The 56,114-nt window shown below is 71.3% G+C and carries 47 protein-coding genes and 1 pseudogene (2 of these 48 only partly in view); 20 read left to right on the top strand and 28 right to left on the bottom strand.

Translation table 11 applies throughout. From position 1 onward, the window contains the following. On the bottom strand, positions 1-283 hold the 5' portion of the coding sequence (locus HNR30_RS11740) for a class I SAM-dependent methyltransferase (protein WP_181609784.1). The gene continues 215 nt to the left of window position 1, outside the view; only the first 283 of its 498 coding nucleotides appear in the window; its start codon is at positions 281-283; the stop codon falls past the left edge of the window. A gap of 56 nt (positions 284-339) precedes the next feature. On the opposite strand from HNR30_RS11740, the gene HNR30_RS11735 reads away from it, so the two are divergent. The 3 genes from HNR30_RS11735 to HNR30_RS11725 are packed head-to-tail and all read left to right on the top strand — an operon-like array spanning position 340 to position 2,752. Beyond that, complete coding sequence (locus HNR30_RS11735; RefSeq protein ID WP_181609783.1) at positions 340-828, top strand: SigE family RNA polymerase sigma factor; 489 nt, start codon at positions 340-342, stop codon at positions 826-828. Then, complete coding sequence (locus tag HNR30_RS11730) at positions 825-1,817, top strand: hypothetical protein (protein ID WP_181609782.1); 993 nt, start codon at positions 825-827, stop codon at positions 1,815-1,817. Before HNR30_RS11735 ends, HNR30_RS11730 begins: the two co-directional genes overlap by 4 nt. A 35-nt stretch (positions 1,818-1,852) precedes the next feature. Next, positions 1,853-2,752 carry a DUF1838 family protein gene (locus tag HNR30_RS11725; protein WP_181609781.1) on the top strand — a complete coding sequence of 300 codons (900 nt, stop codon included), beginning with the start codon at positions 1,853-1,855 and terminating at the stop codon, positions 2,750-2,752. On the opposite strand, the gene HNR30_RS11720 is transcribed toward HNR30_RS11725, so the two are convergent. Beyond that, entirely contained in the window at positions 2,734-2,940 is a 207-nt protein-coding gene (locus HNR30_RS11720; protein ID WP_181609780.1) for a heavy-metal-associated domain-containing protein, read from the bottom strand. The two genes, HNR30_RS11725 and HNR30_RS11720, sit on opposite strands and share 19 nt — an antisense overlap. 6 nt (positions 2,941-2,946) lie before the next feature. Next, positions 2,947-4,110, bottom strand: a complete 1,164-nt coding sequence (locus tag HNR30_RS11715; RefSeq protein ID WP_181609779.1) for a 4-hydroxybenzoate 3-monooxygenase — start codon at positions 4,108-4,110, stop codon at positions 2,947-2,949. Positions 4,111-4,174: 64 nt separating this feature from the next. Here HNR30_RS11715 and HNR30_RS11710 point away from each other — a divergent pair, with 64 nt between their 5' ends. From HNR30_RS11710 to HNR30_RS11700, 3 genes are all read left to right on the top strand, one after another. Next, the gene (locus HNR30_RS11710) at positions 4,175-4,939 is read left to right on the top strand and encodes an IclR family transcriptional regulator (RefSeq protein WP_181609778.1); all 765 of its coding nucleotides are present in this window, start codon (positions 4,175-4,177) and stop codon (positions 4,937-4,939) included. Positions 4,940-5,073: 134 nt separating this feature from the next. After that, complete coding sequence (locus HNR30_RS11705; RefSeq protein WP_246378023.1) at positions 5,074-5,421, top strand: DUF485 domain-containing protein; 348 nt, start codon at positions 5,074-5,076, stop codon at positions 5,419-5,421. Then, positions 5,418-7,118, top strand: a complete 1,701-nt coding sequence (locus tag HNR30_RS11700) for a monocarboxylic acid transporter (RefSeq protein WP_181609776.1) — start codon at positions 5,418-5,420, stop codon at positions 7,116-7,118. Before HNR30_RS11705 ends, HNR30_RS11700 begins: the two co-directional genes overlap by 4 nt. Positions 7,119-7,134: 16 nt before the next feature. Here HNR30_RS11700 and HNR30_RS11695 read toward each other — a convergent pair whose 3' ends face one another. From HNR30_RS11695 to HNR30_RS11685, 3 genes are all read right to left on the bottom strand, one after another. Further along, on the bottom strand, positions 7,135-8,625 hold the full coding sequence (locus HNR30_RS11695; RefSeq protein WP_181609775.1) for an APC family permease: 1,491 nt from the start codon (positions 8,623-8,625) through the stop codon (positions 7,135-7,137). Positions 8,626-8,649: 24 nt separating this feature from the next. Continuing rightward, positions 8,650-9,282 (bottom strand): GOLPH3/VPS74 family protein, encoded by a 633-nt coding sequence (locus HNR30_RS11690; RefSeq protein WP_181609774.1) that lies wholly within the window; start codon positions 9,280-9,282, stop codon positions 8,650-8,652. A 70-nt stretch (positions 9,283-9,352) separates the two neighbouring features. Beyond that, a complete protein-coding gene (locus tag HNR30_RS11685; protein ID WP_181609773.1) occupies positions 9,353-10,210 on the bottom strand; it encodes a 3-methyladenine DNA glycosylase in 858 nt (285 codons plus the stop codon). 75 nt (positions 10,211-10,285) lie between these two features. Here HNR30_RS11685 and HNR30_RS11680 point away from each other — a divergent pair, with 75 nt between their 5' ends. Genes HNR30_RS11680 through aspT (HNR30_RS11660) form a run of 5 tightly spaced genes read left to right on the top strand, consistent with a single transcriptional unit; the run spans position 10,286 to position 17,420 of the window. Continuing rightward, a complete protein-coding gene (locus tag HNR30_RS11680) occupies positions 10,286-11,014 on the top strand; it encodes a ZIP family metal transporter (protein ID WP_181609772.1) in 729 nt (242 codons plus the stop codon). After that, the gene (locus HNR30_RS11675) at positions 11,011-12,384 is read left to right on the top strand and encodes a threonine/serine exporter family protein (protein ID WP_181609771.1); all 1,374 of its coding nucleotides are present in this window, start codon (positions 11,011-11,013) and stop codon (positions 12,382-12,384) included. The genes HNR30_RS11680 and HNR30_RS11675 overlap by 4 nt, the downstream gene beginning before the upstream one ends. Before the next feature lie 36 nt (positions 12,385-12,420). After that, positions 12,421-14,118: an aspartate-alanine antiporter gene (gene aspT / locus HNR30_RS11670; RefSeq protein ID WP_181609770.1), complete on the top strand. Its 1,698-nt coding sequence runs from the start codon at positions 12,421-12,423 to the stop codon at positions 14,116-14,118. A gap of 9 nt (positions 14,119-14,127) precedes the next feature. Further along, positions 14,128-15,735: a bifunctional aspartate transaminase/aspartate 4-decarboxylase gene (locus HNR30_RS11665; protein ID WP_181609769.1), complete on the top strand. Its 1,608-nt coding sequence runs from the start codon at positions 14,128-14,130 to the stop codon at positions 15,733-15,735. Further along, entirely contained in the window at positions 15,732-17,420 is a 1,689-nt protein-coding gene (gene aspT, locus HNR30_RS11660) for an aspartate-alanine antiporter (RefSeq protein ID WP_181609768.1), read from the top strand. The genes HNR30_RS11665 and aspT (HNR30_RS11660) overlap by 4 nt, the downstream gene beginning before the upstream one ends. On the opposite strand, the gene HNR30_RS11655 is transcribed toward aspT (HNR30_RS11660), so the two are convergent. Then, positions 17,421-18,887 (bottom strand): FAD-dependent monooxygenase, encoded by a 1,467-nt coding sequence (locus HNR30_RS11655; RefSeq protein WP_181609767.1) that lies wholly within the window; start codon positions 18,885-18,887, stop codon positions 17,421-17,423. Positions 18,888-19,006: 119 nt separating this feature from the next. On the opposite strand from HNR30_RS11655, the pseudogene HNR30_RS11650 reads away from it, so the two are divergent. Continuing rightward, positions 19,007-20,220, top strand: a pseudogene (locus HNR30_RS11650) (RNA-guided endonuclease InsQ/TnpB family protein). A gap of 13 nt (positions 20,221-20,233) precedes the next feature. Here the strand turns inward: HNR30_RS11650 and HNR30_RS11645 are convergent. Continuing rightward, positions 20,234-21,190, bottom strand: a complete 957-nt coding sequence (locus HNR30_RS11645; RefSeq protein ID WP_181609765.1) for an MBL fold metallo-hydrolase — start codon at positions 21,188-21,190, stop codon at positions 20,234-20,236. A gap of 31 nt (positions 21,191-21,221) precedes the next feature. Here HNR30_RS11645 and HNR30_RS11640 point away from each other — a divergent pair, with 31 nt between their 5' ends. Further along, positions 21,222-21,728 carry an O-acetyl-ADP-ribose deacetylase gene (locus tag HNR30_RS11640; RefSeq protein WP_181609764.1) on the top strand — a complete coding sequence of 169 codons (507 nt, stop codon included), beginning with the start codon at positions 21,222-21,224 and terminating at the stop codon, positions 21,726-21,728. A gap of 92 nt (positions 21,729-21,820) precedes the next feature. Here the strand turns inward: HNR30_RS11640 and HNR30_RS11635 are convergent, their stop codons facing one another. The 10 genes from HNR30_RS11635 to HNR30_RS50070 are packed head-to-tail and all read right to left on the bottom strand — an operon-like array spanning position 21,821 to position 35,263. Then, a complete protein-coding gene (locus tag HNR30_RS11635; RefSeq protein ID WP_181609763.1) occupies positions 21,821-23,434 on the bottom strand; it encodes an AMP-binding protein in 1,614 nt (537 codons plus the stop codon). Positions 23,435-23,456: 22 nt separating this feature from the next. Beyond that, positions 23,457-26,474: a DUF5682 family protein gene (locus tag HNR30_RS11630; protein WP_312894356.1), complete on the bottom strand. Its 3,018-nt coding sequence runs from the start codon at positions 26,472-26,474 to the stop codon at positions 23,457-23,459. Between the two features lie 50 nt (positions 26,475-26,524). Then, entirely contained in the window at positions 26,525-27,625 is a 1,101-nt protein-coding gene (locus HNR30_RS11625; RefSeq protein ID WP_181609762.1) for an ATP-binding protein, read from the bottom strand. 10 nt (positions 27,626-27,635) lie between these two features. Further along, complete coding sequence (locus HNR30_RS11620) at positions 27,636-29,054, bottom strand: VWA domain-containing protein (RefSeq protein WP_181609761.1); 1,419 nt, start codon at positions 29,052-29,054, stop codon at positions 27,636-27,638. Continuing rightward, the gene (locus HNR30_RS11615) at positions 29,051-30,484 is read right to left on the bottom strand and encodes a hypothetical protein (protein ID WP_181609760.1); all 1,434 of its coding nucleotides are present in this window, start codon (positions 30,482-30,484) and stop codon (positions 29,051-29,053) included. The genes HNR30_RS11620 and HNR30_RS11615 overlap by 4 nt, the downstream gene beginning before the upstream one ends. Then, on the bottom strand, positions 30,484-30,957 hold the full coding sequence (locus tag HNR30_RS11610; RefSeq protein WP_181609759.1) for a hypothetical protein: 474 nt from the start codon (positions 30,955-30,957) through the stop codon (positions 30,484-30,486). Before HNR30_RS11610 ends, HNR30_RS11615 begins: the two co-directional genes overlap by 1 nt. Before the next feature lie 42 nt (positions 30,958-30,999). After that, positions 31,000-32,595, bottom strand: coding sequence for an arylsulfatase (locus HNR30_RS11605; protein ID WP_181609758.1), 1,596 nt, complete (start codon positions 32,593-32,595; stop codon positions 31,000-31,002). Between the two features lie 52 nt (positions 32,596-32,647). Further along, positions 32,648-33,532: a sulfotransferase family protein gene (locus tag HNR30_RS11600; RefSeq protein ID WP_181609757.1), complete on the bottom strand. Its 885-nt coding sequence runs from the start codon at positions 33,530-33,532 to the stop codon at positions 32,648-32,650. 55 nt (positions 33,533-33,587) lie between these two features. Next, positions 33,588-34,103, bottom strand: a complete 516-nt coding sequence (locus HNR30_RS11595; protein ID WP_181609756.1) for a MarR family winged helix-turn-helix transcriptional regulator — start codon at positions 34,101-34,103, stop codon at positions 33,588-33,590. A gap of 14 nt (positions 34,104-34,117) precedes the next feature. Continuing rightward, positions 34,118-35,263: a PP2C family protein-serine/threonine phosphatase gene (locus HNR30_RS50070; protein WP_220133412.1), complete on the bottom strand. Its 1,146-nt coding sequence runs from the start codon at positions 35,261-35,263 to the stop codon at positions 34,118-34,120. A gap of 105 nt (positions 35,264-35,368) precedes the next feature. Here HNR30_RS50070 and HNR30_RS11585 point away from each other — a divergent pair, with 105 nt between their 5' ends. Beyond that, the gene (locus HNR30_RS11585; protein ID WP_376771738.1) at positions 35,369-39,598 is read left to right on the top strand and encodes a HAMP domain-containing protein; all 4,230 of its coding nucleotides are present in this window, start codon (positions 35,369-35,371) and stop codon (positions 39,596-39,598) included. After that, positions 39,595-42,177, top strand: a complete 2,583-nt coding sequence (locus tag HNR30_RS11575; protein ID WP_312894353.1) for a SpoIIE family protein phosphatase — start codon at positions 39,595-39,597, stop codon at positions 42,175-42,177. Before HNR30_RS11585 ends, HNR30_RS11575 begins: the two co-directional genes overlap by 4 nt. Here the strand turns inward: HNR30_RS11575 and HNR30_RS11570 are convergent. Genes HNR30_RS11570 through HNR30_RS11555 form a run of 4 tightly spaced genes read right to left on the bottom strand, consistent with a single transcriptional unit; the run spans position 42,174 to position 45,622 of the window. Continuing rightward, positions 42,174-42,647 (bottom strand): TspO/MBR family protein, encoded by a 474-nt coding sequence (locus HNR30_RS11570; protein WP_181609754.1) that lies wholly within the window; start codon positions 42,645-42,647, stop codon positions 42,174-42,176. The two genes, HNR30_RS11575 and HNR30_RS11570, sit on opposite strands and share 4 nt — an antisense overlap. Positions 42,648-42,682: 35 nt before the next feature. Further along, a complete protein-coding gene (locus HNR30_RS11565) occupies positions 42,683-43,915 on the bottom strand; it encodes a cryptochrome/photolyase family protein (RefSeq protein ID WP_181609753.1) in 1,233 nt (410 codons plus the stop codon). Between the two features lie 40 nt (positions 43,916-43,955). Further along, positions 43,956-44,744 carry an SDR family NAD(P)-dependent oxidoreductase gene (locus HNR30_RS11560; RefSeq protein ID WP_181609752.1) on the bottom strand — a complete coding sequence of 263 codons (789 nt, stop codon included), beginning with the start codon at positions 44,742-44,744 and terminating at the stop codon, positions 43,956-43,958. Further along, on the bottom strand, positions 44,735-45,622 hold the full coding sequence (locus tag HNR30_RS11555; protein WP_181609751.1) for an LLM class flavin-dependent oxidoreductase: 888 nt from the start codon (positions 45,620-45,622) through the stop codon (positions 44,735-44,737). The genes HNR30_RS11560 and HNR30_RS11555 overlap by 10 nt, the downstream gene beginning before the upstream one ends. A gap of 56 nt (positions 45,623-45,678) precedes the next feature. Between HNR30_RS11555 and HNR30_RS11550 the strand changes: the two genes are divergently transcribed. After that, on the top strand, positions 45,679-46,176 hold the full coding sequence (locus HNR30_RS11550; protein ID WP_181609750.1) for a MarR family winged helix-turn-helix transcriptional regulator: 498 nt from the start codon (positions 45,679-45,681) through the stop codon (positions 46,174-46,176). Here the strand turns inward: HNR30_RS11550 and HNR30_RS11545 are convergent. From HNR30_RS11545 to HNR30_RS11535, 3 genes are read right to left on the bottom strand one after another with little or no spacing between them, the layout of a single operon-like run. Continuing rightward, complete coding sequence (locus tag HNR30_RS11545; RefSeq protein WP_312894351.1) at positions 46,097-47,350, bottom strand: cytochrome P450; 1,254 nt, start codon at positions 47,348-47,350, stop codon at positions 46,097-46,099. The two genes, HNR30_RS11550 and HNR30_RS11545, sit on opposite strands and share 80 nt — an antisense overlap. Next, positions 47,328-48,617 carry a glutamine synthetase family protein gene (locus tag HNR30_RS11540; protein WP_312894350.1) on the bottom strand — a complete coding sequence of 430 codons (1,290 nt, stop codon included), beginning with the start codon at positions 48,615-48,617 and terminating at the stop codon, positions 47,328-47,330. Before HNR30_RS11540 ends, HNR30_RS11545 begins: the two co-directional genes overlap by 23 nt. Before the next feature lie 60 nt (positions 48,618-48,677). Next, on the bottom strand, positions 48,678-49,499 hold the full coding sequence (locus HNR30_RS11535; RefSeq protein ID WP_181609749.1) for an enoyl-CoA hydratase-related protein: 822 nt from the start codon (positions 49,497-49,499) through the stop codon (positions 48,678-48,680). 83 nt (positions 49,500-49,582) lie between these two features. Here HNR30_RS11535 and HNR30_RS11530 point away from each other — a divergent pair, with 83 nt between their 5' ends. Beyond that, entirely contained in the window at positions 49,583-50,497 is a 915-nt protein-coding gene (locus tag HNR30_RS11530) for a LysR family transcriptional regulator (protein ID WP_181609748.1), read from the top strand. Here HNR30_RS11530 and HNR30_RS11525 read toward each other — a convergent pair. Genes HNR30_RS11525 through HNR30_RS11515 form a run of 3 tightly spaced genes read right to left on the bottom strand, consistent with a single transcriptional unit; the run spans position 50,472 to position 53,733 of the window. Further along, positions 50,472-51,284 (bottom strand): serine hydrolase, encoded by an 813-nt coding sequence (locus HNR30_RS11525; protein WP_181609747.1) that lies wholly within the window; start codon positions 51,282-51,284, stop codon positions 50,472-50,474. The genes HNR30_RS11530 and HNR30_RS11525 overlap by 26 nt on opposite strands. Then, complete coding sequence (locus tag HNR30_RS11520) at positions 51,281-52,804, bottom strand: N-acyl-D-amino-acid deacylase family protein (protein ID WP_181609746.1); 1,524 nt, start codon at positions 52,802-52,804, stop codon at positions 51,281-51,283. Before HNR30_RS11520 ends, HNR30_RS11525 begins: the two co-directional genes overlap by 4 nt. Then, entirely contained in the window at positions 52,801-53,733 is a 933-nt protein-coding gene (locus HNR30_RS11515; protein WP_181609745.1) for a S66 peptidase family protein, read from the bottom strand. Before HNR30_RS11515 ends, HNR30_RS11520 begins: the two co-directional genes overlap by 4 nt. 132 nt (positions 53,734-53,865) lie before the next feature. Here HNR30_RS11515 and HNR30_RS11510 point away from each other — a divergent pair, with 132 nt between their 5' ends. The 3 genes in view from HNR30_RS11510 to HNR30_RS11500 are tightly spaced (at most 45 nt apart) and all read left to right on the top strand, a layout consistent with a single transcriptional unit that may run on beyond the window. After that, the gene (locus HNR30_RS11510) at positions 53,866-54,360 is read left to right on the top strand and encodes a nucleotidyltransferase domain-containing protein (RefSeq protein WP_220133411.1); all 495 of its coding nucleotides are present in this window, start codon (positions 53,866-53,868) and stop codon (positions 54,358-54,360) included. Between the two features lie 45 nt (positions 54,361-54,405). Beyond that, positions 54,406-55,293 carry a transglycosylase SLT domain-containing protein gene (locus HNR30_RS11505; RefSeq protein ID WP_181609743.1) on the top strand — a complete coding sequence of 296 codons (888 nt, stop codon included), beginning with the start codon at positions 54,406-54,408 and terminating at the stop codon, positions 55,291-55,293. A gap of 36 nt (positions 55,294-55,329) precedes the next feature. Then, positions 55,330-56,114: the 5' portion of a hypothetical protein gene (locus HNR30_RS11500; protein WP_312894349.1), read on the top strand. The gene runs 265 nt beyond the window's last position; the window shows 785 of its 1,050 coding nt (coding positions 1-785); the start codon lies at positions 55,330-55,332; its stop codon lies beyond the right edge, outside the window.

The raw sequence follows: 56,114 nt of genomic DNA, 5'->3' as shown, positions 1-56,114 counted from the left end.
GGGTCCAGAACAGGTTCACGTTCACCGCGAGCACCTTCGTGAACCGCTCGCCGGAGTGGAAGTCCTCGATCGCCACCGCCTCCCACCGGGCCCCCGGCACCCGCCCGCGCGCCCGTTCGATCTGCGTCACCGACCGGTCGATCCCCGTGTAGGACCCGCCGTCGAGCCGCCCGCAGATCAGCTCCGCGGCCACTCCCCCTCCGGCCCCGATCTCCAGGATGCGATCACCGGGCCGCACGTCGAGCAGCTCCACCGCCCATTCCAGCCGCCTGGGCACCGCCACGGGCAACCTCCCTGCCTTCTCGATGCGTCTGTACGGTCAACGGTTTGGAGGAACACTTGCCTGATCGCTCGATATACCCGGATTTTGTCGCCACCCGGTCCGACCGGTTACTGCGCACCGCGTTCATGCTGACCCAGGACTGGGCGCTCGCGGAAGATCTGCTGCAGGAGTCCCTGGCCAAGGCCTGGTTCGCCTGGAAGCGCATCGACGATCCCGAGGCGTACGTGCGGCGTGTCCTGGTCACCACCCACACCTCGTGGTGGCGGCGCCGGTGGCGCCGCGAGCTGCCCAGCGACGCCCTGCCCGACGCCGGCTCCCCCGACGCGGCGGGCGGCCTCGACCGGCGCGACGCCCTCTGGCGCGCCCTGGGCCGCCTGCCCGCCCGGCAGCGCGCCGTGGTCGTACTTCGTTTCTACGAGGACCTGCCGGTGGCCGAGGTCGCCGAGATCCTGGGCTGCCAGATCGGCACGGTCAAGAGCCAGAGCGCCAAGGCCCTGGCCAAGCTGCGGGTGGACGAGACGATCGTGAAGGAGTTGCACCCATGAGCGAGCTGCGCGACCTCCTCGACGAGCATGCCGGACCCTCCCCGGTCAACCCGGCGCGGCTCGCCGGCGTGATGACCCGCGTGCGCCGCCGCCGCGTGCGCCGCGCCGCGGTGTTGTCCGGAACGGCAGGCGTGGCGGCCGTCCTGCTCGCTTTGCCGTACATCCTGACGCCGGCCCGGAACACCGAGATCGCCACGGCGCCTGCCTCGCCCTTCCCCGAGCGCTACACCGCCGATGACGGGGTCGAGTACAGCCGCCTCGAAACGGCCCGCCTGGCCGTACCGGAGGACAGGAAGCTGTCGATCACGGTCGCCCTGTCGGGGCGGCCCCTGGAAGTCGCGGTCAAGTGCCGCGAGACGGCGCGGGACGCCCGGGTCAGCCTCGCCGTCACCCTCGACCGGCGGCCCGTGCCGCCCGGCTTCCCTCCGTGCACGACGACCGAGATGCTGCGCTGGCCGCTGCCCGACACCCGCCCCGGCGCCGCGACGGCCACCATCACCCTCACGCCCCAGGCCCACGCCATGCCCAACTGCACCCCCGGCAAGGGTTGCAAGCCCTCGACGGCTCCCCCGACCCCTGATCCGACCGCCTGGGACATCGCCGTCTACGAATGGACCCCACCCGCCGAACCGATCATCCCCGGCCCTCCGCGCGCCTTCCCCTCGACCGCCGGCGGCTGGCAACTCGTGCGCACCGACAGCGGCGTCTACCCGCGCGACAAGGAGGTGTCGTTCACCTCCACCGGCAAGGGCCGGTTCGGCTTCGACAAGCTGTGTTCCGGCGCGTTGTCCAGGCAGCTGCGTTTCCGCGTCTTCCGCAACGGCCGGGATACGGGCAGCTCGGGCGACTGCGCGGTCTGGGAGAAGGGCCAGACCTACCCCATGGCGATGTCCGTGGAACGAGGCCCGGCGAGGATCACGTTGAAGCTGGAGAGCGCCGTGTCGCCGAACAACAGGTTCATCCGCTGGTCGGTGGGCTGGTTCGAGTAGCCCATCTCCAGCGATCTTTATGACACCCTGTCCCCATGACGGACTTCTCCCCCACCGACCCCGCCCCCCTCTACGAGCTCGTCACCGATGTCAAAGCCAGGGCCTTCCTCCAGGCGATGGGCCGCCCCGACGGGCGCGACATGCTCTACCGCATGTCCGGCTCCGTCTACGCGCGCGTGCCCGCCGACGCGCTGGCCCCCGCGATCCGCCATGGCCAGAAGCTGTTCGGCATGGAGGGTTACAACATCCGCAGGCTGCACCGCGAGCCGGACAGCAACCTCCTGCACGTGCTCACCCGGGAGTTCGTCTGCTACACCGACCCCGCCGACCCCTCCACGCCGCTGCGCGAGTGGGCGAATCCGCTCGACGGCAGGGTCTATCCGGTGGTGCCGATCAACAACGACGCGGTGAACCTGGGCCCCTTCCCCATCACCCCCGACTTCAGGGGTTTCCCGTGCCGTGAGGTGCACGAGGACTGGGTGTGGAGCATGGACATCCCGCCACGCACCGATCTGCTGGAGACGCTTGCCGATGATTTCGGCCTTCAGGGGGGCGTCTACACGACGATGGAGATGTTCGACTTCTACGTGAACCAGCAGGAGGCGCGCGGCCGGGCGGAGGGCATTCCGGAGGGGGCGATGCGGGTGCGCAACAGCTGGACGCGGAGCGGGCCGTGGGCGCCGTTCATGGGGCTGGCCGAGCGCGACACGCACGGCGGGCATCTGGTCTACCACGCCCGCGCCTGGACGCTCGACGGCGTCGACGATCTGGAGCCCTGGCTGCGCAAGGAGGCGGGCGCGTTCTTCGCGACCGCGCCTTCGGCGCCCGGCCCGAACCAGACGTCGTGGAGCTCCTTCCATGCCAAGGAGCTCGACGGCGGGCGCCTGACGTGGGCGCAGTGGTGCGAGGCGAACGGTCAGCCGGTCAGTTCGTAGCCCGCTTCCTCGACGGCGGATCGTACGGCGTCGGCGGTGAGCGGGGCCGAGCTCTCGACGGTCAGGGTGCCGCTGGCCAGGTCGACGTCGACGGCGGTGACGCCGGCGAGCTCACCGACCTCTTCCTTGACCGAGCTGACGCAGTGGCCGCAGGTCATGCCCTTGACGGTGCCGGAAAACGTGTGCATGAGCCCTTACTGTACCCCCCATCCGTATGGGAGTCCGACGTAGTTCTCCGCCAGCGTGGTGGCGGCGGCCTCGGAGGAGGTGACGTAGTCGAGGTAGGAGGTCTGCAGGCGCTGGGCGTAGGGGTCGTCGGTGTCGAAGGTGTGCAGCAGCGTGGTCATCCACCAGGAGAAGTGCTGGGCGCGCCACACACGCTGGAGGCAGTCGGCCGAGTAGGCGTCGAGCGCGTCGGAGGAGCCTTCCTCGTAGAACCGGGCCAGCGCCGCCGTGAGCACGCGGACGTCGGCGACGGCCAGGTTGAGGCCCTTGGCGCCGGTGGGCGGCACGATGTGGGCGGCGTCGCCGGCGAGGTAGAGCCTGCCGTACTGCATGGGTTCCGTCACGAAGCTGCGCATGGGGGTGATGCCGGACTCGATGATCTCGCCGGCCTCCAGCGTGAAGCCGGGCACGGTCTCGAGGCGGGCGCGCAGTTCGGACCAGATGCGGTCGGCGGGCCACGACTCCAGCGTGTCCGCCGACGAGACCTGCAGGTAGAAGCGGCTGATCGTGGGTGAGCGCATGGAGTGCAGCGCGAAGCCGCGCGGGGTGGCGGCGTAGATGAGCTCCTCGGCCGACGGCGAGACCCTGGCCAGGATGCCGAGCCAGGAGAACGGGTAGGCGCGTTCGAAGGTCGTCAGCACGCCGTCGGGGACCGACGGGCGGGTGATGCCGTGGAAGCCGTCGCACCCGGCGATGAAGTCGCACTCGACGCGCCCGCCGTCGAAGGTGATGGCGGGCGAGTCCTCCAGGGAGTGCACGGCGACGCCGGAGACCTCGAAGCGCACGCGCGAGGGGTCGAGGGCGATGAGGTCCTTGACCACCTCCTGCTGGCCGTACACCGTGATCGCGCGGCCGGGGACGAGCTTGTCGAAGGCGATGCGGTGTCCCGCCCCGCCGTAGCGCAGTTCGATGCCCCGGTGGACCAGGCCCTCGCGCAGCAGCCGCTCCCCCGCCCCCGCCTCCACCAGGGTGTCGACGGTGCCCTGTTCGAGCACTCCGGCCCGCACCCGGCTCTCGACGTAGGAGCGGCTGTGCTTCTCGAGCACGACCGAGGAGATGCCCCGCTGGGCGAGCAGGTGGGAGAGCAGCAGCCCGGCGGGGCCGGCTCCCACGATTCCGACTTGAGTGCGCATGAGGGAGAGCATCGACCCGGAGTGGCGCGTTACAGTAGGGCGGACTTCTACTGAGCGGAAACCGATGGCAGGCGGGGCGCGAGAGGGCGGCCGGACGGTCACCTCCAAGGTGCTGGCGATCCTGGGCGCCTTCGACGGCGATCACCCGGCGCTCACCCTGACCGAGCTGGCCAGGCGCAGCGAGCTGCCGCTGAGCACGGTGCACCGGCTGGTGGCCGAGCTCGAGGCGTGGAAGGCGCTGACGAGGGGCCCCGACGGCCGCTACCACGTCGGCCTGCGGCTCTGGGAGCTGGGCCGGCTGGCCCCCGGCCACCTGCAGCAGGTCGCCCATCCGTGGCTGCAGGAGCTGTTCACGGTCACCGGGGAGAACGTGCACCTGGCCGTCCGCGACGGCATGGAGGTGCTCTACGTGCACCACCTGTACGGCAGGCGTGCCGTACCCCTGGCCTCGCGCGAGGGCGGGCGGCTGCCGATGCACCCGACGGGGGTCGGCAAGGCGCTGCTGGCCTTCGAGCCGGAGTGGTTCGTCCAGGCCTACCTCAGGCGCGAGCTGGAGCGGCCGACCCGCCACACGATCACCGAGCCGGGCAGGCTCATGCGCGAGCTGCAGCAGACGAAGAGGCAGGGGTACGCGCTGACGTATGAGGAGATGACGCTCGGATCGTGCTCGGTCGCGGCCCCGATCGTCATCGACGGCCGCCCGCTCGCGGCGGTCGGGATCGTGCTCTCCTCGCATCGGGCCAAGGAGCTTCCGCGGCTGGCCGAGCTGCTGATGGCCACCGCGCGGCAGATCGCTCAGGTCTTTCCGGGATTTCCCGGCAAACAGTGACCTGTTCCCCTTATCGTTGCGGAGTTAGCCAGCCACGCAGCGTGATCAGGGGAGGATCCGTGGGAGGGCGGCACAGTTATGCCGGTTTAGCGCAGGATCGACGCTTTCGTCTGTTAAAAACGCGATTCAAACGTTTGGCGATCAGCATCGTCGTGTCGTTTTTGGGCTGGTATTTCGTCTATATCATTCTTTCGGCATTCGCCCGTGACTTCATGGCGCGCCCCGCCTTCGGCCATATCAACGTCGCGCTCCTGCTCGGCATCCTGCAGTTCGTCTCGACCTTCTACCTGGCCTGGCGCTACACCCGCTACGCCCGCCGCATGCTCGACCCGCTCTCGCAGCAGCTGCGCGACGAGGCCGAGCAGCACCGCGCCGAGATGGAGAACATCGAGCGCATCATGGCCGAGCGCCGCAGGATCGAGACCTGGGCGGCGCCGCCGCGCCCCGCCCGCCACCGCCGCAGCTCCGGAGGACTTCGATGACCGGCGGCCACCTGCTGACCTTCGGGCTGTTCGTGGTGTTCATCCTGATCACCCTGGGCGTCACCTTCTGGGCGCGCGCCAACACCCGCAACGCCACCGACTTCTACGCCGGCGGCCGGGCCTTCTCCGGGCCGCAGAACGGCCTGGCGCTGGCGGGCGACTACATGTCGGCCGCCTCGTTCCTGGGCATCGCGGGCATCATCGCCCTGTCGGGCTACGACGGTTTCCTGTACTCCATCGGCTTCCTGGTCGCCTGGCTGCTGACGCTGCTGCTGGTCGAGCTGATGCGCAACGCCGGCCGCTTCACCATGGCCGACGTGCTGTCGCACCGGGTGCGCAGGCAGCCCAAGGTCCGCACCGCCGCGGTGGTCTCGACGGTGACCGTGAGCGTGTTCTACCTGCTGGCCCAGATGGTGGGCGCGGGCGCTCTGGTCTCGCTCCTGCTCGGACTGGAGGGAGGTACGGCCAGAGCCGTCACGATCATCGTGGTCGGCGCGATGATGGTCTTCTACGTCAGCTTCGGCGGCATGAAGGGCACCACCTGGGTGCAGATCATCAAGGCCGTGCTGCTGATGGGCGGCACGATCGTGCTGACCGCCCTGGTGCTGGGCCGCTTCGGCTTCAACCTCAGCGACATGCTGGGCGAGGCGGCCAAGGCCAGCGGCCAGGAGAACTTCCTCAACGCGGGCAACAGGTACGGGCGCGAGGTCGAGGGCGACCCGGTCGCCACCATCATCAACAAACTCGACTTCATCAGCCTGGCGCTGGCCCTGGTCCTCGGCACGGCAGGCCTGCCGCACATCGTCAGCCGCTTCTTCACCGTCCCCGACGCCCGTGCCGCCCGCACGAGCGTCAACTGGGCGATCGGCCTGGTGGGCGTGTTCTACCTGATGACGCTGGCCCTGGGTTTCGGCGCCACCGCGCTGGTCGGCCACGAGCGCATCACCGCCCAGGATCCCAGCGGCAACACCGCGGCCCTGCAGCTGGCGCACGTGCTCGGCGAGCACATCGGCGGCCCGGTCGGCGGTGACCTGCTGCTGGCCTTCATCGGGGCGGTCGCCTTCGCCACCATCCTGGCGGTCGTCTCGGGCCTGGTGATGGCGGCCTCCACGTCGCTGGCCCACGACTACTTCGGCCACGTGCTGATGTTCGGCCGTCCCCGCGAGTCGCAGGAGGTCGGCGTGGCCCGCGTGTCCGCCTTCGTGATCGGCCTGTTCGCGGTGGTGCTGGCGGTGGTGGCGCGCAACCAGAACGTGGCCTTCCTGGTCGCGCTGGCCTTCGCGATGGCCGCCTCGGCCAACCTGCCGGCGATCGTGCTGTCGCTGTTCTGGAAGCGGTTCAACTCCACCGGCGTGGTCGCGGGCATCTACGGCGGGCTGTCCAGCTCGCTGCTGCTGGTCTTCCTCTCCCCCGTGGTCTCGGGCAAGGTCGACGCCAAGGGCGACAGCCTGTCGTTGTTCCCCGCGGGCGTCGACTTCCACCTGTTCCCGATGGAGAACCCCGGCCTGTTCTCCATCCCGATCGGCTTCCTGTGCGCCTACCTCGGCACCAGGCTCAGCAGGGAGAAGGCCGATCAGGAGCGCTACGACGACCTGGCCGTGCGCTCGCTGACCGGCACCGGTTCTCACACGGCCGAGGGAACGGGCCGCCAGAACGGCGTGCCGTCCGCCCACTCGAACGGCTCCAGGGCCTGGTGACGCGGCAGGGCGCGGGTCAGCGAGCCGACTCCTTGGCGGTGGCGGCCTTGGCCCCCATGCCCACCAGGGCGTAGACGCCGGGCTGGGTCGAGCGCAGGATCAGCGCCCACACCACGCCGATGACGGCGACGGCGGCGTAGACGATCGGGATGATCATGGCCAGCGGGTCGCCCTCGGGGACGCCGAGCAGCGCCTCGAAGTTGGTGAAGGCGATGAAGGCCATCACGGCCAGGATCAGCGCGGCCGGGACCGGGGCGATCAGCCGGTGCCAGAGGCTCTCGCCGCCGGGTTCGCGCGCGAAGAAGGCGATGACGGCCACGGCGGTCACGAACAGCAGCAGGAGCACGCCCGCGCCGCCGGTGGCGCCGCCGACGAAGAAGGCCTGGATCGGGTCGGCTCCGAGCAGCCAGACCGCCAGGATGACGACGAGCGCCAGCGTGCTCTGGGCGATGGAGGCGGTGCGCGGCGCGCCGGTCCGCAGGCTGGTGCGGCCGAAGGCGTCCGGGATGATGCGCTCGCGGCCGAGGGCGAACAGGTAGCGGGCGATGGTGTTGTGGAAGGAGATGCAGGCGGCCAGCAGGCTGGTGATGAACAGCACGCGGGCGATGTCGACGACGACGCCGCCGAAGTGCGCCCCACCCAGGACGAAGATCATCTCTGGGCCGTCCTTCTGGGCGGCCGCCACCAGGTTGGCCGGCCCGGTGGCCACCGACAGCGCCCACGCCGACAGGGCGTAGAGGCCGGCGATGATGGCGACGGAGGCGTAGGTGGCCAGCGGCACCGTACGGCGCGGCTCGCGGCTCTCCTCGGAGAAGACTACGGCGGCCTCGAAGCCGACGAAGCCGAGCGTGGCGATGACGATCAGCGGCGCGACGCCTTCGGTGAACAGCAGGCCGGGCGAGAGCGTCTCCAGCGTCAGCCCGGCGGGCGACGGGTTGATCAGGTCGCCCAGGTTGAACAGCAGGATGATGGCGACCTCGGCGGTCAGCAGGACGGCCAGCAGCTTGCCGTTGACGTCGACGCGCAGCACGCCGAGCGCCGCGACCACGGCCCAGGCCAGCAGGGCGAAGGCCCACCACGGGATGGCGGCGCCGAGCCAGCCCTCCAGCAGCGCCGAGGTCTGCACGCCGAGCATGAAGAAGGCGCCGACGGCCAGGCCGTTGTAGGCGAGGATGGCCACCCAGGCGGCCGGCACGCCGGCGGGCCGGCCCAGGCCGCGGCTGATGTAGGTGTAGAAGGCGCCGGCGTTGGCCATGTGGCGGGCCATGGCGACGTAGCCGACGGAGAACAGCGCCAGCACCAGGCCGATGGCGATGAAGGCGATGGGCAGGCCGGTGATGCCGGTGGCGGCGATGGCCGTGGGCAGCACACCCGCGACGACGGTGAGCGGTGCGGCGGCCGACATGACGAAGTAGACGACCGAGGGCGCGCCGAGCCGGTTGGCGGCCAGGGCGCCGGCGATGCGGTCAGGCCCGTGGCCTGGTCCGCCGGATTCACGGGTGAGCATGGTTGAACGTCTCCTTGGGGGGTTTCAGGAGCGATAGGTGAGCACGGCGTCGCCCACCGCGGCGTTGACGTGCCTGCCGAGGTCGCTGAGCGGCCGCGGCAGCGCCGCCAGCACGGTTGTCAGGTAGCGCCGGGCGATCTTCCGTTCGGCCGGGTCGTCGACCACGATCTCGGTCATGCCGCAGGAGTCGACGAGCACGGCCAGGGCCATGTCGTGCGCCGCCAGCGGCTGGCCGCGGACCAGGGCCATGTGGAGCCGGGTTCTGGGCCACATGGCGTGCCCGAAGTCCGGGGAGTAGTAGCGGCTGGTGCGCCGTTTGAGCAGCTTGGGCGCCTCGCGCTCCAGCCTGCCCTCGCGGATGAGCCGGCCGCTCACCTCGGTGACGGAGCGCTGGGCCAGATAGGCCAGCCAGGTACGGACATCGGTGTGCTGCGGCGATTCGGCCATGTCGGTGAGGACTCTGTCGCTGACGCGCTCGTCGACCGCTCGCCCGTCGGTGACCTTGACGAGGGAGTCCTGGACGGCGACGCGCCCGCGCATGACGAGCTCCGCCAGGAGCGCGCCGGCGAGCCCGAGGGCGATTCCCTGGACGTGCAGCCGCGGCTTACCCGAACCGGTGGTGTCCCAGGCGATCAGGAAAAGTTCATCGGCCAGCATTTATTCGCCCTTAAGGAATGACCATTAATGGGGGTGCATTCTGATCAGCGCGAAATATCTACCAGACACATCATGAAATATCTAGATTCATTAGGTCGCGGCACGCGTCGAGCAGCCGCGCCCGCAACGGCGCGGCCCTTTCGGAGAAGGCCCGCTGGGTCGCGGCGTATTCGGTCCGGCCCTCGGCGCTCTCGATCGCGATCGGCCGGTAGCCGAGCGCCGCCAGATCATAGGGGCTTGCCCGCATGTCGACCTCGCGGATCTCGCGGGCCAGCGCGAAGCAGTCGGCCACCAGGTCGCTGGAGATCAGCGGCGAGAGCTTGTAGGCCCACTTGTACAGGTCCATGTTGGCGTGCAGGCAGCCCGGCTGCTCCAGCTCCACCTGCGCCTCCCTGGTGGGCTGCAGCACGTTGAGCGGGCGGGCGGGCTCGGTGAAGAAGCGGAAGGCGTCGAAGTGGCTGCAGCGCACTCCCCTGCGCTCCACCACCTCGGCGATGCGCTCGGGAGGCAGGCGCAGCGGCTGGGAGGAGTGCCGGATCTCCTCGGTGCGGTAGACCATGGCCCATTCGTGCAGGCCGAAACAGCCGAGCTGCGCGGGACGCGAGGCGGTGGCGGCCAGCAGCGCGGTCGTGTACTCCAGCAGCGCCATGCGCTTGGGCAGGATCGCGGCCACGTCGAGGGTCGCGCCCTCGGGCACGTTCAGGTAGCCGGGGCCGTAGTCAACGGCCTCCAGGAGGAGCACGCCCGCGCCGGGATGCCACTGGCGCAGCCGTCCGGGGCGCTGGCCGTAATAGGTGAACAGGAAGTCCTCGACCGGGTGCGCACGCCCGGCCTTGCGTCGCTGGAGGTGTCCCGCGGTCCACCCGTCGACCCGGCGTTCGTGCGCCGCGGCCCGGTCCTGCCACTCCTGACGGTCAAGCGTTCTCACCGCACCATGGTAGGAAGCCGCAAAGGCGGCGCGTGCCAACGCGAGCCCTCGCGGGCGCGCGGGCACAGTGGCGGCATGGCGATTGTGGTGGCGCTGATCGCGTGCTGCTCCACGCTCCTGGGCGGGCTGATCGCGCTGCGTGTGGGCACCCACCGGCAGGTCGTGCTGGGCCTGGCGGCCGGGGTGATGCTCGGCGTCGTGGGCTTCGACCTGCTGCCCGAGGCGCTGGAGGCGGCCGGGCAGGAGGTCTTCGGCGTGCCCGCCGCGATGCTCACCATGGTCGGCGGCTTCCTCACGCTGCACATCATCGAGCGGTCCCTGGCCGTCCACCGCGGCCAGGAGGAGCGTTTCGGCGCCCACCGCCACGGGCTGGAGTCGGTGGGGCTGCTGACCGCCTCGGGCCTGGTCGGGCACAGTTTCCTCGACGGGCTCGGCATCGGCCTCGGCTTCCAGGCCAGTGCCGCGCTGGGGCTGTCGGTGGCCATCGCGGTGATCGCCCACGACTTCGCCGACGGGTTCAACACCTTCACGATCACCACCCTGTACGGCAACGCGCGAAGCCGGGCGCTCGTCCTGCTCGCCCTGGACGCCCTGGCGCCCGTGGCGGGCGCGGTGGTCGGCACCCTGATCGTGCTGCCGCCCGAGGCCATCGGGCTGTATCTGGGGTATTTCGCCGGTTTCCTGCTGTACCTGGCCACCGCCGACATCCTGCCGCAGGCGCACGCCGGCACCTCCTCCCGGCGGACCCTGATGGCGACCGTGGCGGGAGCGGCGTTCATGTGGCTGGTGGTGGGGCTGGCATGATCGCCAAGCACGCGGCGGGCAGGTTCACGAAACGGCTCAGGCGGCTCGCTGCCCGGTTCGTCGGGCCGTACGTCGTGCCGGACGTCACCGAGGAGGTGCCGGGAGCCACCCGAGCCGCCGACTGGAACCGCGGCCTGGCCGACCTGCTGTGCCGGCTGGGCGGCGCGCTGCTGCAGGGCGGCGAGCTGACCTCCGAGGTGATGGCGACGCTCGGCGACGTCGCCGCCCGCTACGGCGTCAGGGCCCGCTGCTTCGTGGTGCCCACCGGCCTGTTCGTGCGCGTCGGCGAGGGCGACGCGGTCGCGATGGACTTCGTGCCCGTCACCGGCGAGCAGCTCAGGCTGGACCAGGTGCAGGAGCTGTACTCCCTGGTCCGCAGGCTGCGCGCCAGGACGGTGCCGATCGACGAGGCACGCGAGGCGCTGGCCAGGGTGGTGAACCTGCCCACCCGCCTCAGCCCCGTCCTCTCCGTCGCCGGGTACGCGATCCTGACCGTGGGCCTCGGCCTGCTCCAGCATCCGACGCCGGCGGCGGTGCTGGGCTGGGCCGCCCTGGGCGCCGTCGTCGGGGTGCTGCAACTGCTCGGGGCACGCTTCCGCGCGCTGGCCACGGCGATGCCGGTGGTGGCCGCCGCCGCGGTGACGTGGACGGCCATGCGCTGGGCCGGCCCGCTGCTCCAGATGAACCCCGAGGACCTGCTCATCCCGCCGCTGATCGCCTTCCTGCCGGGCGCGGCCCTGACGATGGGCACGATCGAGCTGGCCGCCGGCGCGATCATCTCCGGCATGGCCAGGCTGGCCTCGGCGGCCAACGTCCTGCTCCTGCTGGCCTTCGGCATCCTCGTCGGCAGCACGCTGGCCAGCGGCGACCGCACCGCGCCCCTGCCGGCCCAGGACGGGCTCGGAGGCTGGGCGCCCTGGATCGGGGTGCTCCTGCTCGGACTCGGCTTCCTGATCTTCTACTCGGCCCGTCCCAGGGTGCTGCCGTGGCTGCTGGCGTGCCTGCTGATCGAGCGCGCCGTCCAGGTCGCGGGGACCGGGGTGGCGGGCGGCTTCTTCGGCGCGTTCGCGGCGGGCCTCGTCATCCCTGTCGTCACGATGCTCGTCGAGCGCCGCACCGACACCCCGTCGCAGGTGCTCTACCTGCCGTCGTTCTGGATGCTGGTGCCGGGATCGATCGGGCTGGCCGGGGTGAGCGAGCTGATCAGCGGCCAGGACGCCACGGGCCTGGCGAACCTGCTCGACACGGTCATCACGATGGTCTCGATCGCCCTGGGCATCATGGTCGGCGCGAGCCTGCTGCCACGGACGAGGGTGACGGTATCCGACGTTTCGGCTGATCAACTTCTGGGAACCTCTGACAAAGCGTGATCCCCCTGCGCACCGACCGTTCCGGCAGGGGGGCACATGTGGTCGTGGTTCGTTGACGCGCTGCGGCAACACGCGGAACTCGCGATCTTTCTCACCATGGCGCTCGGCTTCTTCATCGGCCGCATCGGCGTCAAGGGCATCGTCCTGGGATCGGTGACCGGCACCCTGCTCGCAGGGGTCCTCATCGGGCAGCTGAACATCACCATCCCCGACCTGGTCAAGACGGTCGCCTTCATCGGCTTCCTGTTCGCGCTGGGATTCAAGGTCGGCCCGCAGTTCTTCGCGGGGCTCAAGAAGACCGGCATCCCGCAGGTGATCATCTCAGTCGTCGGCTGCGTGATCGGCCTCCTGGTCGCCTGGGGCATGGCGGTGCTGATGGGCTACGGGCCCGGATGGGGCGCGGGGCTGCTCGCGGGCGGGCTGACCCAGTCGGCGGTGATCGGCGTGGCGACTGACGCCATCAACGGCTCCACCACCATCCCCGCCGACATGAAGCAGACCTACGTCAACCAGATCCCGGTCGGTTACGCGGTCTGCTACCTGTTCGGCACGGCCGCGGCGGCCTACTTCCTGTCGCAGCTGGCCTGGCGCTTCCTGGGCTCCAAGAGCCTCGTCGACGACTCCAGGGCGCTGGAGAAGGAGCTCGGCACCTCCTTCGACCCCGACGACGCCCCGGCCTACCGCAGGCTTGAGCGGCGCACCTACCGCATCACCGCCGGCTCGGAGCTGGCCGGGACGGCGGTCAAGGACTTCGAGGCGCTGGCCGCCTCGCGCGGGCGGCGCATCTTCCTGCACCGCTACCGCCACGGCGACACGGTGGCCTTCACCACGCCGGACACCGTGCTGCAGGCGGGCGACGTGGTGACGGTCACCGCCAACCACGCCGACTTCATCCGGGGCGAGATGACCGCCGCGGGCACCGAGGTCGACGACCCCCAGCTGCTCGACTACGACATCGAGACGCTCGACGTGGCGATCACCCGCAAGGAGGCCGACGGGCTCACGCCGTCGCAGCTGGCCGAGCACGCCGAGGCGCGCGACCTGTTCATCACCAAGATCATGCGGGCGGGCATCGAGATGCCGCTGGGCCGCAACACCCCGATCAGGGTGGGTGACACCGTCACCGTCCAGGGGCCTCGCGAACTGGTCGAGCGAGCCGTGCCGAAGGTCGGCGAGCCGCTGCGCACCAGCGACGAGACCGACTTCTCCTTCGTCGGCCTGGGCATCTTCCTGGGCGGCCTGATCGGCATCCCGACCATCGCGATCGCGGGCGCCGACATCGGCCTGACCACCAGCGGCGGCGCGCTCATCATGGGGCTGATCTTCGGCTGGCTGCGCTCCAAGCACCCGACGTGGGGCCGCTTCCCCCCGGCCGCCGAGTGGCTGATGAACACCGGCGGGCTGTGCCTGTTCGTCGGCATCACCGGCATCACCGCCGGGCCCAACTTCATCTCCGGGCTCAAGCAGGAGGGCGTCAGCCTCCTGCTGGCCGGCCTGGTCGTCACCCTGGTGCCGATGTTCTTCACGCTCGCCCTCGGCAAGCTGATCTACAAGTGGCCCTCCCCCATCAACCTGGGCGTGACCGCGGGGACCTTCACGACCACCGCGTCGATCGGCGCCATCACGGACGCGGCCAAGAGCCAGGTCCCGGTGCTCGGCTACACGGTGCCCTACGCCATCGGCAACACACTGCTCACCATCTGGGGCACGATCATCGTCGCCCTATTGTCTTAGGGGGAACTCATGGCCGACCGCGCGACCGAGAAGAAGTGGGAAGCGCTCAGCCCGTTCGAGCTGAAGAACGAGCTCATCGACCTGGCCAAGGACAACAAGGCCGCGCACACCATGCTCAACGCCGGGCGCGGCAACCCGAACTGGATCGCCACCGAGCCACGCGAGGCGTTCTTCCTGCTCGGCTCCTTCGGCCTGGCCGAATCGCGGCGCACCTGGTCGGAGTTCGAGGGCCTGGGCGGCATGCCCGCCCAGGAGGGCATCGCCGGCCGCTTCGGCGCCTTCCTCGACGACAACCGGGACCGGCCCGGCGCCGAGTTGCTGCGCAAGTCCGTGGAGTACGGCACGAGCACCCTGGGCTTCGACGCCGACGCCTTCGTCTGGGAGCTGGCCGACGCGATCATCGGCGACCACTATCCGGAGCCCGACCGCATGCTCCACCACGCCGAGCGGATCGTCCACGCCTACCTCGTGCAGGAGATGTGCGCCGGCCAGGCGCCCGCCAAGCCGTACGACCTGTTCGCGGTCGAGGGCGGCACCGCGGCCATGTGCTACATCTTCGACACCTGCGTCATCAACGGCATCCTCCGCCCGGAGGACACCATCGCGATCATGACGCCGATCTTCACGCCGTACCTGGAGATCCCGCACCTGGAGCGCTACCAGTTCAAGACGGTCGAGATCTCCGCCACCAAGATGAACAAGGACGGCCTGCACACCTGGCAGTACGACCAGGCCGAGCTCGACAAGCTGGCCGACCCGAACGTCAAGGCGCTGTTCCTGGTCAACCCGTCGAACCCGCCCTCGGTGATGCTGGCCCAGGAGTCGCTCGACCACATCGAGAACATCATCGCCACCAGCAACCCCGACCTGACGATCATCACCGACGACGTCTACGGCACCTTCGTCAACGGCTTCCGCTCGCTGATGTCGACCGCGCCGCGCAACACCATCGGCGTCTACTCCTTCAGCAAGTACTTCGGCTGCACCGGCTGGCGCCTGGGCGTCATCGCGGTCAACCAGGACAACATCTTCGAGGGCAAGCTGGCCGGCCTGCCGCAGTCCGACAAGGACCGGCTGAGCGACCGCTACAGCACCATCAGCCTGGACCCGGCGGGCATCAAGTTCGTCGACCGGCTCGTCGCCGACTCCCGGCAGGTGGCGCTCAACCACACCGCGGGGCTGTCGCTGCCGCAGCAGGTGCAGATGTCGCTGTTCTCGCTGGCCGCGCTGCTCGACACCGACGACACCTACAAGAAGACCTGCCAGGCCGTCATCGCCCGCCGGCTCAAGGCGCTGACCGAGGGCATGGGCGTGCCGCTGCCCGACGACCCGCTGGCCGCCCGCTACTACGTCGAGCTCGACATCCTCAACTACGTCGAGAAGACGTGGGGCAAGGAGTTCGCCGGCTGGCTCGAGCAGAACTTCGAGCCGGTCGACCCGGTCTTCCGCCTGGCCGAGAAGGGCTCGGTCGTACTGCTCAACGGCGGCGGCTTCGACGGCCCCGAGTGGAGCGTCCGGGTCAGCCTGGCCAACCTCGCCCAGGACGACTACGCCCAGATCGGCACCTGGCTGCGCGAGGTCGTCGAGGGCTATAAGGCGGAATTCGACAAGTCATGACCTGGTTCAAGGATCTCCTGCAGAGCACGCCGGAGATTGCCCTCTTCATCTGCCTGGCGCTCGGGTACGCCATCGGCAAGGTCAAGGTGAAGGGGCTGTCGCTCGGCGGCATCGCGGGCACGCTGATCGTCGCGATCTTCGTCGGCATGATCGGCGGGATCACGCTCAACGACCAGGTGAAGAACATCGCCTTCGCGATGTTCATCTTCACCCTCGGCTACATGAGCGGCCCGTCGTTCTTCGCCAGCCTCAACAAGAAGAGCCTGCGCTACGGCTGGTTCACGCTGATCGAGGTCGTCGCCGTCCTGTCGATCACCGCGATCGCCATCGTCGTGCTGAACCTCGACATCGGCACCGCGGCCGGCCTGATGGCCGGCGGCGCCACCGAGTCCGCCGTGGTCGGCACCGCGACCGACGCCATCGCCAAGCTGGACCTGCCGCCCGAGCAGATCTCGGCGCTGCAGGCCAACGTCGGCACCGCCTACTCCATCTCCTACATCTGCGGCCTGATCACGATCGTGCTGCTGACCTCGCAGATCGCGCCCGCCGTCCTCCGCTTCAACCTGCGCGACGAGGCCGCCAAGCTGTGGCAGCAGCTCAGCAAGGGCCACGTCGACGAGGACGCGACCACGGCGCTGCCCAGCGTCGTGGGCCGCGCCCACGAGGTCTCCCTCGCCGCCGGGCAGACGATCTCCCAGGTGGAGAGCGCGCTCGGCGGCCGGGCCACCGTCGAGCGGGTGCGCCGCGCCGGGCAGATCGTCGACGCCACGCCGGACACGGCCCTGGCCGAGGGCGACGTCCTGGTCCTGTACGGCCTGCGCTCGGACCTGGTGCAGGCCTACGCGGTCATCGGGCCGGAAGTGGCCGACGCCTCGGGCCTGGACCTGGAGCTCGACGTCGCCGAGGTGCTGCTGACCGGCAAGGACGTCAACGGCCGCACCCTGAGCGAGGTGCGCGCCCAGGCCGCGCAGGAGCACACCGGCGTCTACCTGACCGGCCTGACCCGTATGGAGCAGGGCCTGCCGCTCCAGCCGGGCACGACCGTCAACGCGGGCGACGTGGCCCGCATCTCGGGCGCCAAGAAGGACGTCGACGCCGCCGCCGGGCGCTTCGGCGTGCGGCTGAACTCCGCGGTGAAGGCGGACTTCGTCTTCATCGCCGTCGGCGTCATCCTGGGCATGCTCATCGGCAAGATCGTCATCCCGCTCGGCGACATCCCGCTGTCGCTGGGCACCGGCGGCGGCTGCCTGCTGTCGGGTCTGCTGTTCGGCTGGATCAGGGCGAAGAACCCGAAGATCGGCCAGTACGACCCGGCGGCGGCCTCGGTCATCAAGGACCTGGGCCTGGCCACGTTCATCTGCGCGGTGGGCCTGTCGTCCGGTCCCGCCGCGGTGCAGCTGATCCAGAAGTTCGGCTTCGCGCTGCCGATCACCGGCGTCCTCATCACCCTGATCCCCGCCTGCATCTCGCTGTTCGTGGCGTTCAAGGTGATGAAGCTGCCCGCGCCGCTGGCCCTCGGGTCGGTCGCGGGCCAGCAGTGCTCCACGCCCGCGATCACCGCGGTGCAGCAGCAGGCGGGCAACACCACGCCGCTGATGGCGTACACGATCGTGTACGCGCTCTCCAACGTGGTGCTGCCGCTGCTCGGCCCGATCGTGGTGGCCATGGCCAACGCGCTGAGCTGATCAGGGCCGGCCCAGTGCGGTCCGCAGGGCCCGGGCCACCGTCTCGGCGGTGGCTCCGGGCAGGATCGCGGCGATGTGCGCGTCCGGGCGCAGCAACCACGCCTCGCCCGGCTCAGGACCCTCCACGTCGTCCAGGACCGTCACCGGCTCCCCCGCCAGGTCCGGCGGGCACCCCGGGCCGCGCAACAGCGTGAAGCCGGTGCGCGCCACCCTCCTCAGCCTCGGATCGCGCAGCGGCATCAGCACCCCGGGAGCGGGCGGCGGCATCGCGCCCTTGGGCGGCCTGCCCTCGAAGGGCCTGCTCGGCTCCGGTGTCGTCAGGGGTGAGCCGACGTACCAGTACGGCTCGGCCAGCCGTCCTGAGTCGACCTGGCCGGGGTCCTCGGCCGCCCCTTCGAGGATCCTGTGCCGCCGGGCGATCTCCTCGCCGGTGCGCGGCACCAGGAAGCGCATGGTCGCCGCGGTGACCTCCAGGTTCTCCAGGGCTGCGGCGTGCCGTTCCGCGTGGTAGCTCTCCAGCAGGCCCTCCCCTGCCAGGCCCCGCCGTACGAACGCGATCTTCCAGGCGGCGTTCTCGGCGTCGGCCACGCCGGAGTTCAGGCCGCGAGCGCCGAACGGCGCGTAGAGGTGGGCCGCGTCGCCCGCCAGCAGCACCCGTCCGGCGCGCAGCCGGTCGGCCACGCGGGAGTGGAAACGGTAGACCGAATGCCAGAGCAGCTCGTACGGCACGGCGCCGACGATCTGGCGGATCCGGGCGTCGAGGTCGTCGGCGGCGGGGTCGTAGCCGGGCGGGACCTGCCAGTCGATCCTGAACGTGCCGCCGGGGCAGGGATGGATGAGCACCTGGCGGCCGGGGTTCCAGGGCGGGTCGAAGTAGAAGCGCCGCTCGCTCGCCCATCCGGGCAGGTCGGCGCGGATGTCGCAGATCAGGAACTCGTCGTCGTAGGCCTCGCCGGGGAAGGCGACGCCGAGGCCGCGCCGCAGCCCGTCGGCCCGGCCGCCCGCGCACAGGACGACGTGGCCGGCCCTGACCGTGCCGCCCGCCCGGGTCGTGACGGTCACGCCGTCGGCGTCCTGCTCCAGGGCGACGACCTCGTGCCCCCACCGGACCTGTATCGCGGGATTTTTCGCGATCTGCTCGTCGAGCAGCTCTTCCGTCCGCGTCTGCGAGAGGTTGACGAACGGCGGCAGGTGGCCCTCGTCGACGAAACTCCAGGAGAACAGCTCGCGGTCGCGGTGGTAGGTGCGCGCCGTGGTCCAGGTCAGCCCCTCGCGCGCGATCGCCTCGCAGCCCACCGTCGCCCAGATGTCGAGCACGTCGCGCTGCTGGCAGATCGACTTGGAGCCGACCGCCTCACGCGCCCGGCGGCGCTCCAGCACCACGACCGGCAGTCCCCAGCGGGCCAGCAGCAGCGCGGCCGTCTGACCCACCGGTCCCGCCCCGACGACCACCACCGGCTCGCTCATCAGAAACCTCCGTGGAAACCCCCGCCTTCAGGCGGGGGTGAAAACCGGACCCCTGCGGAGCAGGGCGTATATAGAACACGCACACGATTCTTAGCTGATCGTGCGGTAGATTGTGAGGGGTGGCGCGGACCGTGAAGCGGGCCTACAAGTACCGCTTCAACCCGACCCCCGAGCAAGCTTCCGAGCTCGCCCGTACGTTCGGCTGCGTCCGTCTCGTCTACAACAAGGCCCTCGAAGAACGCAGCCGCGCCTACACCATCGAAGGGCGCAGGATCTCCTACGTGGAATCGTCGGCCGCCCTCACGCAGCGGAAGCGCAGCGGCGACTACAACTTCCTGTCCGAGGTGTCGTCCGTCCCCCTTCAGCAGGCACTTCGCCACCTTCAGGCAGCGTTCGCGAACTTCTTCGCCAAGCGAGCCAAGTACCCTGTCATCAAGTCGCGTAAGAGGTCGCGACTGTCGGCGGAATACACCCGCTCGGCGTTCCGCTGGCGAGAGGGCGCGCTGACGCTGGCGAAGATGGACAGTCCGCTCGCGGTTGTGTGGTCGCGTCCGCTGCCGCCAGGGGCGGAGCCGTCCACGGTGACCGTGTCGAAGGACACGGCCGGGCGCTGGTTCGTCTCGATCCTGGTCGAGGAGAAGATCAGCCCGCTTCCGCCCGTGGCGTCGAATGTGGGGATCGACGCCGGGATCACGGCGCTGGCCGCACTCTCCACAGGAGAGAAGATCGTCAACCCGCGCCACGAGCGCCGCGACCGGCGCAAACTCGCCAAGGCGCAGCGGGCCCTGGCCCGTAAAGAGAAGGGCAGTGCGAACCGGGCCAAGGCGAGACTGCGGGTCGCCAAGGTGTACGCCCGCATCACCGACCGCAGGAGGGACCACCTGCACAAGGTCACGACACGGCTTGTTCGCGAGAACCAAGTGATCGCCGTCGAGGACCTGACCGTCCGCAACATGGTCAAGAACCACTGCCTGGCCCGCGCCATCTCGGATGCGTCCTGGCGGGAACTGCGCTCCATGCTGGAGTACAAGGCGGCCTGGTACGGGCGGAGTTTCGTCGCGGTTGACCGCTGGTTGCCCTCCTCCAAGCTGTGCTCGGCATGCGGAGCCTTGCAAGAGAAGATGCCGTTGCACCTGCGGGAGTGGGTGTGCGCCTGCGGCGCATCCCATGATCGGGACGTGAACGCGGCCAAGAACGTGCTCGCCGCAGGGCTTGCGGAGAGCTGAAACGCCTGTGGAGCTGGCGTAAGACCTCAACGAGAGTCCTCTCGGGCGGGCAACCGGCGCTGAAGCAGGAACCCTCACGGGCGACCGTGGGACTCCCCCTCCTTTAGGAGGGGGAGCCTGTCAAGACTGGAGTTGTTCCCACACTTCGCGATCACGTTGCGCCGTCCAGATGCGCGGCCGCTCGACGCCCTGCAGCTCGTCCCACAGGCGGGACACGTCGAACGGCAGGCAGTGCTCGAAGATCGGCCACCGGCCGTAGCGGGGCTCCAGCAGGGTGTGCACACGCTCGAAGGCCTGCTTGAGCGTGCCACCTGCGCGCTGCACCGCCCCCACCTCGGTGATCATGACGTGCAGGAAGTCGCGGGTCTGGGCGATGGCCGCCTCGACCGCCCCGGCGCCGCGGGCGACCGCGCCACGGCCGCCGACCAGCGTCTCGGCTCCCAGCTCCGCCACCCGGTCCAGCGTCGCTCCCGCCCAGTCGCGGTGGAAGGCGTCGCCGGTGTAGAGCGCCGCCTGCGACTCGACCAGGTCACCGGCGAAGAGGATCTTCTCGCGCGGCAGCCACGCGACCAGGTCGCCCTCGGTGTGGCCGCGCCCGCAGTGGCGCAGCACGAGGGGACCGCGCTCACCCAGGTCGATCGTCAGGCTGTCGCTGAAGGTCAGTGTGGGCCACGTCAGGCCGGGGATGGACTCCGGTTCCTTGAACAGGCGCGGCATCCTGCCGTACTCCGACTCCCAGTCCTGCTGCCCGCGCTCGGCGATCAGCGCGCGGGTCTGGTCGTGGGCGACGATCACGTCGGCGCCGAACGCGCTCGCGCCCAGCACCCGCACCGCGTGGTAGTGCGACAGCACCAGGTAGCGCACCGGTTTGCCCGTGTGCCGCCGCAGCACCGCCAGCCAGTCGCGGGCCGCGGCCGGGGTCGCCAGCGCCTCGAAGCAGACCAGGAAGTCGTCGCCCTCGATGGCGCCCACGTTCGGGTCGCCCTCGGCGGTGAGCGCGTAGACGCCGTCCGCCAGGATCTCCAGGGTCTGCTGCTTGGCCTCGAGATCTGCGGATGAGGCGAACGCCTTGACCATGCTCCCAGCGTAACCCTGGGACACTGGTTTCATGGACCTCACGCTCGTCCTGGGCGACATCACCGAACAGGACTCGGACGCGATCGTCAACGCGGCCAACTCCTCCCTCATGGGCGGCGGCGGGGTCGACGGCGCCATCCACCGCAAGGGCGGGCCCGCCATCCTGGAGGAGTGCCGTGCGCTGCGCGCCTCCCGCTACGGGAGCGGGCTCCCGACCGGGCAGGCGGTCGCCACCACGGCCGGCGCGCTGGCCGCCCGATGGGTGATCCACACGGTCGGGCCCGTGCACTCGGCGGGCGAGGACCGGTCGGCGCTGCTGGCCTCGTGTCATACGGAGGCGCTGCGGGTCGCCGACTCGCTGGGCGCCGCCCGCGTGGCGTTTCCCGCGATCTCCACGGGGATCTTCGGCTGGCCCGTGGACGACGCGGCCCGCATCGCCGTGCGGGCCGTACGGTCGGCGTCCACGCGGGTCGCGGAGGTGCGGTTCGTGCTGTTCTCGCCGGAGGCGTACGCGGCCTTCGCTCGCGCGGTCGGGTGAGCGAAGGGGGCGGGCGGGTGTGGTGCCTGTGCGGTCGGGTGAGCGAAGGGGGCGGGCGGGTGTGTGCCTGCGCGGTCGGGTGAGCTTCGGGGTCAGGCGGTCGTGGTGCCCGCGGCGTCGCCCAGGTCGAGGAGGCCGATGGCCTGCTCGCGCATCTCGACCTTGCGGATCTTGCCGGTCACCGTCATCGGGAAACCGTCAACCACATGCACGTAACGCGGGATCTTGTAGTGGGCGAGCTTGCCGGAACAGAACGCCCGGACCGCCTCCGCCGTCAACGGCTCGGCACCCTCACGCAGGACCACCCACGCCATCAGCTCCTCGCCGTACCTGGCGTCCGGCACCCCGATCACCTGCACGTCGGCCACGTCCGGATGGCGGTAGAGGAACTCCTCGATCTCACGCGGATAGACGTTCTCCCCGCCCCGGATCACCATGTCCTTGATGCGGCCCACCACGTTGACGTAGCCGTCGGCGTCCATCGTGGCCAGGTCACCGGTGTGCATCCAGCGGGCCGCGTCGATCGCCTCCGCGCTCTTGTCCGGCTCGTTCCAGTAGCCGAGCATCACCGAGTAGCCGCGCGTGCACAACTCGCCCGGCTCGCCGCGCGGCACGGTCAGCCCGGTCTCCGGGTGCACGATCTTGACCTCGACGTGCGGCATCACCCGGCCGACCGTCTCGGTGCGCCGCTCCAGAGTGTCGTCGCGCCGGGTCATCGTCGACACCGGTGAGGTCTCGGTCATGCCGTAGCAGATCGCCACCTGCGCCATGTTCATCTCGGTGACCACCCGCTTCATCACCTCCACCGGGCAGGGCGAGCCGGCCATGATGCCGGTGCGCAGCGACGACAAGTCGTATTGCGCGGCCAGGGCCAGTTCGGCGATGAACATGGTCGGCACGCCGTACAGGGAGGTGCACCGCTCCTGCTGGACGGCCCGCAGGGTGGCTTCAGGGTCGAAGCCGGGCGCGGGGATGACGATACAGGCGCCGTGCGAGGTGGCGCCCAGGTTGCCCATGACCATGCCGAAGCAGTGGTAGAAGGGCACCGGCAGGCAGACCCGGTCGTGTTCGGTGTAGCCGAGGCCCTCGCCGACGAAGTAGCCGTTGTTGAGGATGTTGTGGTGGGACAGGGTGGCGCCTTTGGGGAAGCCGGTCGTGCCCGAGGTGTACTGGATGTTGATCGGGTCGTCGGTGCTGAGCGAGGCCATGCGCTCGCGCAGATCCGCCTGGTCGGCCTGGCGGGCGCGCAGGTCGTCCCAGCTCGGGTGGTTCAGGTAGACGACCTCGGCAAAGCCGATCTCCTCCACCATCGCCCGGTAATCACTGGACTTGTGTTCCAGGGCGCTGATGAGCAGGCGCAGCCCCGACTGCTTGACGACGTAGTCGAGCTCGTGGCTGCGGTAGGCCGGGTTGACGTTGACCAGGATCGCGCCGATCTTGGCGGTGGCGTACTGGACGATCACCCACTCGGCGCAGTTCGGCGCCCAGATGCCCACCCTGTCACCCTTGGCGATACCCACGGCCAGCAACGACCTGGCCAGAGCGTCGACGTCGGCGTTGAGCCGGGTGTAACTCCAGCGCCTGCCGGTGGGCACGTCCACCAGGGCCTCACGATCGGGGAAGCGGGCCGTCGTCCGCTCGAGGTTGTCGCCGATCGTCTCGCCGAGGAGGGGTGCGTGCGCGGTGGCGCTGGAGTAGGACACCATGCGGATCAGTCTGCCATCGTGCTCACGCCCCGACGAGGTCCGCGACGGCTTCGGCGGTGCGCGGATGCTCGGCCACCAGCGCCGCCGCCGCACCGGAGCCGGGCGAACCGCCGGCACCTGCACCCCCGGCGCTCTCCGCATTCACCGCGCCGATCGTGAGCCCGGTCCCATCGCCGCCGCCTCCGGGCCCGCGCAGGCCCTGCTCCCAGCCGGAGGCGGGCGCCTCCGCGCCGAGCAGGGCCGCGACCGCGTCGGCGGTCGCGGGGTGTGCGGCCAGCAGGCCGTTGACCGGACCTGGCACCGGCACCGCCATGCCCACGCCTGCCATCGCCCCGTCCGCGGCTGCCATGGCGCCGCCCACGCCTGCCATCGCGCCGGCTGGACCGCCCACCCCATGCGCGCCGGCCGAACCGGCCCCGCCTTGCCCCGAGGCGCCGACGAGGGCCCCGGGCCCAGCGCCAAGCCCAGCCCCAGACCCAGCCCCGGCGCCAGGCCCGGTGCCCTGGCCGTGCCACGGTGGTGTCCATTGGTCGAGGGTCGCCAGCCGTCCCGGGAAGACGCGCCCCGCCTCCCTGATCAGCACCGGCAACAGCTCCCCCGCCTGATCACGCAACGTCGTGATCAGCTTCGGCAGCCACGGCAGCAGCACGTCGTCCGGCAACCGGGCGAAGGCCTTGGAGATCACCTCCACCACGAACGGCCCCAGCGACGGCACCGGATCCAGCGCCTGAACGAACCCGCTCAGATACTGCGGGAACGTCGGCACCACCAGCGGGTGGGCGAGCAGCTCGTCGCACCGCCGCCGCAGCTCCTGCCGGTCGAGGATGCCCAGCTGCGTCTGCGCCGCCCACAGCAGCGCCACCTTCGCGGGGCTCTCCGGATGCGACTGCTTGACGGCCAGCTCCAGCTGCGCCCGGTCGCAGCCCAGCGACAGCGCCAGGTTCTCCATGGTGAACAGGAACCCGAGCATCGCCGCCACCTGCCGCAGCCCGGTGTCGTCGGCCACGAAGGCGGTGGGCAGCAGCGTGCAGTAGTGGGCGTACCCGGCGGTCACGAAGCGCTCGCACCACTCGGGCAACGCCGGCTCGTTCGAGCGGTAGAAGGCCAGCAACCTGCGGATGCGCCGCAGCACGTCGGGCGCCTCGTCGACCGTACGCTCGGCCGCCAGCAGCTCCACAGCCCGCGCGCCGAGCTCCTGCGCCAGCCGTCCGCCGCCGAGGAAGAGGATCGCGTCCTCCACCGCCTCCAGCGCCCGCGCCGCGGTGGCGTCAGGAGCCGAGACGGACTTGCGCAGCCGCTGCTCCAGCACCTGCTCCACGGTGACGGCCTCGTAGCCGAGCTCGATGATCTCGCGCTGGTGGCGTCCGAGTGCCAGGTCCCAGCTCTCCTGGTGGGAGCGCTCGCCGAGCCTGCGCGACCCCATGATGGGCCTGGCCGCGTCGGCCGGCAGCAGGCGGCGCAGCAGCCACAGCAAGTGCGAGACGGGCACCAGCTGCGGGTCGGCGTTCAGGTCGAGCAGGGCGCGGTGGATGGTGCGCTTGCTCAGGTCGAGGCCGAGAGGCTCCAGCCGGTCGAACACGTCCTGGGCCAGGGGCGGCAGCGAGTGGTAGCCGACCTGGCCGAAACGGTCGCCGCCCAGGAGGATCTCGCACAACCGGCGCACGTCGCGCCGTCCCGGCACGACGTCCTTCTCGATGCAGGTGACGGCGGCGTCCTGGAAGTCGTACGGCGTGGGCCGGACACGGTTGCGCATGCCTGCCAGGAGGATGGAGGTCTCGTAGACGGCGATGGCGTCGGCGGTGCTGGCCAGGTAGCCGTTGCGCCGCGCGAGCCGTACGAGGTCGACGCACCAGCCGAGCAGCTCGGCCTCGTCGAGCTCGTCGAGCGCGGGCGGGCTGGCGAGGAACCCGGTGAGCATGTCAGCGTTCGCCGGGCCTCCGGTGGCCGCGGCCTTCGCCGCCTTGATCTTCGCGGGGGCCGCCGGGGTGGCGGCGGGAGGCTTGGTGGACAGGCGGTACGGCTTGACGCCGCCTCGCCTGAGCGCCTTCGCCCACGTCGCCGCCGCGATCGACACCGAACCGCCGGCGAGCCCGAACTGCCGCTCGATCGCCGAATGGCTCGACGGGATGAGGCCGTACAACCACCGCGTGGCCGTACGGCCGGTGATCTCGTACGGCTCGTCCATCACGGGGCTGGCCGCGTGGAAGGCGCCGCACACGTACAGGCAGTCGGCCGGGTCGGTGCCGGTGTCGCGCAGGTGCTCGCGCATGCGGGTCCACATGTACCGCTCGCGGTCCTCGTCGTCCGTCGGCGGCCCGCCGGGGCCGCGCAGGCGGCGGAAGAGGCTGCCGATGAGCACCATCACCTGGCGGTAGGTGTCGTAGTCGGCGCCGGACAGGGGCTGCTCGACGTACTGGTCCCACCATTCCGACCAGTGGCGCACCTTGCCGTGGTGCAGCAGGTGCTCCTCCAGTTCGGCGAAGCGCGGGCGCAGGTCGCCGATCTCGATGCCGACGTCCGTCTGGCCGGACCGGGCGTCCGCCCTGGCCTGCTCCCACTGGAAGACGTGGTCGCTCGACCGGTCGACCAGGACGAGCTCCACGCCGGGCGTGTCGAGCGCGTAGGAGATCGCCTGGTATTCGGCCGACGCCTCGGTGATGGGCGCGATGACGCTCAGCGGCCCCGAGCCGGGCGGGAAGCCGTCGAGCTGGGTGGCGAAGGCCTGCAGCGCCACCGGGAGCTTGCAGTTGCGCAGCTCCTCCAGCACCGGGCGCAGGTCTTCGCACAGTTCGAGGTAGATGACCTTCGGCTGCTTGGCGCGCAGGCGCCTGGCCATCGCCAGCGCCGAGGCGGGCGAATGGTGGCAGACGGGGAAGATCTCCAGCTCCACGGCCATGGCACGTTCGACGTCGTCGACGAGCTTGGGCAGCAGACCGCCGGAGGCGAACGCGGCGGCGGCGCCGGCCAGCTGGTCGCGCAGGGGCGTGAAGGTCCCGCCGGGCGTGGCTTCACCGGCGTGCTCGGCCGGGTGGGGTGGCACCGGGTGATCCCCTTCTTGTCGCGGGCGGTGGGGGGCGGGCAGGGGTACGGTCATGACAGGGTGGAGATCGCCTGACGTCCGCCGTCGAGGAAGTCGCCCCAGTCCCCGCCCTCGCGCCCCCTGGGCTCGACCACGCCGTGCCAGTACTTGTTGAGGATCGCCAGGTCCTCGGGGCTGCGCCGGGCGAGGGAGCCGACGAGGGATCCGGCCAGCGTCTGGGCCCGCAGGGTGCGGTCGCCGAAGAAGTGGCTGTGCAGGATGGCGTCCTCCAGGACGCCGATCTGCTCGGCCGTCGACAGCGCCGACTCGAGGCGGTCGTCGTCGCCGGCGGCCGCGTCGGAGGCGGCGCGCAGGTCGGCGAAGCTCTGCAGCAGGATGTCGAGCAGCGTCGGCGGCAGCTCCAGCTCGATCTGGTGGCGGCGCAGCAGCTCGGCGGTGCGGAAGCGGACGATCTCCGCCTCGCTCTTCTTGTTGGTGACCACCGGGATGCGCACGAAGTTGAAGCGCCGCTTGAGGGCCGACGACAGGTCGTTGACGCCGCGGTCGCGGCTGTTGGCGGTGGCGATGATGGAGAAGCCGGGCTGGGCGAAGACGATGTTGTCGTCGTCGAGCTCCGGGATGGAGACGTACTTCTCCGACAGGATCGAGATGAGGGCGTCCTGCACGTCGCTGGTGGAGCGGGTGAGCTCCTCGAAACGGCCGATCATGCCCTGCTCCATGGCGGTCATGATGGGCGAGGGGATCATCGACTGGCGCGACTGGCCCTTGGCGATGACCATGGAGACGTTCCAGCTGTACTTGATGTGGTCCTCGGTCGTGCCCGCCGTGCCCTGGACGACCAGGGTGGAGTTGCGGCAGATGGCGGCGGCCAGGAGTTCGGCCAGCCAGCTCTTGCCGGTGCCGGGGTCGCCGATGAGCAGCAGGCCGCGGTCGGAGGCGAGGGTGACGATGCTGCGCTCGACGAAGCTGCGGTCGCCGAACCACTTCTGCGCGATCTCGCGGTCGAGGCCGTCGGAGCGCTCGGAGCCGAGGACGAAGATGCGCACCATGCGGGGGCTGAGGCGCCAGGTGAAGGGCTTGGGACCGGTGTCGATCGACTCGAGGTAGTCGAGCTCGTCGGCGTACTTGGTCTCTGCGGGGGCGCGAAGCACTCGATGTCTCCTAGGTGTTCAGGAAGTTCTTGAGCTCGACGACGAGCTTCGTGATTTTTCCGGAAATGACGGGGGTGCCGAGGTCCTTCAGCTTCTGCCGGAACCACGGGTCGACACTGGCCGCGCCGGAACTGCTGACCGATCCGACGGGGATGAGCTTCACCCCGGACCGGTGGATCGCCTCGAAATCGGTCATCAGCTGCCGGTTGTCGTAGAAGTCGGAGATCCACACCATCACGGTGTTGCGCGGATCGGCGATCTTCGGCCTGGCCAGCGCCATGGCGACCGTGCCGTCGGTGCCGCCGCCGAGCGTGGTGCGCAGCAGCACCTCGAAGGGGTCGTGCACCCAGGGCGTCAGGTCGAGGGCACGCGTGTCGTAGGCGACCAGGTGCACGTCGACCTTGGGCAGGCCGGTGAAGATCGAGGCCAGGATGGTGCAGTTGACCATCGCGTCGACCATCGAACCCGACTGGTCGACCACGACGATCATCCGGGCGGGGGTCGTGCGTTTGGCGGTGTGACGGTAGAAGAGGCGGTCGACGTAGAGGCGTTCGTCCTCGGGTGACCAGTTGGTGAGGTTCTTCCAGATCGTGCGCTCGAGGTCGAGGTTGCGGAAGACCCGCTTGGGCGGCACCGATCGGTCGATCTTGCCGGTGCTGGTCTGCTGGACCTGCGTGCGCAGGACCTGGGCGACCTCTTCGACGAAGCGCCTGATCAGGGCCTTGGCGTTGGCCAGAGCGACGCCGGACAGGTTGTGCTTGTCGCGCAGGAGCTGCTCGACGAGCGACATGCTCGGCGTGAGCTGGGCGGCCAGGTGGGGATCGGCGAGGACCTCGCGCAGCTTCATGCGCTTGACCATGTCGGCCTCGATGGCGGCGAGCTGGGCCTCGAGCTCGTCGGCGCCGAGGGCGCGCCCGCCACGGCTGCTCGTGCCACGGCCGCCGCCTCCGCGTCCGGGCGAGACGGGACCACCATCCTGCCCGTCGGAGCCGTTCGAGCCGTCGCCCTGGCCGTCGGCGCCGCCGGAACCCCGGCCGCCGCCCAGGACGCGGCCGAGGCAGCGGGCGTCGCTCTGCCATCCGGCCAGCTGCGCCGCCGTGACGGGCCCGTTGCCGGTGGCGAAGACGTTCAGCAGCAGCTTGGACACCAGCGCCGCCGTGCGCACGCTGTCGAGCTCGCCGAGCCGCTCCAGCTGCTCCCCCACCTCGGGGAAACGCTGCACGACGGTGTCGACGGTGACCGTACGGTCGAGCAGGGCGCGGGGCAGGCCGAGGTCGTCGACGACGGCGGCGCTCGCCGTCTCGAGCGTGGGCTGCTCCTCGGAGTCGAACACCTGGGCCAGCAGCCGCCAGTACAGGACCTGGCGGCGGTTCTGATCGGATACGGAAAGCTCCTGGGCGGCCGTACCGCCCGATGCGATGTCGGTCATTTGCGCAGCAACCGCCCCGCTCGTTCCTTCAGTACGGCGACCGCGTCACCGTGCCTCGCCTCCGCCTTGGCCAGCTTGGGATCGGTGATGCCCTCGGCCCAGTCGCCGGAGTGCGCCTCGACGGGCTTGCGCTTGACGGTCGCCTGCACCGCCAGGGGCTGCAGGCGCCACCGGCCGCCGTCCCATCGCAGCAGGCCCAGGCATGCCGTGGAGGCGGCCACCAGGTCGGGGGTGAGCGGCCCGCATCCGGACAGGCGCTCCACGACGAGGGTGTGGCCGTCGAGCTCGACCGTCGTGCCGTCGGAGCTGTAGCCCTCGATCAGCACGGGTTCGGCCAGTCGCACGGGGTGGCGCTCCAGCGGCGGGACGGCGGGCGCCACGCCTGTGGCGAGCTGGACGCGGGCGACGGTGAAGGGGTTGGCGAGCTCTCCGCCTCTGGCCTGGTCGTCGTTCCAGAGCAGGTCGCCGCTGGGCAGCAGCGTCATGCCGGTGATGTCGAGCGTCAGGCGCTTGGCCAGGGCCGACAGGAGCACGGGGTAGGCGGAGAACAGGCGCCACACGGCGGCGCCGACGATGGTGTCGACCTTGGCGGCGGCCAGGCTCGTGCGCACCAGGCGGGTCTCGCCGGAGGTTTCGAGCAGGCCGTGGGCCTGGATCTGGACGGCGGTGCCGTGTTCGTGGACGTCGACGCCGAGGAGCAGGAGCCTGCCGGAGACCGGCTCGCCCGCCTGGGCAGGCTGGGGTTCGGTGAGGAGCATCGCGCGGCTCCACAGGTCGGCCCAGCGCCTGACCGGGAGGTGCTCCATGGTGGCCACGGGCGAGGAGGCGCGCAGTTCGGCGGCCAGGCCGTCGACCAGGACGGCGAGGCGGCGCAGGGACGGGACGGCCAGCAGGGCCTCGATGGTGGGGTCGGCCGCGGCGACCAGGTCGTGGCCGACGCCGCGCCAGCCGGTGATCGCCAGCTCGCCGAGCCACGAACGGCACCCGGCAAGCAGGTTCACAGGCGACGGCGCGGAAGGGGACGACGCAGAAGGCAACGGCACAGAAGGGGACGACCCGGACGGCGACGGCGCGGAAGGCGGCGTCTCGCCGGTCGGGGTCCAGGGGGCGCGGGTGCGGCCCAGCGCCGTGTCGAAGCCGTCGAGCAGCGCGTCGTGCACGGCGCCCAGCACCGCGGCGCGGGCCCCCGCCAGCGCGAGCAGCCGCGAGTCGGACGCGGCCCCGGCCGCGAGCTTGTCGGCCGCCTCGGCGGCGACCGCGCCCAGCGGGGTGGCCGCCACGGCGCCGGCCAGCGCGCCCAGCGCCGCCGCGTGCTCAGGCGACAACCGCCCGAGCCCGTGTTCGAGGGCCGCGTCGAACCCGTCGACCAGCGCGAGCGCCTCGTCGGCGCCGGTGGGGGAGGTGAGGGCGGACAGGTGGACGGCGAGCATCAGCGCACCGCCCCGGGGAACCAGTGGAGCTCGGCCACCGGCTCGGCGGTGGCAGGCAGCTCCAGGTAGGCCAGGTGCCGCAGGAAGCGGCTGAACACCATGGCCGACGAGCCCGGCGCGTGGGATCCGTTGAGCCGCCCGAGCAGCTCGCCGACCTCGGAGGCCTCCACGCGGAGGTAGTGGGCGACCCGCTCCAGGCCGTATTGCACCACGGCCTCCTCGACCAGCAGGTCGAGGTGCTTGCACAGGCGTCCGTAGAGCCCGCCGCAGGGCCGGTTGTTGTTGGTGCTGCAATTGAAGTCGTGTGAGCCCGCCGCGATCCACGACACGTAGACCCGCGCCAGGTCGGACCCGCTCGACACCACCCCCTGTAAACGCCCTTCGGCCAGTTCCACGAACGGCACCTTCGCCAGCTTCCGTGGCTGGACGGGCACCAGGACCCGTGCCGCGCTCAGCTGTTCGACCGACTCCACGCCTGCCGACCTCCATGATCTCGTCGAGTGGATGATCGAAATCTAGCGAAGGTCTCCGACAAAAACGCCACGGCGGAAGGCGTGCTTGCGCGTCCCGGTGCGGAAGTGCGCCCAGACGCGTCCCGAGCCGCCCGGCATGAGGAAGACGGCGCCGGTGGAGGAGCCGGGAGCCAGGGTGACGCGTGCGGGGTCGCCGACTCTCAGCCCCTTGGCCGGTTCGTAGCTGAGCCGTACGTCCTGCCAGGGCACGCTCGACCCGTTGTGCAAGGTGACCGTGAGCCGCCCGCCGTCGACCAGGGTCCGCAGGCCGTACGGCAGGCGCGGGTCGGGTCCGATGGAGCGGTCGAGCAGAGACAGCAGCGAGCCGGTGAAGGCCGGCCAGGTGGCCGACAGGTCGTTCTGCTCCCCCGGGTCGTCGGCGAGGTCGTAGAGCTCGACGCGTCCTTCCGGCGGCGCGCCCGCAATGCCTGGCGCGAAGCGGAGGGCCTTCCATCGTCCCTGCCGGATGGCCTGGACCTTGCGCGGCCGGTTCCACACCAGGGCGTCGTGTCCCTCGTGGTCGCCGCCGGTGAGCAGGCCTCTGAGGCTGCGCCCGTCGGTGCCCGCGGGCACGGGTGCGCCGATCAGGTCGGCCACGGTGGGCAGCACGTCCCAGAAGGCGGCGGGCTCCGCGACCACGCGCGGGCGCAGGCGCGGCGACCAGGCGATCATCGGCACGCGGATGCCGCCTTCGTACAGGTCGCGTTTGTCGCCGCGGAAGGGCCCGTTGGCGTCGATAAGCTCGGGGGTCACGCCTTTCTCGCTGTGCGGGCCGTTGTCGCTGGTGAACAGCAGGATGGTGTTGCCGGCCCTGCCGCTGTCGCGCAGGGCTCGCACGAGGGCGGCGACGTCGGCGTCGAGCCGGGCGACCTGGGCGGCGTGCCGCCGGTTGGCGCGGCTGAAGGGCAGGTCCTGGTACGGCCCGGCGTCTCCCGGCACCACGCTCGGCGAGTGCGGCAGAATCGTGGAGAAGTACAGCAGGAAGGGACGTTTCGACGGCCTGCGCAGGAAGCCGATGGCCTCGTCTCGCAGCAGGTCGGGGGCGTAGCTCTTGCGTCCGAGCCATATCTTCTCGCCGTCGCGCCACAGGTAGGCCGGGTAGTATTGGTGGGCGTGCCGGTGGTCGATGTAGCCGAAGAACTCCTCGAAGCCGCGTTCGTTGGGGTGCGAGGGCTGGCCCGGCCGCTCGGGCCCGAATCCCCATTTGCCGATGCACGCCGTCCGATAGCCGGACAGCTGCGCCAGCTCGGCGAAGGTGAGGTCGACGTCGGTCAGGGAGAGCTGCTGCCCGCCCTCGGGGTTCTCGCGCACGGTGCCGTGCCCGGCGTGCAGGCCGGTGAGCAGGGCGCAGCGCGAGGGCGCGCAGAGCGGAGCGCCCGAGTAGCCGGCCTCGAACCGCACCCCTTCGGCGGCCAGGCGGTCGAGCGTGGGTGTGCGGATGGTCTGCTGCCCCTGGAAGCCGACCTCGCCCCAGCCGAGGTCGTCGGCGAGGACGACGATGATGTTCGGCCGTCCGGGCCCTTCTTCCCGTACGCGTGGTACGGCCAGGGCGGCGAGGGCGCCGGACAGGACGGTGCGGCGCGAGGGCCCGACGATCATTCGAGGTACCTTCCGGGCATGGCAAGATCGCCAGGCGTGCATGGTGGCGGCGTCAGCGGTAGTCCCAGAGCGCGCAGATCTCCGCGAGCTCTCCGGGAACATCCGCGGCGTCCGGGAGCGGCCGCCCCTCGACGACCGTCCCGGCGCGGATCTTGTCGCGCCAGTCGCCGATGCCCTTGACGAAGGCGCCGTGGTCCTGGTCGCCGTAGCGGAGCATGCCGGGCTCGAACTCGACGCCCAGGAAGCGGCACAGGCGCTCCAGCTCCGTGGCGGGTGAGGCGACCAGGTCCTCGTAGCGCACGGTGAGGCCGTCGAGGTTGCGGCGTGCCTCCTCCAGGTAGGTCATGTAGGTGAGGGTGCGGGGCACCGCCTCGTCCATGGGCCGCCGTTCCGGGTCGGCCTCGTGCCAGGACTGCACGATCGACATGGGGTGGCGCAGCAGGAACACGTAGCGCGCCTCGGGCCAGCAGGTCGAGATGCGCCGCCAGGCGAACACGTTGCTGGGCGTCTTCTCCACCAGCAGGCTCTTGCCGCTGCGCGAGAGCTCACGGTGGAGCAGCCTGTCCCACATCAGGTGCTCGAGGTCGTTGTGGACGTGGCCGAGCAGGCCCATCGCCTGCCGTACGGGCTCGGTGGTCAGGGCGAGCGACATGCGCCTGAAGTGCGTCTCGATAGGTGAGTGGATCCGCGAGTGGCTGTTGAGCATCACGCGCAGCAGGGTCGAGCCCGAGCGCACCGACGACAGCAGGAAGACCGGCGAGCGCACCAGGCGGTCGTGGTCGGGGTCGACCGGCGGGCGCAGCAGTTCGCCGCCCAGCTTGGCGGGCGGCGTCGGTGGCGGCGGTGGCGGGGGAAGCGCCCTGGCCTTGCCCGATCGCGTCAGCGTGTAGCCCGTCAGCCCTTCGAGGGTGGCGTTGGCCCGGTACCTCCAGCTCATGAGCGCCCAAGGTAGAAGGCGCCGGTGAATGCGGGGTGAACCAGGACTGAGAAGATCAGGCGAGGAATCGGCCCGCGATGGTGGTCCAGGTGTCGTCGGCGTGTCCCATGCGCTGGTCGCCGACCCGGTCGGCCGCGGCGGTGAAGGCGCGCAGGCCCCGCATGAGGGCTTTGCGCGCCTCGGGCGGCATCTCGTCGATGACCTGGGCCAGGTCGGCGTGGCGTTCGTCGCGCAGCTGGTCGAGGAGGGCGGCGCCGGTCGGGGTCAGGCCCAGCGTCAGCTCGCGCCGGTCGTCGGGCGAGACCGAGCGGCGCACCCAGCCGGTGGCCTCCAGCCGGTCGCACAGCCGGCTGGTCGACGACGGGAGGGCGCCCAGCGCCTCACCCAGGCGAGCCAGGTTGATGCGCTGGTGCCGCTCGATGGTCAGCAGGGCCTGCAGCTGGATGGAGGAGACCTGGGTGGCGGCGGAATGCCGGGAATAGGCCCAGACGGCCACGAGCGCTGCGGCCATGCCTTCGACCGCCGCGCCGGTGGCGGGATCGATGTGGCCGAGCTCTCCGTGGTCGTTCATGCGCCTCGTCCAGGTCAGGCGGTCCAGTCCAGGCAGACCACTACCGCGTCGTCGAAGACGTCCATTCCTTCTCTGAAGGCCAGCATGCCACGAATCATCGTACGGACGGCTTCGTCCGCCGGTTGCAGCCGGGTCGATCTGACGACCGACTCCAGCATGGACTCCCCGAAGTCGGAGCCCGCAGACGAGCGCGAGGCGGCGACGCCGTCGCTGACGACCATGATCCGGTCGCCGCGTTGGAGCGTTACATGCTGTTCCTGGTAGCGCGTGTTGCCGAACATGCCCAGGGGCAGCTGCTGGTCGAGCTCGATCGGCTCGACCTCGGTGCCGCGCAGGCGCAGCATCTTGGGCGAGCCGGCGTCGACGGCGGCCAGTTCGCCGCTCTTGACGTCGAAGCGCAGCAGCAGGGTGGAGACGTGTTCGCGCCCGCCGTACTGGGCGTAGACGGCCTCGTCGGCGAGACCGGCCTGCTCTTCCAGGTCGGCTCCCGAGCGACGGGCGTTGCGCAGCGCGGTGACGGCCAGCGTCGACAGAAGGGCGGCGCGCATGCCCTCGCCCATCCCGTTGGTCACGGAGATAACGACCGTGTCGGCGTCGCAGGCCCAGTCGAAGTTGTCGCCGTAGACGGCGTAGGCGGGCTCGAGCTGGCCGGCCAGGCGGTAGCCGTCGCCCCGGTGCCCGGTGCCGGGCAGCAGGCCCCACTGCATCTCGGCGGCGAGGGTGAGCCGCGACAGGCGGCGGGCGCGCTGGTAGCGGTCGGTGACCCGGTCGGCGCCGCGCAGGGCGTGCCCGAGGGCCAGGGCGGCCTCTTCGAGGTCGGCCAGATGGGAGGCGTCGGGTTCTTCCTCCAGGCCCAGGCAGAGCACGCCGAGCCTGTCACCGTCGGCGGTGACCGGCAGGTGGAGCCTGCCCTCATCCTTCTCCCAGCGCGACTGCTGGGAGGCGAAGGCGCGGCCGGCCTCGCCGTTGTCGATGCGGACTCCCAGCACACCCGGCTCCGCCAGGGTGAGCACCGGTCGCATCGCGACCTGGGCGTAGTCCGCCAGCAGGAGCTCGACCTCCTGCGTCTGGAGCGCGTCACGGATCGCCTCGGGCAGCGCGTACGGTGGAGCTGCACGAAGAGCCTGGTAGACGGCGCTCAATCCGGTTGTGGTTGCCACGTGCCTTCCCTAGTCCGCGAACAGGTTGTTGCACCATAGCAACTAATCTCGGTTTGCCGATCATCGATCGCACGAGATAGCGTCTTCCGGCTACGTATTTGCCGTATGGCAACGATACTGAAGAACATGGGTGCCAAGGTGACAAGCACACGCGTGGTCGACCGAAGCGTCGGCGAGCAGGACCTTCGCCAGTTGCTCGCGGGGCTCACGGCGGTGCGTGACGGCGACTTCGGCACGAGGCTACCCGGTGACACCGATGGCCTGCTCGGCGAGATCGCGACTGTCTTCAACGGCATGGTTGACCAACTTGCCCTGTTCACCTCGGAAGTAACCCGCGTGGCCCGCGAGGTGGGCACCGAAGGACGCCTCGGCGGCCAGGCACAGGTGCCGGGCGTGTCGGGCACCTGGAAGGACCTGACCGAGTCGGTGAACGCCATGGCGGGCAACCTGACCGGCCAGGTGCGCTCCATCGCCGAGGTCACCACCGCGGTCGCCAAGGGTGACCTGTCCCAGAAGATCACGGTCGACGCGCGCGGCGAGATCCTGGAGCTGAAGAACACCGTCAACACGATGGTCGACCAGCTCTCCTCCTTCGCCGCCGAGGTCACCCGCGTGGCCCGCGAGGTCGGCACCGAGGGCCAGCTGGGCGGCCAGGCCGACGTCAAGGGCGTGGCCGGCACCTGGCGCGACCTGACCGACTCGGTGAACTACATGGCCGGCAACCTCACCGACCAGGTGCGCAACATCTCCCAGGTGGCCACGGCGGTGGCGCGGGGCGATCTCTCACAGAAGATCACCGTCAGCGCGCGCGGCGAGATCCTGGAGCTCAAGAACACCCTGAACACCATGGTCGACCAGCTGTCGTCGTTCGCCGACGAGGTCACCCGGGTGGCCCGCGAGGTCGGCACCGACGGCCGCCTGGGCGGCCAGGCCGACGTCAAGGGCGTCTCCGGCACCTGGAAGGACCTCACCGAGTCGGTCAACGTCATGGCCGACAACCTCACCGCCCAGGTGCGATCCATCGCCGAGGTCACCACCGCGGTCGCCAAGGGCGACCTGTCGCAGAAGATCCGCGTCGACGCGCGCGGCGAGATCCTGGAGCTGAAGGAGACCATCAACACGATGGTCGACCAGCTGTCCGCCTTCGCCGACGAGGTCACCCGCGTCGCCCGCGAGGTCGGCACGGAAGGCCAGCTCGGCGGCCAGGCGACCGTGCGCGGCGTGTCGGGCACCTGGAAGGACCTCACCGACAACGTCAACTTCATGGCCTCCAACCTGACCGGCCAGGTGCGCAGCATCGCCCAGGTGGCCACCGCGGTCGCCAAGGGCGACCTGTCGCAGAAGATCACCGTCGAGGCCAAGGGCGAGGTCGCGGCGCTCGCCCAGACCATCAACACGATGGTCGACACCCTGTCCGCCTTCGCCGACGAGGTCACCCGCGTCGCCCGCGAGGTCGGCACGGAAGGCCAGCTCGGCGGCCAGGCCCGGGTCAAGAACGTGGCGGGGACCTGGAAGGACCTCACCGACAACGTCAACTCGATGGCCGACAACCTGACCAACCAGGTGCGCTCCATCGCCCAGGTCACCACCGCCGTGGCGCGCGGCGACCTGACCCGCAAGATCGACGTCGTCGCCCGCGGCGAGATCCTGGAGCTGAAGGAGACCATCAACACGATGGTCGACCAGCTCTCCTCCTTCGCCGCCGAGGTCACCCGCGTGGCCCGCGAGGTCGGCAGCGAGGGACGGCTGGGAGGCCAGGCCGAGGTCGAGGGCGTCTCCGGCACCTGGAAGCGGCTGACGGAGAACGTCAACGAGCTGGCCGGCAACCTCACCCGCCAGGTGCGGGCCATCGCCGAGGTGACCAGCGCGGTGACCTCCGGCGACCTGACCCGCTCCATCACGGTCGACGCCTCCGGCGAGGTCGCCGAACTCAAGGACAACATCAACTCGATGGTGGGGTCGCTGCGCGAGACCACCCGGGCCAACCAGGAGCAGGACTGGCTCAAGACCAACCTGGCGCGCATGTCCGGCCTCATGCAGGGACACCGCGACCTGGAGACGGTGGCCGAGCTGGTCATGAACGAGCTGGCCCCGCTGGTGCGCGCGCAGTACGGCGCCTTCTTCCTGGCCGAGGACGACGAGCTGCGCCTGGTCGGCGCCTACGGCCACCCCGGCGAGCCGTCGCGGCGCTTCAAGCTCGGCCAGTCGCTGGTGGGCCAGGCCGCCCGCGCCAAGCGCACCATCGCGGTCGACGAGGTGCCGCCCGGCTACGTCACCGTCTCGTCGGCGCTGGGCCAGGCCGCTCCCGCCTCGCTGATCGTGCTGCCGATCGTCGCCGAGGAGCAGGTGCTCGGCGTCATCGAGCTCGCCGCGGTCCACGCCTTCACCCAGGTGCACCGCACCTTCCTCGACCAGCTGATGGAGACCATCGGCGTCAACGTCAACACCATCATCGCCAACGCCCGCACCGACGAGCTCCTGGCCGAGTCGCAGCGCCTGGCCTCCGAGCTTCAGGCCCGCTCCGAGGAGCTGCAGAGCCAGCAGGAGGAGCTGCAGCGCTCCAACGACGAGCTGGAGGAGAAGGCGGAGCTGCTGGCGGCGCAGAACCGCGACATCGAGACCAAGAACCTCGAGATCGAGCAGGCCAGGCAGGAGCTGGAGGAGCGGGCACGCCAGCTGGCGCTGGCCTCCAAGTACAAGAGCGAGTTCCTGGCCAACATGAGCCACGAGCTGCGCACCCCGCTCAACTCGCTGCTCATCCTGGCCCAGCTGCTGGCGCAGAACCACACCCGCAACCTGACGCCCAAGCAGGTGGAGTACGCCAGCATCATCCACTCGGCCGGCAGCGACCTGCTGCAGCTCATCAACGACATCCTCGACCTGTCCAAGGTCGAGGCGGGCAAGATGGACGTCAACCCCGAGCGGGTGCCGCTGCGGGCCCTGCTCGACTACGTCGAGGCGACCTTCCGCCCGATGACCACGCAGAAGAGCCTCGACTTCCTCATCACCTCCGCGCCCGGGCTGCCGCTCGACCTCGTCACCGACGACGCCCGGCTGCGCCAGGTGCTGCGCAACCTGCTGTCGAACGCCGTCAAGTTCACCGAGACCGGCAGCGTGGAGCTGCGCATCGAGCCCGCCCAGCAGCAGGAACTGCCCACCTGGGTGCGCCCGCACGGCGCGGCGATCGCCTTCCGCGTCGTCGACACCGGCATCGGCATCCCCGAGCAGCAGCTCGACGCCATCTTCGGCGCCTTCCAGCAGGCCGACGGCACCACCAGCCGCCGCTACGGCGGCACCGGGCTGGGCCTGTCGATCAGCCGCGAGCTGGCCTACCTGCTCGGCGGCGCCATCACCGCCGAGAGCACCCTCGACGGCGGCAGCACCTTCACCCTCTACCTGCCGATCGCCCGGCCCGACTTCGAGGACGCGCCCCACCAGGAGCAGCCCGCCGACGAGCAGGAGGAGCCGGCCTCGCCGCGCCACACCTCGCCGCGCCGGCTGCTGGTGGTGGAGGAGCGGCCGCGCGGCCTGCTGTCGCTGGTGGCCGAGAGCGTCGTGGGCGATCTGCTGCGGCGCGAGCTGGGCGACACCATCGAGGTCGTCACCGCCGCGGGCCCGCAGGAGGCCGCGGCCACGCTGGCGGCCAAGGCCTGCCACTGCATCGTGCTCGACCTCGACATGCCGGGACGTGCCGCCTACGGGTTCCTGGAGGCCATCAGCGGCGATCCGGCGCTGAACACGGTGCCCGTCCTGGCCTACAACAACTGGCGCATGGACCCGCAGCACGAGGAGAGCCTGCGCGGGGTCAGCGCCGGCCAGCCGCTGGAGCTGCTGGTCAGCCTCGACGAGCTGCGCGAGCGCATCACGCTCCACCTGACCGCCGAGCAGCCGCAGGACGTGATGCCGCTCGTGCGTCCCGAACACGTGACCGAGCCCGCCGAGTGGACGGCCGGTGAGGGCCTGGCCGGGCGCACGGTGCTGGTCGTCGACGACGACGCGCGCAACCTGTTCGCGCTGACCAGCATCCTGGAGGTGCACGGCATGCAGGTGCTGCACGCCGAGGACGGCCGCAAGGGCATCGACGCGCTGCTGGCCCACCCCGAGGTCGACATCGTCCTGATGGACGTGATGATGCCGGAGATGGACGGCTACACGGCCACGGCCACGATCAGGGCGATGCCGCAGTACACCGACCTGCCGATCATCGCGGTGACGGCCAAGGCGATGCCGGGCGACCAGGAGAAGGCGCTGGCGTCGGGGGCGAGCGACTACGTGACGAAACCGGTGGACTCCGACCATCTCATCCAGCGGATCCAGCTGTGGGTCAACGCGTGAGCACGAGCGACGGGCTGGGCCGTCTGGCCGGCATCATCGAGCGGTTGCGCAGGCAGGTCCACGAGGCGGAGGAGGCGGCCGACGGGCGGGCGCTGATCGCGCTGGCGCGGGGCATCCTCGTCGAACGGCTGGGCTGCGGGCCCACGGAGGCGGCGGGGCAGCTGGCCGCGCTGGCGTCGCGGGCGGGCGTCTCGGAGCTGGAGCTGGCCGCCGACCTGATCAACCAGGCGGCGCACGACCGGCTCGCCGAGGCGGCGGGCGACCTCCTGGCGCAAGCCGTACGGCACAGCGGGCACACCGACGGGCACACCGACGGGCACACCGACGGGCAAACGGGCGGGCAACCGGGCGGCCAGACGGGCGGGCACCCCGACGGCCATGCGGACGGGCACCCGGACGGGCGCTCGGGCGGCCATGCGGACGGGCACTCTGGCAGGCATTCTGGCAGGCGCTTGGGCGGGCCTGCCGCCGGGCGGGGCGCGGTCAACGGTGACTCCCCGCTGCAGGGCCTCCTGGAGGTGTCGGCCAACAGCGACACGATCCCCCTTCCGCGCATCGCGGCGCCCGGGGTCGTCAGCTCCGCCGTACGGCTGCGCACCGCCGAGCATCGGATGACGCACGCCGCCGACACCCAAGCGGTGGCCACCTCGCTCCTGGAGCACGCGCTCACCCCGCTCGGCGCCACCGCGGTGGCCGTGTGGGCGGTGGGCCCCGACGCCTCGCTGCGCCTGGCCGCCTATGCCGGCTTCAGCGCCGAGGAGGCCAGGCGCTGGCACTACGTCCCGCCCGGTGTCGCCACCCCGGCCCGCCGCGCTCTGACCGAGCGGGCCACCCTGTCGATCCCGAGCCTGGCCGAGGCGAACCTGCCGTCGATCGGCCGTGAGCTGGGCGGCGGCCGGGTGGCGGTGCCCGCGGGCATGGTGGGCCGCCTGGTGGGCGTGCTGGAGGTCGGCTGGCCGCAGCCGCTGGAGCCGCAGCCCGCAGCCGTCAGGCGGCAGCTGGAGGCGCTGGCCGAGTTGTGCGCCCGCACCATGGAGCCGCCGGAGGGCACGTGCGCGGGCTCCGACGCCCATGCCGAGCTCGTCGACATGGCCGACGGGCTGCACGACCCCGCGCTGCTGCTGGAGCCGCACCTGGGCCCCGACGGCCTGCCTGTCGACTTCCGCATCGTGCACGCCAACCCGGAGTTCGCCGACCCGGCGGGGCGGCCGCGCGGCGAGGTCGCCGGCACGCTGCTGCTGGAGACGTATCCGATGGCGGCCGGCGTGGGCGGCCTGTTCGAGAAGGTCGCCCACGTGTATTCGACGGGCGAGCCGTTCCGCGCCGAGCGGCTGCCGCTGACGACGCTGGTCGACGAGGTGCCGCTGACGACGCTGGTCCGGCTGAGCCTGGTCCGCCAGCGGGACCGGGTGCTGCTGGTGTGGCGGGTGCTCGACGAGACGACGCGCCTGGCCAGCCTGCTGCAGCACGCCCAGAGGCTGGGCCGGGTGGGGGCGTTCGAGCAGGACGCGCTGACCGGCGACGTGGTCTGGAACAGCCAGCTGTTCGACCTGTACGGGCTGACGCCTCCCGCCTCGCCGGTGCCGATCGAGCGGCTGGCCGAGCACGCGCACCCCGACGACGCCGACGCCGTGGGGCGGTTCCTGCAGACGCTGCTCGACCACCGGCGGCCCGCCTCCTGCGCGTTCCGGCTGCAGCGTGCCGACGGGATCGCCCGCCACATCAGGGTGGTGGCCGAGCCGGTCTTCGACGACCACGACCTGCTGCTGACGGTGCGCGGCGCCTACCAGGACATCTCCGCCCAGCACTGGACCGAGGTGGCGCTGGCGGTCACGCGCGACCAGCTGGCCCAGAGCGAGCAGCAGGCGGCCGAGCGCAACAAGCTCACCCTGCAGCTGCAGCACGCGATCATGCCGCCGAGCCGTCCCACGCTCGACGCCTTCGACCTGCAGATCGGCGTCAGGTACCGGCCCGCGGAAGCCGAGGCGATGGTCGGCGGCGACTGGTACGACACGGTGGTGCTGCCGTCGAAGAAGATCCTGTTCTCGGTGGGCGACGTGGCCGGTCACGGCATCGAGGCGGCGACCGGCATGGTGGTGCTGCGCAACGCGCTGCGCGGCCTGGCCGTCACCGGGGCGGGGCCCGGCCAGCTGATGGCGTGGCTGAACCTGGTGGCGCACCAGATGATCGAGAATCTGACGGCGACGGCCGTGTGCGCCCTGTACGACCCGCACACCAGGGTCCTGCGGTGGGCGCGTGCCGGTCACCTGCCGCCGATCCTGGTGCGCGAGGACGTGGCGACGGAGCTGCCGCTCATCGGCGGCATCCTGCTCGGCGCGGTCAGCGAGGCGGAGTACGAAGAGGGGGTGGCGGAGCTGCGGCGCGAGGACACGCTGCTGATGTACACCGACGGTCTCATCGAGCGCACCGACCGTACGCTGGCCTTCACGCAGGAGCAGCTGCTGCGCTCGGCCAGCCGGCACCACGGCACGCTGGGCGAGCGGCTCGACTACCTGCTGGCCCACAACCGTTCCGACACCGACGACGACACCTGCCTGATCGGGGTGCGGCTGCGCTAGTTGAGCTGCCAGATCGCCAGGTTGAGCGCGCCGGCGTAGGTGACCCACAGCAGGTACGGCACCAGCAGCAGGGCCGCGGCTCGCCGGATGCGCCAGAACAGGGCGAGGGTGACCCCGATCGTGATCCAGAGCAGCACGATCTCGGCGAAGGCCAGGCCGTACCTGCCCGCGCCGAAGAACAGCGGGGTCCAGGCGGCGTTCAGGACCAGTTGCACGGCGTAGACGGTCATGGCGGGCGTCCATCCGCGCGCCGACCAGGCGAGCCAGCCGGCGATCGCGATCAGGACGTACAGGACCGTCCAGGCGGGGCCGAACAGCCACTGGGGCGGCGCCCAGGCGGGCCGTTCCAGCGCCAGGTACTCCTGGCCGGCGTTGATCGAGGCGAGTGAGCCCACCACGGCGACCAGCGCCACCGCGACGACGAACACCGGCAGCACCGCCCAGCGGCGATGGGAGTGTGTGATGACCATGTTCTGTGCGCTGCCCTTCCTGGGTTGCCGGTAACTCACAGCGGCATCGGGTAGCCGCGGACGCCGGTGGGCTCGTGGACGGCCGGCGCGGGGAGTCCGGCCAGCTCGGGGACGTATCGGCGCACGTAGGCGCCCTCCGGGTCGAAGCGGCGCGCCTGGCGCAGGTAGTTGAAGCTCCGGTTGGGGCGCGTGTCGTTGCCGGTGCCGGCGATCCACTGCCAGTTGCCGGAGTTGTTGGCCACGTCGGCGTCGAGGAGGTGCTCGAAGAAGTGGGCCGCGCCCTCGCGCCAGTCGATCTTCAGCTCCTTGACCAGGTAGGCGGCGGTGATCATGCGGGCCCTGTTGTGCATGAAGCCCTCGGCGAGCAGCTGCCGCATGCCCGCGTCGACGATCGGGACGCCGGTGAGCCCTTCCTTCCACGCGCGCAGGGCGCCGGCGTCGGCGCGCCAGGTGTGACCGCGCGGGCGGTAGTCGCGGCGGGGCAGCTCGGGGAAGGCGAAGGTGACCTGGTGGTGGAAGTCGCGCCAGCACAGCTGCCGGGTGAAGGCCTCCTGGTCGCACCGGACGGCGGTCTCCAGCGGTGACAGGCAGCCGAAGTGCAGGTAAGGGCTCAGGCGTGAGGTGCGTGCGCCCGCCAGGTCGTCGTGGCCCTCCTCGTAGTCGTCGAGGCCCTCCTTGATCCAGGTGTCGAGGCGGGCGCGGGCGGCCTGCTCGCCGCCTCGCATGATCCCGTACGGCTCGGCGTCCGGGATGTCGCCCGGCGCCAGGTCCTCGGGCACGCTCACGCGTTTCGGCGGGTCGGCCACGGCCCGGCGCGGCGCCTGGCTCCAGGCTCGCCAGTAGGGGGTGAAGACCTTGTAGTGGTCGCCGCCGCCCGACGGCTGGAGCAGGTCGGGAGGGACGACCGTGACCCCGGGGAAGCGCCGCAGCTCGATGCGCTCGCCGGCCAGGCGCCGCTGGCGTGAGCGGGCCAGGGCGCTGACGTCGGCGCTGACGTGGACGGTGGTGGCCCCGGTCTCGCGGGCCAGGCGCATCGTCTCGGCGACGGTCTCGCCCTGCCGGACGAAGAGCTCTCCGCCCCGGTCGCGCAGGCTCTCGCGCAGGTCGCGCAGGCACTCGCCGAGAAAGGCCGAGCGCCGGCCCGCCGCGACGGAGGGGTCGAGCACGAACAGCGGCACGACCCGGCCGGCGCGCTCGCAGGCGGCGGCGAGCGCGGGGTGGTCGTGAACGCGCAGGTCACGGTTGAACAGCACAATGACGGTGTCCATCACCGGGGTATTCGTATCAGAACCCCGGGTGGTTGCATCGTCACGGTGAGTCGAAGGCCAGGGTGGGAAGGTCCACGGCGGTCGCGCCGCCGTCGGCCACGAGGACCGAGCCGGTCATGACGGCGCTGTCGTCGCTCGCCAGGAACAGGCAGATCCGGGCGATCTCCTCGGCGGTGGCGGGGCGGCCGAGCGGCACGTCCTTGGTGACCAGGGCGTAGGCCTGCTCGCGGGTGAGGCCGGTGAGCTGGTCCATCTCCTCGTCGGCCATCGGGGTGCGCACCCAGCCGGGGCACAGGCAGTTGGCGCGCACGCCGTGGCGGCCGTAGTCGCGGGCGATGGAGCGGGTCAGACCGACCAGCGCATGCTTGGTCGTGACATATCCGGAAATGCCGGGTGCGGCGGCCAGTCCCGCGATGGACGACACCACCACGATGGATCCACCCTGCCGCATGAGCGCGGGCAGGGCCTCGCGGCAGGTGACGAAGCAGGTGTTGAGGTTGGCGTCGAGGGCCAGCCGCCATGACTCGTCGCTGGTGTCGGCGACCGCCTCGGCGCCGTGACCGCCCGCGTTGGCCACCACCACGTCGAGCCGGCCGAACCGGTCGAGTCCCGCCTGGACGGCGGCGCGAGCCTGGGACGTGTCGGCCATGTCGGCCGGGGTCGCCAGGGCGGCGCCGGGCCCGATCCGCCCCGCCACCTCCTCCAGGGGTTCCTTGCGCCGCCCCGCGAGCACGACGCGCGCGCCCTCGGCGGCGAAACGCTGCGCGGTGGCCGCTCCGATGCCCGTGCCCGCGCCCGTGATCAGGGCGACCTTGCCCGCTAACCGCATAGTGCCTCCACCCGGCGCATCACCTCGCGGCAGAACGCGCCCACTCGGTCCGGATCGTCGATGAACTGCGAGGGTTTGACGCAGAAGGTGGTGTAACCCTGGGCCATACGTTCGGGCAGGTGCTCCAGGGCGGGACCGAGCGGCGCGCACGAGGAGGCGTCGGGGAACCTCGCGCGGGTGCCGCCCACGAGTTCGAGATCGAGCCCGGCCAGCCGGGACAGGTCCGCAGGATACCCGAGGGGGTTGAAGCCGCTCCCCCAGCGGGTCAGCCTCCTGACGAGCCGGTCGGTCACCCGCGAGCCGCCGAACCAGAGCACGGGCCCATCCGGCCGGTACGCCTTCGGCTCGAAGTAGACCTCGTCGAAGCGGTAGTGCCTGCCGTGGTAGCTGACCGGCGACTCGCGCCACAGCAGCTCCCAGATCTCCAGGTGCTCCTCCAGCAGGGCGCCGCGCTCCTCGAACGGCACGCCGAGCGCCGCGTACTCGTCGCGGCTCCAGCTGACCGTCGGCAGGACGATGAGCCGCCCCCGCGCGAGCAGGTCGAGCGTGCCCAGCTCGCGGGCGAGCACGAGCGGGTGCCGCAGCGGCGCCAGCACCGCCGCGGCGGCCAGGCGCAGCGAGGTGGTCACCGAGGAGATCGCGGCCAGCAGGGTCAGGGAGTGCGGCCACGGCGTGAACGGGTCCTGGTTGCCGGGCAGGGCGTATTCGCGGGGATTGGCCATGCGCCCGAGCGCGCCCGCGTCGGGGCCGAGCACCACGTGCTCGCTGACCATGACCGAGTCGAACCCGGCGTCCTCCGCCTCGCGCGCCCAGCGCACCAGCGCGGGCAGGTCGCGGCCGGCGGTCATGGTCCAGTTCTCCGACAGCACCAGCTGCATGCGCGGCGTCAACGTTTCCCCCGGCGATCGTTCGGGACCGAATATAATGACGCTTCATGACCGGCCACCACACCATGCGCCAGACGGAAGAGGCGATCGCCGAGCGCCTCGGCGCGCTGAACCTCGACTTCGAGGCCATGTGGGCGGTGTCGAACATCTACCGCGCCTCCTCGGCCATCCGCAACCACCTGGAGCGGACGGTCCTGCGCGACACCGGGCTGACCTGGACGGGGTTCGTGGTCATGTGGGTGGTGTGGATCTGGGGCGAGAGCGAGACCCGGCACGTGGCCGCCGAGGCGGGCATCTCCAAGGGCACGCTCACCGGCGTGATCAAGACGCTGGAGTCCTACCGGCATCTGCGCCGCTCCCCGCACCCGACCGACAGGCGTCGCGTCATGGTCGCGCTGACGGCGACGGGCGAGCGGCTCATGCGCGAGCTGTTCCCCGACTTCAACCGGCAGGAGGCCTTCGTCGTCAAGGAGCTGACGGGCGAGCAGCGCCGGGAGCTGGCCGGCTCGCTGCGCCTGGTCCTGGAGCACCTGGAGCGCGCCTGACCGGCAGCTCGGCGATGCCGTGGATGAAGTTGGAGCGCACCCTGCGCACCGGGCCCGCGAACTCCAGGCCGGGCAGGCGCGGCAGCAGCTCCTCGAACAGCACGCGAAGCTCCAGCCTGGCCAGGCCGGCGCCCAGGCAGTAGTGGGGACCGCCCTTGCCGAACGTCAGGTGGTCGTTGTCGGCGCGGGTGACGTCGAAGCGGTACGGCTCGGCGAAGACGCGCTCGTCGCGGTTGCCGGAGGCGAACCACATGACCACCTTGTCACCGGCGCGGATGCGCTTGCCGTACATCTCCACGTCGCGGGTGGCGGTGCGGCGGAAGTGGTAGACCGGCGAGGACCAGCGCAGGCACTCCTCCACGCCGGTGCCGGGATGCTCCAGGAAGAGCTCGCGCTGCCCGGGATGCTCCATCAGCGCCATCATGCTGTGCGAGATGGCGTGGCGGGTGGTCTCGTTGCCGGCCACGACGAGCAGCAGGAAGTAGTTGTCGAAGTCGCGGCCGTCGAGCTCGCGGGCCAGCTTGCTGACCAGGTCCGTGCCGTCGCCGCCGCGCCGGCGGGCGGCCAGGCGCCTGCCGTACTCGAAGACCTCCTGCGCGGCCGGGCTACGGAAGGGCAGGTCGCGGTAGGCCTCGTTGTCCGCCAGCTTCTCCGGGTCGGTGTTCTCGATGATGGCGTTGCCCCAGTCGATCAGCCGCTGGGTGTCGGGCACGTCGAGCATGCGGGCCAGCACGTTGATCGGGAAGTCGGCGGCGATCTCCTTGACGAAGTCGAATTCCGTCGTCTTCAGGTTGTCCAGGGTGAGGCCGACCAGGCCGCGCAGGAACGTCTCGTAGCCCGCGACCGCGCGGGCGGTGAAGTCGCGGACCAGCAGGCGGCGCAGCTCGCGGTGGCGCGGGCCGTCGGTCTCCAGCATGGAGCGCCGCCGGGCGGCCTGCTGCTCGTCCACCTCCTCCAGGTTCGTGAACTTGTCCGAGGTGAAGGTGACCGGGTCGGCGCTGACCTTGACGATGTCGGCGTGCCTGGTCAGCGACCAGAAGCCGCGCCCGTGCGCGCCCTCGTCCTGCCAGTGCAGCGGGTCGTGGGCACGCAGCTCGTCGAAGGCGCGCCACGGGGTGACCCCGTCGAGGAAGTTGCCGGGGTCCGACAGGTCACAGATGGTAGGCGTACTCACGGAGCTCCCAATCGGTCACGTGCCGGGAGAAACGTTCGACCTCGTCGCGCTTGTAGGACAGGAAGGCGGCGGTGAACTCCTTGCCCAGCACCTCGGCCAGCTCGGCGTCGGCCTCGAAGGCGTCGAGCGCGGCCGGGAGCGTCATGGGCAGCGTCGGCGAGCGCTCCGGGTCGTAGCCGTAGCCTTCGAGGGGCTCCGGCGGCTCGGCCTTGTCGCGGATGCCCAGGTAGAGGGCGGCCACCAGGGCGGCGATGCCGAGGTAGGGGTTGGCGGAGGCGTCACCCAGGCGCACCTCCAGCCGGGCGGCGTCGCCACGCTCCGGCGGGATGCGGATCATCGCGCTGCGGTTGTCGAGGCCCCAGTCGTTCAGCCACGGCGCCAGGGTGTCGGGTCCGAACCGCTTGTAGGAGTTGATGGTCGGGTTGAGCAGCGCCGCCAGCGCGGGCGCGTGGGCGATCACGCCGCCGATCGCGTGCCGCGCCGTCCGGCTCAGCCCGTACGGCGAGGCCGGGTCGTCGAAGACGTTGCGCCCTTCCGCGTCCAGGCACGACAGGTGCACGTGGAAGCCGGAGCCGCCCTCGTCGTTGAAGGGCCTGGCCATGAAGGTGGCGTTCAGCCCGTCGCGTCTGGCCAGCTCCTTGACGGCGCTCTTGAGGCGGAAGGCGCGGTCGGCGGCGTCGAGGGCCTCGGAGTGGGTGAGGTTGATCTCGAACTGGCCGGGCGAGAACTCGTGGCAGCCCATCGTCACGCCCAGCCACTTCAGGGCGCGCATCGTCGCGATCAGGTGGCCGCCCTGGTCGCCCTTGTTGCCGACGACGTACACGTTGCCCGGTCCGCCGTCGTAGCGGGTGCCGTCGGGGTTGATCAGGAAGTATTCGAGTTCCGGCCCCGCGACGGCGGTGAGGCCGAGCTCTCCCAGGCGGGCGATGGCGGCGCGCAGCACCTGACGCGGGTCCTCGGGGAAGGGGCGGCCGTCGGGCCAGTAGGCGTCGGCCAGGCAGTGCGCGACGCCGTCCTGCCACGGCAGGACGGCCAGGGTGGCGAGGTCGGGCCTGACGACGATGTCCGGCAGGCCGCGGTCCAGTCCGCCCGGCACGGGCACCACGTCGGCCTGCGGCGAGGTGTAGTAGACCGCCTGGCAGAAGGTCAGGCCGTGCTCGGGGAGGCTGTCGAGGAAGACGTCCTTGCCGCGTTCGACGCCGATCAGGTCGGGGTAGCAGATTCGCACGATGTCGACGCCCGCCTGCCGTAATCGCTCGACGGTCACCTGAGCTCCTCTCGTTTGGCCGCAAACAATACGCCGGGAGATCAGGGCCGACAAGACACGCTAGGGCCATTCGGGCAGTGACTCCGGCAGGTCCTTGGAGACCGCCATGGGGAAGTCGGCGGGCCGTTTCTCCAGGAAGGCGGTGACGCCCTCGGCGGCGTCGGGCGCCCTGCCGAGCGCGTGCATGAGTGCCGAGTCGGCCTCGTGCGCCTGCCAGGGCGACGACCACGACAGGCCCGCCCACATCAGCCGCCTGATGGTCGCCACCGACACGCCCGAGGTGTTGTCGGCGATCTCGCGGGCCAGCTCGTAGGCGGCCGGGAGCAGCTCCGCGTCCGGCACCACGCGGGAGACGAGCCTGCCGCGCAGCGCCTCCTGCGCGCCGAACACCCTGCCGGTCGCGGCCCACTCCATCGCCTGCGAGATGCCCACCAGCCGGGGCAGGAACCAGCTGGAGGCGGCCTCGGTGACGATGCCGCGGCGGGCGAACACGAAGCCGAAGCGGGCGCTCTCCCCCGCCAGGCGCACGTCCATCGGGAGCGTCATGGTGGCGCCGACGCCGACGGCGGGCCCGTTGATCGCGGCGATGACCGGCTTGAGCGAGGCGGCGATGCGCAGGGCGACCATGCCGCCGCCGTCGCGCTGCGGCTCGCTCCTGGCCGAGGAGAAGGTGCCCCCGCCGCCGCCCAGGTCGGCTCCGGCGCAGAAGCCGCGGCCCTTGCCGGTCACCACTACGGCGCGCACGTCGTCGTCGGCGTCGGCCAGGTCGAAGGCGGCGATGAGCTCGTCGCGCATGCGGAGGGTGAAGGCGTTGAGCCGGCTCTCGCGGTTGAGGGTGATGGTGGCGACGCGGCCGGCCACGGCGTACTCGATCTCGTCCATGCGCCAGAACTATATTCGGCTCCGTCCCTCGTCAAGCGCCCCTGCCGGTCCCGCGGGCCGGGCGGGACGCTAGCGTCTGGCGCATGCTGGCAACCCACCGTCTGCGTGTCCTCCTGGAGGTCCACCGCGCCGGGAGCATCGCGGGCGCGGCGCGCGAGCTGCGGCTGTCGCCCTCCGCCGTCTCCCACCAGCTGGCCAGGCTGGAGGAGGAGACCGGCGTCGGCCTGGTCGAGCGGGGCGCGCAGAGCCTGCGGCTGACCACCGCCGGGCGGCGGCTGGCCGTGCGCGCGCAGGAGGTGCTCGACCTGCTCCAGGCCGCGGAGAAAGACCTCCTCGCTCAGGCCAGGGCCGACTCAGGGCAGCTCAGCATCGGCTTCTTCGCCTCCGCCGGCTACCGGCTGCTGCCCACCGCGCTGGGGCGCTTCGCCGGGCGTCATCCCGGCGTCGAGCTCGATCTGCAGGAGGGGCAGCCGCACGAGCTGCTGCCCGCGCTGGAGCGCGGCGACATCGACCTGCTCGTGGTGTTCGAGCATCCGCTGGATCCCTGGCAGGCGCCGGTCGGGGTCGAGGTGGTGCCGCTGTTCGAGGAGCCGCAACTGGTGGTGCTGCCCTCAGGGCATCCCTCGGCACGACAGGCCAGGCTGCGGTTGTCGGACCTGGCGGCCGAAGCGTGGATCACCACCTACGGGACCGGGACGCCGGTGTTGTCGGTGCTGGAGCGCGCGGCCGCCCTGGAGGGGTTCACGCCGCGCATCCGGTGCCGCAGCGATCACTACGAGGTGACGATCGGGCTGGTGCGGGCGGGGCTCGGAGTCGCGCTGGTGCCCGGACTCGGAGTCCAGGGGGCGTCGGGCGTCGAGTTGAGGCCGGTCCAGGGGGAACGGCTGCACCGGCGGATCGGGGTGGCGGTGCGGCCCACGAACCCCAACCCCGCCGTGCGCGCCTTCATCGCCTGCCTGCGCGAGGCCGTGGTCACGGCAGCAGCGGCCGGGCGATGAGGCGTCCTGCCTGCCGTACGGCACGCACGAGGTCGTGTTCGCGTCCGGCCGGTCCGTGGGCCAGGACGGCGTAGGCGACGGTCGCGTCAGTGCCGATCATGACGCCCACGTCGGTGCGGGTGCCGGCGTCGGTGCCCGTCTTGTTGGCCACCCAGACCGTGCCCGGCTGGGAGTGCTCGGGCCGTTCGCGTGACTCGGGGTCGTGCGGCACGAGGGCCGGGGCCAGGCTCCTGTCGGTGTTGGCGGCCATCCACGACACCATCAGCCTGGCCCAGCCCTCGTCGCCGGTGACCTGGGCGGCCAGGTGGGCGAGCTCGGCGGCGGTGCCCAGGGCGAAGGCGGGCGGGTGCTCGGGCAGGCGGGGCTCGCGGATGCGGTCGAGCAGGCGGGTCGTGGACAGGCCCAGGGAGCGGGCGCCCGCGTTCACCTCGTCGAGGCCGACGCGGCGGAGCAGGGCGTTGGTGGCGGTGTTGTCGCTGACGGCGGCGGTGAGCAGGGCCAGGTCGGCGACGCTCCACGAGGTCCGGGACAGCGCGGTGAGCAGGCCGGAGCCGGAGCAGCGTTCGCCGGGGCGCACCTCGACGATCTCGGCGGGGTCGAGGGTGCCGGAGTCGATGCGGCGGGCGGTCTCGGCGAGCAGGAGCAGTTTGCCCACGCTGGCCAGGGGGAGCTCGGTGTCCTGGTGCACGCCGAGGCAGGTGTCGCCGTCCGGGCCGGTCGCGGCGACGGCCAGGGTGCCGGGGCAGCGGGCGGCCAGCTCGGCGAGGTCCTCAGGCCGGGCGGTCATGCGCGCAGCGGCCTTCCCGGACGGGCCGGCGTGACGGCGCCGCCGGAGACCACGATCTCGCCCGCCACCACGACCAGCTCGATCCCGTCGGGTGGCAGCAGCGGCGAGCCGTACCCGGCGCGGTCGGCCACCCTCGCGGGGTCGAACACCACGAGGTCGGCGTGAGCCCCGTCGCGCACGAGACCGCGCCCCTGGAGCCCGAAGCGGGCGGCGGCCAGTCCCGTCATCCTGCGCACCGCCTCCTCCAGCGACAACAACCGCAGCTCACGAGCGTAGTGCCCGAGCACGCGGGCGAAGGTCCCGGCCCAGCGCGGGTGCGGGCGGCCGGGCTTGGGCACCCCGTCCGACCCGATCATCGCGTGCTCCCAGGCCAGCACCCGCCGGACGTCGTCCTCGCGCATGGAGTGGCTGATGATGGTGACCTCTCCCCCGGCCAGCAGGTCGGCCACCACGTCGAGCGGGTCCTGCGCGCTGGCGCCGGCCAGGTCGGCGATGCGGCTGCCCTCGACGGCGGGCAGGTGGGGCGCGCACGCGACGGAGACGCGGTCCCAGCCGCCGTTGCCGACGGTGTTCTCCCAGCCGGGCACGCCCACGGCGATGGCCTCGCGCATGCGCTCGCGCTGGGCGGGGTCGGCCAGCCGTGACTGGAGCGCCGCGAAGCCGCCTTCGTTGGCCCACGGCGGCAGCATGGCCGACAGGGAGGTGCTGCCCGCGATGTAGGGGTAGACGTCGCAGGTGACGTCCATGCCGTCCGCCCGCAGCTCGGCCATGCGGGCCAGGGTGCGCGCGGTGCGGCCCCAGGCGTGGCGTCCCGCGCTCTTGTGGTGGGAGACGTGCAGGGCCGCGCCGCTGCGGCGGGCGATCTCGACGGCCTCCTCCAGGGCCCGCTCGACGCCTGCCATCTCGTCGCGCAGGTGGGTGACGTACGGCTTGCCGTACCGTGCCGCGATCTCGGCCAGGGCGGCCACCTCGCCGGTGTCCGCGTAGGTGCCGGGCGTGTAGATGAGGCCGGTTGACAGCCCCGCGGCTCCGGCGCGCAGGTCGGCGTCGAGCAGGGCGCGCATGCGGTCGAGCTCGCCGGGTGTGGCGGGGCGGTCGGCGTGCCCGACGACGGCGGCGCGCAGGGTGCCGTGGCCCGACAGGGAGGCGATGTGGTTGGCGCGCGGCGTGCCGGTGTGGGCCTTGGCGAAGGCCTCGAAGTCGGGGTGGCGCGGCGTGGGGAAGAGGCTGGTGCCGCAGTTGCCGCAGATCTCGACCGTGACGCCCTGCCGCACGGCGGCGTGGGCGAGCCGGTCGTCGGGCGGTTCGAGGAGGGTGGCCTCGTCGGAGTGGGTGTGCACGTCGATGAAGCCGGGCGCGACCACCAGGCCGGTCACGTCATGGGTGGTGGCCGCGGAGGCGGGCGCGCCGGGCGGCAGGACGGTGAGCCTGCCGCGGGCGGCGCCGACGTCGGCCGGGCGCAGGGGCGTGCCGGTGCCGTCGGCGAGCTGGGCGCCGCGCAGCAGCAGGTCGAAGCTCACGACGACAGCACCGGTTCCAGGAAGGTGAGGGTGCCCGTGCCGGTGTCGAGGCGGGCGCGCACGCCGATCGGGTAGGTCTGCTGCGCGATCCCGTGCCCGATGTCGGCGCCGGCGAGCACCGGCACGCCCAGGTCGCTGAGCCTGTCGACGAGCAGGCGCTCGACCTCGCGCGGTTCGCCGCAGTCGGTGAAGGTGCCCAGCAGGATCGCCGCGACCCCGTCGGTGTAGGTGGAGCGCCGCAGCTGGGTGATGATCCGGTCCAGGCGGAACAGCTTCTCGTCGACGTCCTCCAGGAACAGGATGCCGCCGCGCGCGGGCAGGCTCGTGTCGGTGCCGATGGAGGCGGCCAGCAGGGTGGCGGTGCCGCCCAGGGTGACGCCCTCGGCCACGCCGGGCACGATGGTGCGCGCGTCGAGGAAGGTCAGCCCGCCGACCTCGGCCGGGGTGAACAGCAGGGTCATGAGGGTGTCGAAGTCGAAGCGCCCCGGCCCCTGGTGGAAGCCGTTGCAGGCGACCATGGGGCCGAACAGCGACACCCAGCCGAGCTTGACGGCGATCGCCTCCAGTAGCGCGGTCACGTCGGAGTAGCCCACGACGACCTTGGGGCGGGCGGGGTCGATCCTGCTCCAGTCGAGCAGTTCCAGGGTGCGCTGCATGCCGTACCCTCCGCAGGCCAGGAAGAGCCCGGCGTAGGCGGGGTCGGCCAGGGCGGCGGTCAGGTCGGCGGCGCGCAGCCGGTCGTCGCCCGCCAGGTAGTCGTAGTCGACGCCCATCTCGCGGGCGGAGGCGAACACGTCGGGCTTGAGCCCGACGTGTTCCATGGCGCGCAGTCCCGCTTCGAGGTTGGCCTGGTCGGCCGGGCTGCTGCCGCTCACCACCGCCACCCGGTCGCCGGGACGAAGCGCGCGCGGACGTCGAAAGCCTGTCATGCCCCGATGATGACGAGTCCCGATCTTCGACCCCAAGCGAGGTGCATGCTTACGTGCCTGAGCACGCAAATCTTCGACGCTCGGCCGGAAAGTCGGTGGACGGATGATCGGCGGTTCTGGCACGGTGTGCGCGTGTTCGAGACTGCCGAGGTGTTGCGGGTCCTGGCCCTTCTGCGTGCCGCGGGCTGCCAGGTCTGGGTGGGCGGCGGCTGGGGCGTCGACGCCCTGCTGGGCCGCGTGACGCGCGACCACGGCGACCTCGACCTCATGCACCGCTCCGAGCAGGAGCCCGTCGTGTTGGAGACGCTCGGCCGTGTCGGCTACCGCGAGGTGTTCGACATCGTGCCGGGACGTCCCGCCCGCTTCGTGATGCGCGGCGAGGCCGGGCACGAGATCGACCTGCACCCGCTGACCTTCCAGGCCGACGGCTCGGCCCTGCAGCCCGCCGACGACCGGGGCGGCGCCTTCCGCTACCCGGCCGACTGCTTCGTGGAGGGCGCGGTCCACGGCGCCCGCGTGCCGTGCCTGTCGGCGGCCCAGCAGCGGCACTTCCACTCCGGTTACGAGCCGCGCGAGCGCGACCTGCTCGACATGGCGGCGTTGCGCGCGGTTTATGGGGATTCCTGACACTCGCGGAGCCGGGCCTGTCATCCTCCGCTACCGTAAGGCGGCATGAGACTGGTCACGGCATCCCTGGCGACCCTGCTGCTCACCGGATGCGGCGGAGTGGCCGCGGCGCCCAGGTCCGCCACCCCGCTGACCAGCACCACCCCGATTCCCGTGCCCGAGTCGTCGCCGGTCGCGCCCGCCGCCGACGTGCGCATCCCCACCGATCCCGCCAAGCTGGCCGCCGCGCTGAAGCAGACCACGCCGCGCCTGCACGCCGCCCTCGACGCGTGGGACAAGAGCAGCGAGCCCTCGAAGCAGCTGCAACTGCTCGCCCTCCACCAGCAGCGCGCCTACCGGACGATGGCGCGCAGCTCGAAGCTGGCCACGGCGACCATCGCCAGGCTGCCCCAGGCGCTGCGGGCCGAGGCGCGAGACAGCGTCACCGCCGTCTCCAAGCTGCTGTCGATGGCCCATCCCATCACCGCCGCGCAGCGCGGGAAGCTCAAGTTCGTCGACCCGCTGCCCGCCAAGCGGCTGCGCGGTCACATGGTCGCCGCCGAGAAGCGGTTCGGCGTCGACTGGCAGGTGCTGGCGGCGATCATCCTGGTGGAGACGAAGTTCGGCCGCATCACCTCCTCCAGCTCCACCGGGGCGCAGGGGCCGATGCAGTTCATGCCGGGCACGTGGAAGGCGTACGGCATGGGCGGCGACGTGCACGACGCCCGCGACGCCATCATGGCCGCCGCCAACTACCTCAAGGCCACCGGGGCGCCGCGCGACTATCGCAAGGCGATCTGGCACTACAACCACGACACCCGCTACGTCGACGCCGTGCTCGCGCACGCCGCCGCCATCGAGCGCGACCCGGAGGTCTACTACGCCTACTACAACTGGCAGGTGTTCGTGCTGTCGTCCAAGGGCGACGTGCGCATGACCGGTCCGGGAAAGTAGGACGGCACTCCCGGCGGGCCGCTACGCTCAAGATCTGTGACCCTGCCCGCTGACCCGCCCGCTGACCTGCTCGCTTCCGTCAGAGGCGATGCCGCGCCCGTCGACCACAACGCGCGCAGCATCGCCGCGCTGGCCGCCAATCCCGGCTGCGACCGGCGCGCGGTGCTCGACGCCGCGGGCGTCGACAAGGACCGCACCGCGGCGCGGCTGGGCTTTCCCGCCCGCTTCGGGCAGTCGACGTTCGCCATCACCCGGGCCAGGGCCTTCGAGGCGCAGGTGAAGGCCGGCGGCGCGGCCGAGCTGGCGCGGCTGGTGGGCGAGCGCCTCGGGCTCGGCCCCGTCACGGCGCGCTACGAGGACCTGCGCGGAGCCGACGCCGCCACCCGCGCGGCGGTGACGGGCGACGCGGCCGGCCCGGCCCTCCACGACCATCCGCTGCTCGGCGTGGAGATCGCCGGGCAGCGGGTGACGCTCGACCCCGACGTGGTCCTCTTCGCCGCCGGCGGCCGGTTCCACGTGGTCGCGATCAAGTCGTTCCCCGTGATCGACGGCCAGGCCGACGGGCGCAAGGTGGCCGCCGCGGCCCGCGAGGCGGCCGTGTACACCCACGCCCTGACCGAACTGGCCGGAACCGGCCGGGTCTCGCACGAGGTCGTGCTCGTCTGCCCGGAGAACTTCGCCAACCGCCCCACCGCCACGCTCGTCGACGTGCGCAAGCAGCTCGGCGTGCTGCGCCGCCAGCTGTCGCGCCTGACCCGCGCCGCCGACCTCGTGCCGGAAGGCGTCTCGTTCGATCCCGGCAACGAGCACCTGGAGCGCGA

Source organism: Nonomuraea soli (genome assembly GCF_013761175.1).
GTDB lineage: Bacteria > Actinomycetota > Actinomycetes > Streptosporangiales > Streptosporangiaceae > Nonomuraea > Nonomuraea soli.
The sequence above is the reverse complement of the archived record's forward strand: the minus strand, read 5'-3'. Positions and strand labels throughout refer to the sequence as shown.

What these genes read in the sequence shown, in the direction of transcription:
- HNR30_RS11645 (WP_181609765.1), bottom strand. Translation starts at nt 21,190, where the DNA reads ATGGTCAAGGCGTTCGCCTCATCCGCAGATCTCGAGGCCAAGCAGCAG.
- HNR30_RS11570 (WP_181609754.1), bottom strand. Translation starts at nt 42,647, where the DNA reads ATGGTCATCACACACTCCCATCGCCGCTGGGCGGTGCTGCCGGTGTTC.
- HNR30_RS11615 (WP_181609760.1), bottom strand. Translation starts at nt 30,484, where the DNA reads ATGCTCGCCGTCCACCTGTCCGCCCTCACCTCCCCCACCGGCGCCGAC.
- HNR30_RS11525 (WP_181609747.1), bottom strand. Translation starts at nt 51,284, where the DNA reads ATGACCGCCCGGCCTGAGGACCTCGCCGAGCTGGCCGCCCGCTGCCCC.
- HNR30_RS11675 (WP_181609771.1), top strand. Translation starts at nt 11,011, where the DNA reads ATGATCGCCAAGCACGCGGCGGGCAGGTTCACGAAACGGCTCAGGCGG.
- HNR30_RS11620 (WP_181609761.1), bottom strand. Translation starts at nt 29,054, where the DNA reads ATGACCGACATCGCATCGGGCGGTACGGCCGCCCAGGAGCTTTCCGTA.
- HNR30_RS11690 (WP_181609774.1), bottom strand. Translation starts at nt 9,282, where the DNA reads ATGCTGGCCGATGAACTTTTCCTGATCGCCTGGGACACCACCGGTTCG.
- HNR30_RS11565 (WP_181609753.1), bottom strand. Translation starts at nt 43,915, where the DNA reads ATGGACACCGTCATTGTGCTGTTCAACCGTGACCTGCGCGTTCACGAC.
- HNR30_RS11640 (WP_181609764.1), top strand. Translation starts at nt 21,222, where the DNA reads ATGGACCTCACGCTCGTCCTGGGCGACATCACCGAACAGGACTCGGAC.
- HNR30_RS11595 (WP_181609756.1), bottom strand. Translation starts at nt 34,103, where the DNA reads ATGAACGACCACGGAGAGCTCGGCCACATCGATCCCGCCACCGGCGCG.
- HNR30_RS11695 (WP_181609775.1), bottom strand. Translation starts at nt 8,625, where the DNA reads ATGCTCACCCGTGAATCCGGCGGACCAGGCCACGGGCCTGACCGCATC.
- HNR30_RS11560 (WP_181609752.1), bottom strand. Translation starts at nt 44,744, where the DNA reads ATGCGGTTAGCGGGCAAGGTCGCCCTGATCACGGGCGCGGGCACGGGC.
- HNR30_RS11700 (WP_181609776.1), top strand. Translation starts at nt 5,418, where the DNA reads ATGACCGGCGGCCACCTGCTGACCTTCGGGCTGTTCGTGGTGTTCATC.
- HNR30_RS11635 (WP_181609763.1), bottom strand. Translation starts at nt 23,434, where the DNA reads ATGGTGTCCTACTCCAGCGCCACCGCGCACGCACCCCTCCTCGGCGAG.
- HNR30_RS11530 (WP_181609748.1), top strand. Translation starts at nt 49,583, where the DNA reads ATGCTGGCAACCCACCGTCTGCGTGTCCTCCTGGAGGTCCACCGCGCC.
- HNR30_RS11725 (WP_181609781.1), top strand. Translation starts at nt 1,853, where the DNA reads ATGACGGACTTCTCCCCCACCGACCCCGCCCCCCTCTACGAGCTCGTC.
- HNR30_RS11605 (WP_181609758.1), bottom strand. Translation starts at nt 32,595, where the DNA reads ATGATCGTCGGGCCCTCGCGCCGCACCGTCCTGTCCGGCGCCCTCGCC.
- HNR30_RS11550 (WP_181609750.1), top strand. Translation starts at nt 45,679, where the DNA reads ATGACCGGCCACCACACCATGCGCCAGACGGAAGAGGCGATCGCCGAG.
- HNR30_RS11730 (WP_181609782.1), top strand. Translation starts at nt 825, where the DNA reads ATGAGCGAGCTGCGCGACCTCCTCGACGAGCATGCCGGACCCTCCCCG.
- HNR30_RS11665 (WP_181609769.1), top strand. Translation starts at nt 14,128, where the DNA reads ATGGCCGACCGCGCGACCGAGAAGAAGTGGGAAGCGCTCAGCCCGTTC.
- aspT (WP_181609770.1), top strand. Translation starts at nt 12,421, where the DNA reads ATGTGGTCGTGGTTCGTTGACGCGCTGCGGCAACACGCGGAACTCGCG.
- HNR30_RS11710 (WP_181609778.1), top strand. Translation starts at nt 4,175, where the DNA reads ATGGCAGGCGGGGCGCGAGAGGGCGGCCGGACGGTCACCTCCAAGGTG.
- HNR30_RS11680 (WP_181609772.1), top strand. Translation starts at nt 10,286, where the DNA reads ATGGCGATTGTGGTGGCGCTGATCGCGTGCTGCTCCACGCTCCTGGGC.
- HNR30_RS11655 (WP_181609767.1), bottom strand. Translation starts at nt 18,887, where the DNA reads ATGAGCGAGCCGGTGGTGGTCGTCGGGGCGGGACCGGTGGGTCAGACG.
- HNR30_RS11715 (WP_181609779.1), bottom strand. Translation starts at nt 4,110, where the DNA reads ATGCGCACTCAAGTCGGAATCGTGGGAGCCGGCCCCGCCGGGCTGCTG.
- HNR30_RS11585 (WP_376771738.1), top strand. Translation starts at nt 35,369, where the DNA reads ATGGCAACGATACTGAAGAACATGGGTGCCAAGGTGACAAGCACACGC.
- HNR30_RS11535 (WP_181609749.1), bottom strand. Translation starts at nt 49,499, where the DNA reads ATGGACGAGATCGAGTACGCCGTGGCCGGCCGCGTCGCCACCATCACC.
- HNR30_RS11720 (WP_181609780.1), bottom strand. Translation starts at nt 2,940, where the DNA reads ATGCACACGTTTTCCGGCACCGTCAAGGGCATGACCTGCGGCCACTGC.
- aspT (WP_181609768.1), top strand. Translation starts at nt 15,732, where the DNA reads ATGACCTGGTTCAAGGATCTCCTGCAGAGCACGCCGGAGATTGCCCTC.
- HNR30_RS11515 (WP_181609745.1), bottom strand. Translation starts at nt 53,733, where the DNA reads ATGACAGGCTTTCGACGTCCGCGCGCGCTTCGTCCCGGCGACCGGGTG.
- HNR30_RS11505 (WP_181609743.1), top strand. Translation starts at nt 54,406, where the DNA reads ATGAGACTGGTCACGGCATCCCTGGCGACCCTGCTGCTCACCGGATGC.
- HNR30_RS11555 (WP_181609751.1), bottom strand. Translation starts at nt 45,622, where the DNA reads ATGCAGCTGGTGCTGTCGGAGAACTGGACCATGACCGCCGGCCGCGAC.
- HNR30_RS11600 (WP_181609757.1), bottom strand. Translation starts at nt 33,532, where the DNA reads ATGAGCTGGAGGTACCGGGCCAACGCCACCCTCGAAGGGCTGACGGGC.